Source organism: Pseudomonas sp. URMO17WK12:I9 (genome assembly GCF_900230165.1).
Classification (GTDB): Bacteria; Pseudomonadota; Gammaproteobacteria; order Pseudomonadales; family Pseudomonadaceae; genus Aquipseudomonas; species Aquipseudomonas fulva.
Window position 1 is genome coordinate 115,344 of record NZ_OCMQ01000002.1, and the last position, 57,423, is coordinate 172,766.

Here is a 57,423-nt window from a genome sequence, read left to right on the forward strand (position 1 = left end):
GGCGCAAACCTCGGGCACACTAGAAACCATTCGGGCTACATCGCGAGCAGGCCCGTCCCCACCAGGATCACGCAGGTCATGTGATCGGGAGCGGACTTGTCGGCGATGGCCCTGAAGCTATCCAACTGAATAGACACAGAGGAACGGCCATGGTCCTGCGTTCGGAAATACTGGTGAACAAAAACGTCATGCCCACTGCGGAGCAGGCCCTGCCTGGCCGCGAAACGCCGATGAGCCTGCCCGAGTTCCACTACGTGTTCGAGGAAACGCCGCTGCTCGGGCCATTCTTCGAAGATGTGGATTTCGCCATTTTCGGCCTGGGGTGTTTCTGGGGCGCAGAGCGTCGATTCTGGCAGCGTGAGGGTGTGGTCAGTACCGTCGTGGGTTATGCCGGCGGCTTTACCCCGAACCCTACCTACGAAGAGGTCTGCTCAGGCCTGACCGGGCACACCGAAGTTGTGCTGGTGGTCTTCGACAAGAGCAAAGTGAGCTACGGTGAACTGCTGGCCATGTTCTGGGAACTGCACAACCCGACCCAGGGCATGCGCCAGGGCAACGATGTCGGCACGCAGTACCGCTCGGCCATCTACTGCACGAGCCCAGAGCAGCTCGAGCAGGCCCAGGCCAGCCGCGAGGCCTTCCAGGCCGAGCTGGACAAGGCTGGCTTCGGTCAGATCACCACCGAAATCGACAAAGCACCCACTGTGTACTTCGCCGAGGCCTACCACCAGCAATACCTGGCCAAGAACCCGGACGGCTATTGCGGTATCGGCGGGACGGGCGTGTGCATGCCGGCCAGCTTGCAAGGGAATTGAGCATGAGCACCATGACCCTGTTCCACTCGCCCCTGTCGCCATTCGTGCGCAAGGTCATGGTGGTATTGCACGAAACCGGCCAATTGGACCGAGTGGCACTGCAGCCTGTGAACATCAGCCCAGTCAACGGTGACGAGCAGCTAAACGCCGGCAATCCCATCGGCAAGATTCCGGCGCTGCGCCTGGCCGACGGAACCGTGCTGCATGACAGCCGGGTGATCTGCGAGTACCTGGATCAGCAACATGTGGGGTTGCCACTGCTGCCCCGGGAAGGCTCGGCTCGCTGGCGGCGCATGACGCTGGCCTCCCAGGCGGATGCCATTCTGGATGCAGCCGTCTCGAGCCGCTACGAAACGTTCGTGCGACCCGTCGAGAAACGTTGGGATGGATGGTTGGAGGCGCAGGGGGACAAGATCCGCCGCAGCCTGGCCAACCTCGAACAGGCCCACCTGGCGGAGCTGATGTCGGGATTCGATTTGGCAGCGATCGGCGTGGCTTGCGCATTAGGGTACCTGGACTTGCGTCAGCCAGCGTTTGGCTGGCGTGAGCGCCAGCCTGGGCTGGCGGCCTGGTACGCCGAGGTGAGCACACGGCCGTCAATGGTCACCACCGCACCCGATGCCTGAACAGAAGGCTATTGCCGTCAAGCCGGCTCGTGTAGAAGCGATCCGGCGCCCCTGCAGGCGTGCGTCAGCGGCGATGCGCCCGTTCATGCAACGATAATCAGCAGTCAGGCTTGCCAGCGGTAAATCGTTTGGCAGGGTTCACCGCGCCTTTGAACTCGCGCAACGCCTTGGCACCCACCAACAGTGGGTAATTGAAGTTGCTGCGATCCACCAGGTTGACCTCCACGGTTCGCTTCACGTCTCCCAGGCACAGTTCCAGGTCCACCACTGGCCGCTTAGCGCTCTCGGGTGCATCGCCCTCATCCTCATCATCGGCACGGCCCTTGATCTTGCTGATGCGCGAGACCTGGTGCTCGTAAACCTTGTCGCCGGCATCCTTGGTTGCCAAACGGAAACGTACCCACTCCTGCCCATCGCGGGTGAACAGCTCGATGTCCTTGGCAGACAGTGACGCCGTATAGGCGCCAGTATCCATCTTGGCCTTGAGCGTCTGGCCAATCTCCGGCAGCGCGATATTCTCGTAACGCCCGTACAGCGTAGGCTCGGCGGCCATCACCGGTAGCGTCAACAGGGTCAGCACGGCAAACAGTGATTTCACAAGCAAGCTTCCTTGATCGATTTACGGGTTAGACCGCACAGGCAGCCCAGGTTCGCGGTCCAAAGCCTAACCAACATAATGTGAAACATTTGTCCGTGCCGCCGGGCATTGGAGGTTTGGCGTAGTTCGCAACCCTGCTTATCATTGCCGATCGTTATGGTTCTGACAGAAAGAGTCTCCTTATGCGTCGCGTGCTGACCGGCATACTTACAGCCACCTTGCTGCTGCTCAATACCTTGGTGTTGATCGGGCCCCTGCTGGTGTTCGCCTTGTTCAAACTGGTGCTACCTGGTCGTGGGCGAGACCATGCATCAGGGGCTGTAATGTGGGTGGCCGAAACCTGGTCGGAAATCGACAAAGCCATCTTTGCCTTGTGCACCCCCACACAATGGGACATTCGCGGCATCGAAAACCTGCGCCGTGACACCTCGTACCTTGCGATCAGCAATCATCAGAGCTGGGTGGACATTCCCGCCTTGATCGAGAGCCTCAACCGGCGCACACCCTTCTTCAAGTTCTTCCTGAAAAAGGAATTGATCTGGGTGCCGCTGCTGGGCCTGGCATGGTGGGGCCTGGACTATCCCTTCATGAAACGCTACAGCAAAGCCTTTCTGGAGAAGCACCCCGAGCTCAAGGGCAAGGATCTGGAAATCACCAAGGCTGCCTGCGAGCTGTTCAAGCGCCAACCGGTGACCGTGGTCAATTACCTGGAGGGCACCCGCTTCACCGAGGCCAAGCGCCAGGAGCAGCAATCACCCTACCGCCATCTGTTAAAGCCCAAGGCCGGAGGCGTGGCGTTCGTACTCGCAGCGCTGGGTGAGCAGCTCGATGCATTGCTGGACGTCACAATCGTCTACCCCGGCGACAAGGCGCCAGGTTTCTGGGACTTGCTCAATGGCAGTGTCAGCCGGGTAATTATCGACATTCAGGTGCGTGAGCTCGACCCAGCGTTGTGGGCCGGCGACTACGAGAGCGATCCTGTTTTCCGCCAGACAGTACAGGCGTGGGTAAACCAGCTGTGGCTGGAAAAGGATGAACGGATCGAGCAGTTGCGTTGGGAATGAGGGACGTTGTTGCCTGTAATGGCTATGGCGCCGGCAAGCTGGGTCCTGCGGGGTCATGACGGTGCGCGGGGCATCCAGGCGATAGGCGCATTGGACGCTTGGACACCCTGCCAATGAGAGTCCGGCGTCTATTCGGCCCCTGATACTTCTTGTCACACACCCCTTTTGTGGATAAAGATCGATCACAGCACAACTACAAAAATGTCTGGATCGACCGATGACCCACCCATCAAGCTCCGCCCCGCCCCAACTGCGTCGTGTTCTGGGCCTCCCTGCCCTGGTGTTCTTTGGCCTGGTGTACATGGTCCCACTGACCATTTTCACTACCTACGGCATCGTCACCGAGCTAACCGGTGGCCGTACGGCAACCGCCTATCTGATCACGCTGATGGCCATGCTGTTCACAGCCGCGTCCTACAGCTTTATGGTCAAACGCTTCCCGGTCGCGGGTTCGGCGTACTCCTACACCCACATGGCTTTTGGCCAGAACGTAGGCTTTCTGGCGGGCTGGTCGCTGCTGCTCGACTATCTGTTTCTGCCGATGATCAACTACCTGCTCATCGGCCTGTTCCTGAATATCGCCTTTCCAGCGGTGCCGGCCTGGGCTTTCGTACTCGCCTGCATCACCTTGGTGACCGTGCTCAACGTGGTTGGTATCAGCTCGGTGGCCAAGACCAGCAATCTGATCGTGGGCGCGCAGATCGTCTTCATTGGTGTGTTCATCGCGCTGTCCTGGCAGACCCTCAGCGACGGCCACCCCATCGACTGGCTGGCGCCGCTGCAAGGTGACGGTAGCGCACCCGGCTTTGGTCCGATGATGGCCGGCGCGGCAGTGCTGTGCCTGTCGTTCCTGGGGTTCGATGCCGTTTCCACCCTGGCAGAGGAAAGCCGCAATGCTCGGCGTGATGTGCCGCGGGCGATCATCCTCACCACGCTGTTCGCCGGCCTGCTGTTCACCGTGCTGGCCTACGTGAGCCAGTTGGTGCTGCCGGGCAGCACCTTCGCCAATGCCGATGCTGCTGCAAACGAGGTCATGCTCAAGGCGGGCGGCCAGTTCCTGGCCAACTTCTTCACGGCCGCTTATGTCGCCGGTAGCCTCGGCTCGGCCTTGGCCTCCCAGGCCGCAGTGTCGCGCATCCTCTACACCATGGGCCGGGACCGGGTGCTGCCCCCGCGCACCTTCGGCCACCTGTCGCCACGCCTCGGCACACCGGTATTCGCCATCGCGGTGGTATCGGCGTTCTCACTGCTGGCGCTGGTGATCGACTTGTCCACCCTCGCCTCGCTGATCAGCTTCGGCGCCTTGGTGGCGTTCTCGGCGGTGAACCTGGCGGTGGTGAAGACCCACCTGATGGACGATGCCAGCCAGCGCAATACCAAGGGGTTGCTGAGCTATGGCGTGGTGCCACTGGTGGGATTGGGGCTGACGCTGTGGCTGTGGACCAGCCTGTCGGCGCTGACGCTGGTGATCGGGCTGTGCTGGTTCGCGCTGGGCCTTGCCTACCTGGCCGTCCTGACCGCCGGCTTCCGCCGCCCGGTGCGGCTAGTGGATTTCAGCGAAGCGGCCTGATCCAATGATCTGGCGGCCTGCGCTGGCTGTTGTGGAGCGGACGCGTGTCGCGAAAGGGCCGCGCCAGCCTTCACCATCTACCTGGATTGTCCATACCGTGCCCTAGACCGAAGGCTGGTTCAAGGGCGCTGGTGCGGTCCACAAGCTACCCAGGTTCTGCAACAACGACCCTGCAATGCCCTGTTGGCCGAGGTATTGCAGAATCAACGGCGCAAACTGCCCGATCATCCCGGCATCCATCCCCAGCGCCTTGAATGCACTGTACAAGTCGCTGCGGTTTTCCACGTTGTTGCCCAGCGCGTTGCTCAATGCCGACTGGCTTTCGCTGTGCTTGCCCAGCAAATCCCCCAGCCCGCTCAACCCACCCAGCGCATTGGCCCCAGCCAACAGGTCCAGCCCAGGCACCGCTTTGGTCAACTGGCCATATTCCTCAGTGCTGAGGTTGTTACGTGCCATCCCTAGCATCGCCCCCGCCCCGCCCATGGCCTGTTCGGGGGTGATGTTCAATTGGCTGCCCAGGGTATTGAGCAGATTGGCCTGGGCCGCAGGAGCCTGCACCTGGCCTTGTTGCATCTGGTTCTGCATGGCAGAGACGGCGTTGGCCGCATCGCTGAGGTTGAAGGCGAACACCGGGCTTGCGGCCAGGGTCATCAGGGTCGCCAGGGTGAATGCTTTCATCGGGAGGGACCTCGTAGGCCGGGATGGCCCGGGAAACGAGGCGTTCGACTGGGGTTCGGGGGATTTGTTCCTATCCGACTGTCGACGCAGATGTTCACCCGTACCGTATCCATCACCTGTTACTTCTGCCAGTAGCGGCATACGGAGATCACCGGGATACTCAGAGCAGCCGCTTTAAAAGAGCGAGAGCTATGCGCATTCTGACAGGAGCACACCCGTATGAAAGACGTCGGACCGCACGTTTATTCTGCCTATGGCTTCTGCGCAACACTCCAGCCAGCAAAAATCTTACTTGGATTCAACGGCCAGGCCATAGAGCAGTTCACAAAGTATTATCAGCTGGGCGTCGGTTATCGTAGCTATGCACCGTCACTTCTACGTTTTCTAAGTCCTGACAGTCTGTCCCCCTTTGGCGAAGGCGGGATTAATGCATACAACTACTGCGCTGGTGACCCGGTTAATTTTCAGGATCCTACGGGACATATGCCGAGGCCGATTACTAAAGTCGGTCTACTCCCGAGATACAAGGGACTCGGGCCGACAGCCAAACTGGCGCTCGTCAAAAAATCGCTTAATACTTCTACACCCCGACCGGGTAAACAACCAACAATAAAGCCGGCAGGCACTGCTCCTCAGCCAAAGCACAAACCACCTCGAGCTTCAGAGGTCCCAACCCTGTCTATCAGTACAAATCCTGAGCAGCTCTCGAGCTTACCAGGGGTTAGCAGTTCACATGGTTCTTCCCGAGCGCGTAGCGTCCTTGATGACTACGTAAGTGATATTAACATCAACATCAAAAAAATTAAGGATGGTGCAGCGAAAGCGGGAAGAGCACTAATGCGCGACGAGCAAAATTCAATTGATCACTTCAGACGTGAAATTGAGTCCACGCGTCCAGCCTGGAGCTCTTCGAATGCCGACAGCGGTAGTCACCCACCAGAAGCGAACGCAAAGATCCGTGAAGACAGATTGTTATATTAGGTAATGCCCAACCGGACCAGCGGATCAGCGCGCCTAACGCCGCCAGTTTTCCGATTTTTCCGCTTACTTGTAGGACGTTTCAGAAATATGCTTCCAAGCCGTTTAAGCCGTTGCGGTGATCCGGGATGGGCTCTAGTCTCGGCCGGTCGTTGCAAAATCAGCGACCGGCTTTGACAGGCCGCCTTCGTCAAACACATGGCTTAACCTCTATGGCAGCTGTGCATGGGGCACTTCACGTGCGCCGGGTTTTGTTTGACCTACCGGTCTGTCAACCCATGTACAGCTGCCGCCTTCTTGTTTGACAGCAGGCTGGTTGTGGCCCCACTACAGGTCATTCCTCACGCTTAAAATCGTATATGCACGGGATTTGACCATTGACGGCCTGATGGACAACAAGCCGCAGTTGCTTTGGGCTTCGCATTATCTAAGCGCGCTGGCCAAGGCGCTGTTGGACGATGCGGAGTTGGGGATGATGCGCTGAGTGATGGCTAGGGCGGGCTGGCCTCTTCGCGGGCGGGCCCGCTCCTACAGGTTCCGTGTGAGCTTCCAAAACTGTCATTTCTGCCAGTACCTAAATCCCTGTGGCTGTTCAGAATGGGCTTAGAGCAACCTCCATTCACCCCGCACGGCAGGGAGTTGAACCATGAGCAAAGCACCGAACAGTTCGCTTTTATTCTACCAAGGCAACAAGCTGAGTACCGTCCGGGAGGACGCCGTCACTCGTACGATCCTGCGCGGCGCTGAAGCGCCTTTGGCAGAACAACTCACGGGGGCCACAACAACCGCCGGGCTGCTGACAACCGACGACAAGGGTTCTGTGCTCTCTGTGCTGAGCGACGATGAGGAGCCTCCCCACAGCTATTCAGCTTACGGACATGATCCCACCTTGCCTTCAACGCGAGTGGCGACAGGCTTTAATGGTGAGGCGTTGGAACCAACTGCCAGATGCTATCTACTGGGGCAAGGATACCGCGCTTACTCTCCTAGCCTTGGCAGATTTATCGCAGCAGACAGTCTCAGCCCCTTTGGCGAAGGCGGCCTGAATAGCTACGCCTACTGTACGAACGACCCGGTGAACGCGGTCGATCCCTCAGGCCATGCCACGCTCGTTATTGAAATTTTCAAACAAATCAAGCGACAGCCCACAACGACTGTAACCAGGTTTACAGCGGGTAGCAAAGTGCCGCCCTCGACGAAGATCGTGAAACAAGGGAACAGCAAGTATTACTCAAAAACCTGGCAGCCGGATACCCTCTACCGATATGAAACTCGAACGCTTAACCGCGTACCGGTAAACCAGGATCTGGGCGGTGGAAAAGGGGCCATATTGAAGGAAAATTTGGCCCGATATAAAGCCAATGAAAAAGATCTACGGACGTTGCAAACGTTACAAGATCTACTTCCGACGGAAGCGGGTGGACTGCACCTCAACACACTGGTGGAACGACAGCGCGGTATGTTGAACGAGGGTGGAAGACTGCTGAAGAGCGCATTGGATCCTCAGGACCTTACCACTCATATCCGTGGTAACCCCAGAACGACTCAGGGCGAATGATCCAGCCAAACGCAAAACGCCACGCACTCCCATGCGTGGCGCTTTCTTATACCGTTGCGAAGCCCGTCACGCCGCGCCCCACATCTTGTGCGGGTCGATCACGAATTTCTTCGGCACACCTGCATCGAACTCGCCATACCCTTCCGGCGCCTGATCCAGGTTGATCACCTGCACACCCACCACTTCGGCAATGTTGATGCGGTCCCACATGATCGCCTGCATCAGCTGGCGGTTGTACTTCATGGTTGGCGTCTGCCCGGTGTGGAAGCTGTGCGACTTGGCCCAGCCCAGTCCGAAACGGATGCTCAGTGCACCGATCTTGGCAGCCGCGTCTACAGCGCCCGGGTCTTCGGTCACGTACAGGCCAGGGATACCGATCTGGCCGGCAACTCGGGTCACCTGCATCAGCGAGTTAAGAACAGTGGCCGGCGCCTCGTGCTTGGCACCTTCATGGCCGTGGCCACGGGCTTCGAAGCCGACGGCATCGACGGCGCAATCCACTTCCGGCTCGCCAAGAATGTCCACGATCTGTTCGTGCAGCGGGGTGTCTTTGGACAGGTCGACCACTTCGAAGCCCTGGGACTTGGCGTGAGCCAGGCGAGCAGGGTTCAGGTCGCCCACGATCACACAGGCAGCGCCCAGCAGGCGAGCCGAAGCAGCGGCAGCCAGGCCCACAGGGCCGGCACCTGCAACATAGACGGTGCTGCCTGGGCCTACGCCTGCAGTCACGGCACCGTGGTAACCGGTTGGCAGAATGTCGGACAGGCAAGTCAGGTCACGGATCTTTTCCATGGCCTTGTCGCGCTCAGGGAGCTTCAGGAGGTTGAAGTCGGCGTATGGCACCAGTACATATTCGGCCTGACCACCGGTCCAGTCGCCCATGTCCACATAACCGTAGGCACCACCGGCGCGGGCCGGGTTTACGGTGAGGCAGACACCGGTGTGCATTTCCTTGCAGGAACGGCAACGGCCGCAGGCGACGTTGAATGGCACCGAGACCAGATCGCCGATCTGCATGCGCTCGACGTCACTGCCCTTCTCGACGATTTCACCAGTAATTTCGTGGCCCAGAACCAGGCCGACCTGGGCAGTGGTGCGGCCGCGGACCATGTGCTGGTCAGAGCCGCAGATGTTGGTGGAGACCACCTTCAGGATCACGCCGTGCTCGATCTTCTTGCCGCGCGGGTCCTGCATTTTCGGGTAGTCGATCTTCTGCACCTCGACCTTGCCGGCGCCGAGATATACCACTCCACGATTGCCAGACATGCTCTTACCTCGCTTGATTTGTATTTATGCAGCGGTGGTTGAACGCGCCGCCATCCATGGGCGGCATGTGTTTCTGGAATGGGGGAATTGTGGGCCGGATGGGGCCCGATGCACTGACTGGGAGCGACAGGGAGATGCCTTTTAGCGGCAGGTTTGTCGCGGGAAGATAAGGCGCACACACAGGGAGAGGCAGAGGCGAGCCTCGCCGCGACCCAAGCGGCGAGGAGGCCAGCAAAAACGCTAAAGAACGACCGTGCGGTTGGCGTTGAGGAACACCCGCTTCTCGATGTGGTATCCCACCGCCCGTGCCAGGGTCAGGCACTCGATGTCTCGCCCCTTGGCGATCAGGTCTTCGGGGTAATAGGTATGGTCCACCACTTCGACACCTTGGGCGATGATCGGCCCTTCGTCCAAGTCATTGTTGATGTAATGCGCCGTGGCCCCGACCATCTTCACACCCTTGTTGTACGCCTGGTGGTAAGGCTTGGCGCCCTTGAACCCCGGTAGCAGCGAGTGGTGGATGTTGATCGCGCGGCCATCGAGCTGGCGGCACAGCTCGGGCGAGAGCACCTGCATGTAGCGCGCGAGAATAACCAGCTCGGCGCCCGTCTGTTCGATCACCTGCAACACCTTGCGCTCTTGTGAAGGCTTGTCCTTCGGGTCGAGCGCGAAGTGGTAGTAGGGAATCTTGTGCCAGTGTGCCAACGGCTCGAGGTCGGGGTGGTTGGAAACCACCGCCACCACGTCCATGCCCAGTTGACCGATACGCTGGCGATACAGCAGGTCGTTCAGGCAATGGTCGGCCTTGGACACCATGATCACCACCTTGGGGCGATGGTTGGGAGCCGTCAGCTCGAACGCCATGCCAAACGCCTCGCTGCGCTCGGCAAGGCCTGCACGCAACCCGTCTTCGTCGAAGCCGTCAGGCACGCGAAACTCCACGCGAATGAAGAAGCGCCCGGACAGCCGATCATCGAAGGAATGGTGCTCCGTCACGTAGCAGCGTTGCTCGAAGAGGTAACGCGTCACCACGTCGACGGTACCGAGCATGCTCGGGCAGTCGGCGGTGAGAATCCAGGTATCCGGTGCCCGACTCATGGCAGTTCTCCTTAAGCTTCGATGGCCAGCCCGTACTCGGCCGATGCGTCCTGCAGCCACATCCACCAGTAATCGGAGAAGCTGCGGCGGATGACCAGCTCCCAGGTGTCTTCGGCAGTACGCCGAATCACCAGCTGCGACTTGGCGAACACCGTGCCGACAGCCTTGCCGACCGGGAAGTTGTTCGGATGCACGTCGTAGCTGGTGGACTTCATCAGCACGTCGCGCACGTTCGGGCCGCGCAGCTCCAGCAGGCTCTGCCCACCGCTGACATTGACCACCTGGATGTGTTGCCCTTCAAGGGCAGCACGCAGCTTTTGTTCAATCGCCACTTCCTGCCCACCCGGGACGATCAGCAGCCACTCATCAGGACCGACCCATTGCAGCGACAGATCGCCGTTGGCCACGACGGTCAATGCCACCGGCAACTCCAGGCCCAGGGCCTTGTGTACGCCACCGGCAAAGGCTGGATCATGACCGTTGCCACGCAGGGTCAGGTGGCCGAGAAACTTGCGCTCGCGCAGGGTCACGCCAGCGTTGTTGCGGCCCTTGCCCACCAGGCTTGCCAGGTCGGCGTGGTGCAATGGCGACTCGGCCTTGGCCGAGGCGCCGGGGTTTTGCTCGAAGACGTTGATAGCGCTCATTTCATACCTGCCTTGAATTCTTGTTCGTCGATGGGATGCAGACACCCTGTCCAGCAAGCTCTGCCAGCCTCATCGCCGGCGAGCCGGCGCTTACTGAGCGTGCATGAACCTCGGTGTCTGCACCGCGCCTGTAGGAGCCGGCCGGCCTGCGACCCGGCCTGGCCTGCTCCCCAGGGGCCCGGAGTCAAACGTTCTGCCGCTCACCCTTCGGATCGAAGAACACCGAAGACACGATTTCCGCCTCGATCACGCTGCCATCGGCCTGAGGCGAGTAGACACGCTCGCCCATGCGCTTGAGGCCGCCCTTGACCACACCCATGGCGAACGAATAGCCCAGGGAGTTGGCGGCGTAGCTGGAGGTGACGTGGCCAACCATGTCCATCGGGATGGGCTGCTTCGGATCGAACACCAGCTGAGCGCCTTCGGGCAGCCACTGGTTCGGGTCGATCGGTTTCAGGCCAACCAGCTGCTTGCGGTTTTCACGCACGCAGTCTTCACGGTTCATGCCGCGCAGGCCAATCCACGAATACGGCTTGTTGCGCCCCACGCACCAGCTCATGTTCAGGTCGTCCGGCGTCATCGAGCCGTCCGTGTCCTGGCCGACAATGATGAAGCCCTTCTCGGCACGCAGCACGTGCATGGTCTCGGTGCCGTACGGGGTCAGGTTGTACTTCTTGCCTGCCTCGACGATCTGCTCCAGCACGCCCATGGCGTAGTTGGCTTGCACGTTGATTTCATACGACAGCTCACCGGTGAACGAGATACGGAACACACGGGCTGGCACACCACCGACGTTGCCTTCCTTCCAGGTCATGAACGGGAAGGCTTCCTTGTCCATGTCGATGTCGGTCAGCTCGCTGAGCAGCTTGCGGCTGTTCGGCCCGGACAAGGTCATGGTCGCCCAGTGGTCGGTCACCGAGGTGAAATACACCTTCAGGTCTGGCCACTCGGTCTGGTGGTACAGCTCCAGCCACTGCAACACGCGCGCCGCGCCGCCAGTGGTGGTGGTCATGATGAAGTGGTTGTCGCCGACGCAGGCGGTTACGCCGTCGTCGAACACCATGCCGTCTTCCTTGCACATCAGACCATAGCGCGCCTTGCCCACATCGAGCTTGGTCCAGGCGTTGGTGTACACGCGGTTGAGGAACTCACGCGAATCCGGGCCCTGGATATCGATCTTGCCCAGGGTGGAGGCGTCCAGGAAGCCGACGCTGTCACGCACCGCCTTGCATTCGCGGGCAACGGCGGCGTGGATGTCTTCACCGCCTTTGGGGAAGTACCACGGGCGCTTCCACTGACCAACGTCTTCGAACTCGGCGCCATTCTTCACGTGCCAGGCATGCAGGGCCGTGAAGCGCACGGGCTCGAACAGGTGCCCACAGTGACGACCGGCCACCGCGCCGAATGTCACCGGCGTGTAGTTGGGGCGGAACATGGTGGTGCCCATTTCCGGAATGGTGATGCCCATCGAACGCGCCGCAATGGCCAGGCCGTTGATGTTGCCCAGTTTGCCCTGGTCGGTACCGAAGCCCAGCGCGGTGTAGCGTTTGACGTGCTCGACCGACTCGAAGCCTTCACGGGTAGCCAGCTCGATGGCAGCGGCCGTCACGTCGTTCTGCTGATCGACGAACTGTTTCGGCGCACGGGCGGTGCCCTTGTCGTGTGGCACCTGGAACAGCGCCAGGGTGGCGTCTTCCTTGCGCGAGACGGTTTTCGGCAAGGTGCCTACGGTCGCCTTGAAGCCGGCTTCGGTGGCTGCACGCACGCCGCCTTCGAAGCCGTCGGCAATGGCATCGCCCAACGGGTAGACACCGTTGATGCCGCCAACGCACTCACGCTTTTGCGGGGCATTGCCCGGCACGAAGCCCAGAATGTCTTCACGCCATACCGGACGGCCGCCCAGGTGCGAAGCCAGGTGAACCACAGGGCTATAGCCCCCGGAGGTGGCGATCAGGTCGCACTCGAGGGTTTCGCCAGGGCTGGTGACCTTGTGGGCCTGCACATCGATGGCGGCCACCCGAGCACCCGTGACGTGCTTGCTGCCCTTGGCTTCGATGACAGCACTGGAGGTGAGGATACGAATACCCTTGGCACGCGCTTCTTCGACCAGCGAGCCCCGTGGGTTGTGGCGGGCATCGGCGATGGCCACCACCTGCAAACCTGCATCGTGCCAATCCAGCGCGGTACGGTAGGCATGGTCGTTGTTGGTCGACAGCACCAGCTTGCGGCCAGGCGCTACGCCGTAGCGGCGAACATAGGTCGAAACGGCGCCGGCCAGCATGTTGCCTGGCACGTCGTTGTTGCCGTACACCAGCGGGCGCTCGTGGGCGCCGGTGGCCAGCACCACACGCTTGGCCCGTACACGGTGCACGCGGTGGCGCACCTGGCCGAGCGGAGCACGGTCGCCCAGGTGGTCGGTGAGGCGCTCATGGATGGTCAGGAAGTTATGGTCGTGGTAGCCGTTGACCGTGGCGCGTGGCAGCAAGGTCACTTCCGGCAGGCCTTCGAGCTCCTTGATGACGCCACTGACCCATTCAACGGCCGGCTTGCCGTCGAGGGTTTCACGGGTGTCCAGCAGGCTGCCACCGAATTCTTCCTGCTCGTCGGCCAGGATCACGCGAGCACCGCTGCGCGCAGCCGCGAGGGCTGCCGCCAGGCCAGCAGGCCCTGCACCGACGATCAGCACGTCGCAGTGCTGGTTCATGTAGTCGTAGCTGTCCGGATCATTCTGCAGCGGCGCGCGGCCAAGGCCGGCTGCCTTGCGGATGTACTTCTCGTACGTCATCCAGAACGACTTGGGGTACATGAAGGTTTTGTAGTAGAAGCCCGGCGGCATCATGCTGCCGCCTACCTTGCCCAGGATACCCATGACGTCATTGTTGACGTTCGGCCAGCCATTGGTGCTGGTGGCGACCAGGCCCGAATACAGGGCTTGCTGGGTAGCGCGCACGTTGGGGATCTGGGTGGCTTCGCTGGAGCCGATCTGCAAGATGGCGTTCGGCTCCTCGGTGCCTGCGGCGATGATGCCGCGCGGACGCGAGTACTTGAAGCTGCGGCCGACGATGTCGACGCCGTTGGCCAGCAAAGCCGCCGCCAGGCTGTCGCCGGCATAGCCCTGGTAAGTCTTGCCGTTGAAGGTGAAGTTCAACACCTTGCTGCGGTCGATACGGCCGCCGCTGGCGAGGCGATAGGTCTGGCTCATACGTTGACTCCCCGTTCGTTTACAGCAGCCGAGCGCGCCGGTGTGTGTTCACGGGCGCTGACTTGCGGCTTCTCGCCAATCTTGTAGGTTTCCAGGATCTCGTAGGTTTCGGTGTTACGGGTGACGTTGAAATACTGACGGCAGCCGGCAACGTGGTCCCACAGTTCGTGGTGAATACCGCGCGGGTTGTCACGGTAGAACATGTACGTGCCCCACTCCTGGTCGGAGCAGGCGTTGGGGTCCAGCGGACGGGCGATGTGTGCCTGGCCAGAGGCGTGGAACTCTTCTTCGGAGCGCAGCTCGCCGCAGTGGGGACAGAAAATATGCAACATGACGGTGTCTCCGGTTAGTGGGCGACGGCGGCAGCGCCGTGTTCGTCGATCAGGGCGCCGTTGTAGAAGCGGTCCATGGAGAACGGCGCGGCCAGGGGGTGCATCTCGCCCTTGGCCAGGCTCGCGGCGAAGACGTTGCCCGAACCTGGGGTCGCCTTGAAGCCGCCAGTACCCCAACCGCAGTTGAAGAACATGTTCTTGACCGGGGTCTTGGTGATGATCGGGCAGGCGTCCGGCGAGGTGTCGACGATGCCGCCCCATTGGCGGTTCATGCGCACACGCGAGAGGTTGGGGAACATCTCGACGATGGCCTGCAAGGTGTGCTCGATCACTGGGTACGAACCACGCTGGCCGTAGCCGATCCAGCTGTCGATACCCGCACCGATCACCAGGTCGCCCTTGTCCGACTGGCTGATGTAGCCGTGCACGGCGTTGGACATGATGACGCTGTCGATGATGGGCTTGATCGGTTCGGAAACCAGTGCCTGCAATGGGTGCGATTCGAGCGGCAGGCGGAAGCCGGCCAGCTTGGCCATATGACCGGAGTTACCTGCCGTGACCACGCCCACGCGCTTGGCGCCGATGAAGCCCTTGTTGGTTTCCACGCCGATGACCGCGCCGTTTTCCTTGCGGAAACCCGTCACTTCGGTCTGCTGGATCAAGTCCACGCCCAGGGCGTCGGCGGCACGGGCGTAGCCCCAGGCCACGGCGTCGTGGCGGGCGACGCCGCCACGGCGCTGCACGGTGGCCCCCAGGATCGGGTAACGGGTGTTCTTGGAGCAGTCCAGGTACGGAATCTCCGCCGCGACCTGGGCGGTATTGAGCAGTTCGCCATCGACCCCATTGAGGCGGTTGGCGCTGACCCGGCGTTCGGAGTCACGCATGTCCTGCAGGGTGTGGCACAGGTTGTACACGCCGCGCTGGGAGAACATGACGTTGTAGTTGAGGTCCTGGGACAGGCCCTCCCACAGCTTCATGGCGTGCTCATACAGGTGGGCCGACTCGTCCCACAGGTAGTTGGAGCGCACGATGGTGGTGTTACGGGCGGTGTTGCCGCCGCCCAGGTAACCTTTCTCGATCACCGCGACATTGGTGATGCCGTGTTCCTTGGCCAGGTAGTAGGCCGTGGCCAGGCCGTGGCCACCACCGCCGACGATGACCACGTCGTACACCTTCTTCGGTGTCGGCGTACGCCACATGCGCTGCCAGTTCTCGTGGTGGCTGAGGGAGTGCTTGAGAAGGCCGAAGCCCGAGTAACGTTGCATGGTGTGGGACTCCACTCAGCGGTAAACAGGGAAATCTGCGCACAGCGCCGCGACATTGCTGGCCACATCGGCTTCGACGTCAGCGTCACCGAGGTTGTCGAGTACGTCACAGATCCAGCCGGCCAGGGCCACGCATTGGGCGACCTTGAAGCCGCGGGTGGTCACCGCCGGGGTGCCGATGCGCAGGCCCGAGGTCACGAAGGGCGATTGCGGGTCGTTGGGGACGGCGTTCTTGTTGACGGTGATGTGCGCACGGCCCAGGGCAGCGTCGGCATCTTTGCCCGTCAGGCCCTGGCGAATCAGGCTGACCAGGAACAAGTGGTTGTCGGTGCCACCGGAGACCACGTCATAACCGCGATCGATGAACACCTGGGCCATGGCCTGGGCGTTTTCGATGACCTGCTTCTGGTAGCTCTTGAACTCAGGCTCAAGCGCTTCCTTGAAGCACACCGCCTTGCCGGCGATCACGTGCATCAGCGGGCCGCCTTGGGCGCCCGGGAAGACGGCAGCGTTGAGTTTCTTCTCGATCTCTTCGTTCGACTTGGCCAGGATCAGGCCGCCACGCGGGCCGCGCAGGGTCTTGTGGGTGGTGGTGGTCACCACGTCCGCGAACGGGATTGGGTTCGGGTAAAGGCCCGCAGCGACCAAGCCGGCCACGTGGGCCATGTCGACGAACAACAGCGCCCCGACCTTGTCGGCGATGGCGCGGAAACGCGGGAAGTCCAGGGTCTTGGAGTAGGCCGAGAAGCCCGCGACGATCATTCTAGGCTTGTGCTCGACCGCCAGTCGCTCGACTTCGTCGTAATCGATCAGGCCGGTATCGGTGTCGATGCCGTACTGCACGGCGTTGTACAGCTTGCCCGAGGACGACACCTTGGCGCCGTGGGTCAGGTGGCCGCCATGGGCCAGGCTCATGCCCAGGATGGTGTCGCCAGGCTGCAGCAGCGCCAGGTACACCGCGCTGTTGGCCGAGGAGCCGGAGTGCGGCTGAACGTTGGCATAGTCGGCACCGAACAGCTGCTTGGCGCGCTCGATGGCCAGCGCTTCGACCTTGTCGACGTGCTCGCAGCCACCGTAGTAGCGCTTGCCTGGGTAGCCTTCGGCGTATTTGTTGGTCAGGCCGCTGCCTTGGGCCTGCATCACGCGCTTGGACGTATAGTTCTCCGAGGCGATCAGCTCGATGTGGTCTTCCTGACGCTGCTCTTCGGCACTCATCGCCGCCAGCAGTGCATCGTCATAACCCTGGATCTGGTCTTGCTTGCTGAACATCTTGTATCTCCCGGCAGCGATCATTTTTTGTTCGGAGGGTTCACTCTGACCCTTTGTGGCGATGGTAGGGCTGGCCGGGGTGTGCCAGATGCCTGCGCACGCCTTGCAATGGCGCGTTTACGACATTGGTCAGCGTCCGGATCACACTGGCCACACGTACGGCGCCCGGTGGGAGGCACAGGCCTGAAAACCAGCCGAGCCAAGCCCCCGTCTGCTCAAAGGGCAACGCTCACCCGTGTGGCGCTTCGGCGAGGTTGGCCACATTCGAATGTCGAGGATTCCTTGAACACACGACCTGAAAACGCACGGGTATCCGGGTTGTATAGTCAACCGCTGAATCGATGGTTTAGAGTGCTGTTCTGCGTCGTTCACAGGACAGTGTCATGACAGATAAGAGCCAACAATTCGCCAGCGACAACTATTCCGGCATCTGCCCGGAGGCCTGGTCTGCGATGGAAAAAGCCAACCACGGCCACGACCGCGCCTACGGCGACGATCAATGGACTTCGCGCGCCTCGGAATACTTTCGGGCCTTGTTCGAAACCGACTGCGAAGTGTTCTTCGCCTTTAACGGCACCGCCGCCAACTCCCTGGCCCTGGCCTCGCTGTGCCAGAGTTACCACAGCGTGATCTGCTCCGAGACCGCGCATGTCGAAACCGACGAGTGCGGCGCGCCGGAGTTCTTTTCCAACGGGTCCAAGCTGCTGACGGCACGCAGCGTCGGCGGCAAGCTCACGCCCGACAGCATCCGTGAAGTGGCGCTCAAGCGGCTGGACATCCACTACCCGAAACCGCGGGTGGTCACGCTCACGCAGGCCACTGAAGTCGGCACTGTTTACCGTCCCGACGAACTCAAGGCGATCAGCGAGACCTGCCGGGAGCTGAACCTGCACCTGCACATGGATGGCGCACGCTTTTCCAATGCCTGTGCCTTCCTGGGCTGCTCGCCTGCCGAGCTGACCTGGAAAGCGGGAGTGGATGTGCTGTGTTTTGGCGGCACCAAGAACGGCATGGCCGTGGGCGAGGCGATTCTGTTCTTCAACCGCGAGCTGGCCGAAGACTTCGATTACCGCTGCAAGCAGGCTGGGCAATTGGCTTCGAAGATGCGCTTCCTGTCGGCACCTTGGGTCGGTTTGCTGGAAGACGGCGCGTGGTTGCGGCATGCGCAGCACGCCAACCATTGTGCGCAGCTGCTGGCCTCGCTGGTGCAGGATCTGCCTGGCGTCGAGGCGATGTTCCCAGTAGAGGCCAATGGCGTGTTTCTGCAACTTCCCGAGCCTGCACTGACTGCGTTGAGGGATGAAGGATGGCGCTTCTACACGTTCATCGGCAATGGCGGCGCTCGCTTCATGTGCTCCTGGGATACCGAAACGGCACGGGTCGAGGCCCTGGCATCGGCCATACGCCGAATCGTGGCAGCCTAAGATCGACTGCGACTAGCAGATTTGCCAGTTGGGCGTGGTGCACCGCCTGAGTACCTTGGGCCCTCTAGTCCTAAGAGTATCCGCCATGAAATCTCTGAACGCACCTGATCGCCCATACAGCTCTGTACCAGTGGATCCGGAAAAACTGTTGCAAGCTAGCTTCGGCAGCATTTTTCCGGAACCTGCCTTGAATCACCGCGTCTGGGTACGCTACATCGAGTTGGATGAAGCATCGGACACTGCGGTTCTTAGTGTGCAAGCGCAAAACGTCGACGATGGCTCGACCCATTTCTATACCGCGCAAGTTACCCGCCAGCAAGCCATAGACTGGAGCGGCCCACTCGATATAGTCATTGTCGATGGTAGTTACCACCATATCGAGCAAAAGCTCGTAACCAACAACCCTAAAGCCACTGCTCTTAAAACGTTGCCATGCCCCACGGATGCTCTCGTGCTCGGCGAGAAACACCAGGCGGCCCTGTACGCACCCAAAGGTACGGTGATCATGCTGCCAAGCACGTGGGAGACGGTTCATCACAGGACGCTGTATCACCTGGCAGACGGCACGCGTAAGTTCATCGTGAACCTTGGCGGTGACCGGCACCTGGAATACCCAGTCGATACCAGTGCTGGCCCGCTCGGTGTACCCGGCGATTTCATGGCGTTTGAGGGCAGTGGTTACGTGAGCCTGATCGTTGGTCGCTTATCGGAGAGGGAACTCATTAGAGACGACTCGAAACCGTTGATGCTCCTGGGCCTGGGCAAAGGGCAGTGGTTACGTGAGCCTGATCGTTGGTCGCTTATCGGAGGGGGAACTCATTAGAGACGACTCGAAACCGTTGATGCTCCTGGGCCCGGGCAAAGTGCAGGGCGTTGTAAACCCCGATTGAGCACGCGGCGCTAGGTGACTGCTGCACCTGCGGCCGTGGGCCGCTGGTGAAGTGAACGCGTCATCCGGCAAAGGCTGGCGCTTCTACACCTTCATCGGCAGCGGCGATGCGCGGCTCATGTGTTCCTGGGACACCGAGCAAGAACGTGTGCGTGAGCTGGCGGCAGACATCCAGGCCATCGCTGGCACCTGATACTTCTGCCAGTTTCTCTCTGCCGGACAGGACGATAGGCTGCTTACACCTGGCCGGGTAACCACTCTTGTGACATGGAGAAACGCGATGAACGAAAAAAATCAGGCAGTGCTCAGCGAAGCTGATGTTGCCAAGTGCATCAAGGTTGGCGACCGGATCAATGGCCAGGTCGTCACGGAGAAGGTGTGGACCCGCGACACCCCGGGGAACCTTACCGTTCACGTCATCTATAACAGTGACATCGCAGAGCGGGTGGAAGTACTCGATCCCGATATACTTTTCACCGTGCGTGAAGGCCTGGTGAGTTCAGGCGAGGTGTACGAAAAAAAACGTGTGGAAACACAGTACACCAAGTCTGATTCGGGTTGGACTGTCCAGGAAGTTCATTACGACCTGTTCGACGTGCTGAGTCTTAAGACTTGATAATCCAGATGCCGCCTCCTGCTCCGGACTGAGCGAAAGCAGGGCGCTTGGTGTGGTTGCCAGTGAAGCCATTGCTTTGCAAGCAGGACCACCTACACCTTCAGTCATTCAATGACTGGAGAAAACGTGAAGCGTGGGGGCGGGGTTAGCCGCTCCCACGTAGCTTGGCCAACGGCCTGTCACTGCTCGGCGATGGTCCGAACGATCGCATCCACCGTGGCGTCGATCTGTGCCTGGGTCCGGGCAAGGGTCCGCTGATGTTCCTTCTGCAGTTCGACCTGCTTTGAGCACAGGTTCAAGGCTGCCAGTACCAGCAGCTTGTCGCCGATCAGGGTCGGATACGAACGCTTGGTCTCGGCCAGGGCAGTGTTCAACATACGCACCGCGTGGGCCAAGGTCTCTTCCTGGCCTTCGGGCGCCTTGATCGAATAGTCGTTGCCCAGGATCGACACGACATTGACCGGCTGCGCTTGCAGGCTCATGCGTTGACGACACCCGCGCTGGCACGATCGACCAACGCCTGGATACGGGCGGCGGTGGCGCCGTTCTTTTCTTCCTGCTCCATCAACGACAGCTGCAGGGTTTCGTTCTCTTCGTTTGCCTGGGCCAGTTGCTGGCCGAGGACGTTGTTTTGCTCGGTGAGTTGAGCGTTCTTTTGCATCAGGTCGCTGACCAGTTGCTCGAGTTGATTCAGGGAAGCTTCAAGCATGGGTCTATCTCAGGTTGTTGCGAGGGGCGCACACGATAAAGAAAACCGTTGCCCATCGCCATTAAATATCGGATTCACAAGGGTTGTGCCCCGCACATTGACAGGGTAACCCCCCTCTTGTTCCGACCTGAGTCAACCATCGGTCAGTCAAAGACGTGGGGCTGCACCGCAGCCCCCGACAGATCCAAGCTGTGCCCTGGACTCAATAATCGATGCGCACATCCCCTTTCGGTACGCTGCAACATGACAGGATGTAGCCTTCGGCCTCGTCTTCCTCGGTGATGCCGCCGTTGTGTTCCATCTCCACTTCGCCGCCCAGCTTCAACACCTTGCAGGTACCGCAGATCCCCATGCCGCAGGCTTTGGGGATCATCAGCCCGACTTTCGCCGCCGCTGCGTGCACGGTTTCGCCCGGCGCGATGCGAATGCTTTTGTCGCTGCCGATGAACTCGACCAGGTTGAGGTCGGCTGCGTCCACTTCCGGCGCATCGGCGGCCGCTTCGGCATGTTCCACTGCATCGGCCTTGGCTTCGGCTGGCGTCGCCCCGAACGACTCCTCGTGGTAATTGTTCATGTCGAAGCCGACCGCTTCGAGCATGCGCTTGACCGCCGTCATATAGGGGGTCGGGCCGCAGCAGAACACCACGCGTTCCATGTAGTCCGGCGCAATCAGCTCCATCAGCCGCTGGTTCAGGTAGCCACGGTAGCCCGCCCAGGGTTCGCCCAGGCCATGCTTCTCGCAGATGATGTGCAGGCCGAAATTGGGCACGCGGGACGCCATCTGCTCCAGTTCGCGATGGTAGATGATGTCCTTGGGTGAACGGGCGCTGTGTACGAACACCATGTCGACATTGGCGTTGGTGTCATAGAACCAGCGGGCCATCGACATGACCGGTGTGATGCCCACGCCGCCAGACAGGTACAGCACCTTGGCGCCGGGGAAGTCGATGGCGTTGAACAGCCCCACAGGTCCGTGCACCGGCAGCTCGGCACCTTCGTGCATGGTGTCATGCAGGAAGTTGGACACCAGCCCGCCGGGTACGCGCTTGACTGTGATGGAGAAGCTGTAGGGCACCGAAGGCGAGCTGGATATGGTGTAGGAACGCATGACCGGCTTGCCTTCGATTTCCAGCTCCAGGGTCACGAATTGCCCAGGCTTGAAGAAGAACATGATCGGCTGGTCTGCCATGAAGCAGAAGGTGCGCACGTCCCAGGTCTCCTGGATGACCTTGACGCAGCGCACGATGTGGCGGCCGTTGGCCCAGGTCTGGGTAGTGACCGGATTGAGGTAGGTTTCGGACATGTTCATCTCCAGCAGCCGACAGTTGGCCTTTTTATGGCTCGGATGATGCTCAAGCTTGCGACCTTGAACATTCCTGCCAGCGACATCGGCGTACTTATCGCGACCAGCCCCGCACGACAAGGGTTGCGGCGTCGTAATTCAAATCGGCCATGTCGCCCATGGATACGGTTCACGCCGCCTTCGCACGCACACTCCACCGCAAAACAACACGCTGTTCATGGTTAACAGCCTTGCGGCACCACAACAACGATTAGCCACCTTTTGCCGGCCGCGCACGGCCCCGAGGAATACACGATGGACGTCACCGCAACCCTGAGCCTGGGCGATCCACTTGAACCTGCACGCAAGGCGACCGCCGAGATGCTGCAAAACCGCGAGCGCACCTACTCGCTGCCCCAGCCTTTCTACACCGACGAGCGTCTGTTCCAGATCGACATGCAGGAGATTTTCCACAAGGAGTGGCTGATCGCTGGCATGACCTGCGAGATCCCGGCGAAAGGCAATTACCTCACGCTGCAGATCGGCAAGAACCCGATCATTGTCGTGCGCGGCACCGAGGGCAAGGTGCATGCGTTTCACAACGTCTGCCGTCACCGCGGCTCGCGCCTGTGCGTCAGCGAAAAAGGCAAGGTGGCCAAGCTGGTGTGCCCTTACCACCAGTGGACCTACGAGCTGGACGGCCGCCTGCTGTTCGCCGGCACCGAGATGGGCGCTGACTTCGACATGAACCAGTACGGCCTGAAGCCTGTGAACGTGAAGGTCGGTGGCGGTTACATCTTCATCAGCCTGGCGGAAAACCCGCCAGCCATCGACGAGTTCCTGGCCACCCTGGACCACTACATGGAACCGTACGACATGGAAAACGCCAAGGTGGCGGTGCAGACCACCTTGATGGAAAAGGCCAACTGGAAGCTGGTGCTGGAGAACAACCGCGAGTGCTACCACTGCAATGGCTCGCACCCGGAACTGTTGCAGACCCTGCTGGAGTGGGACGACACCAACGACCCGCGCGCCAGCCAGGAATTCAAGGACCACGTGGCCGCCTCTGCTGCCGCCTGGGAGGCCGAGAAGATCCCGTACCTGCACAAGAGCCATGGCCTGCGTAACCGTATCGTACGCATGCCGCTGCTCAAGGGCACGGTTTCGATGACCATGGATGGCAAGCAGGCCTGCAAGAAGTTGATGGGCCGCATCAAGAACCCGGACCTGGGCTCGATGCGCATCCTGCACCTGCCGCACTCCTGGAACCACTGCATGGGCGATCACATGATCGTGTTCACCGTGTGGCCGATCAGTGCCCAGGAAACCATGGTCACCACCAAGTGGCTGGTGCACAAGGATGCCGTCGAAGGCGTGGACTACAACCCAGAAAACATGCGCAAGGTATGGGATGCCACCAACGACCAGGACCGCCGCCTGGCTGAAGAGAACCAACGTGGCATCAACTCCACGGCGTACCAGCCTGGTCCTTACTCCAAGACGTATGAGTTTGGGGTGGTGAACTTCATCGACTGGTACAGCGGGCGCTTGCTGAACAACCTGGGGGCGGAGCCTGCGCCGTATCTTAAGGAAGTGCAGGCACAGTAACTGGCTAGAACCCGGATAGCGACAGATGTCGCTATCCTTTCTTCAAGCCGTGGTTAGGTAGATCTTAGTCGGGCAGCATCATCCCCTATGCTCTTCGGAAAGCCCGGGTCTGCAGAGTGCCTGCGTTCCGTGCGAAGCCTGTTGACTACCGCCTTCGGTTCCTCTATCGACGGCACGTTAACGAGTGTGGGTTCATTCAATCGCCACGGTTTCGCTTGAGCCAGCTTCCATGCTTCATAGGTAGAGGTGCCCAGCGACACTATCGTCAGCGCTGCAAGCGCCCAGGTTTGCCATTTGCTGTCCGGGTCGACCGCTCTGGTCACCCCAATGGTCAACCCCGCCGTACCCGATAGGGCACTGATACTCGATAACACCCACTCAGCCCGCTTTGGCTTGGGTATCAGCGGTTGAAGAGCTTCCACGGCAGTTTGGGAAGCCGAATTGATCCGTTTATGGAAAGACCTGAAACGTAGGCCGCTGATAAAGACGCCCATGAGGTTGGTGAAGATGCTCAGGACTGGCAGCACATATTCCTCTGGCTTTTGCCCAGTAGGGTCGCTGTGGTTGACTGGATCACCCACGCAGTAGGCATAGGCATTCAAGCCGCCGTTACCGAATGGGCTCAATATGTCGGGTGAATGGAAGCGCATGAGCGATGGCTTGTAGTGCCGGTGTCCATTCCCCAGCGGGTAGCTGAACGTCAGCGGATCGCGCAACTCTCCACAAAAGGCAAGGCTTGGCTCCGAGAGCTCGTTCCCAGTGCCATAGGGCGAATAAGCCCGACGACCTTGGCGCCCGGTGTCTGATACGGGATGTCGTCGGTTGGCGCTGTAGAGAAAGGTCGGCATGATTCCCCGAACTCGCGTGGCATGCGTGCAGGATAGACGGGCATGCAGCGCTGGGGTACTGGCAAAAATGACAGGTCTTGCACGGCGCGCGTCACCCGCTGTGCTCGCCGGTGGAAGCGGGCTTGCCCGCGATCACCGGCACAGCCGATGCCAGCCGCTGCGCGGGATGCCTGGCGGGTTCAGTCGCCAGGCATGCCCATCAGCGCAGTACGCCTTCCTCGACCAATAGTTTCACAATGGCCTCGGCACCTTCCTGCGGCGTGACGTCCTTCAACACTTTGCCCCCGCCCCCGCTGGCCTTGGCCGTGGCGGCCTTCATGCGGTCGGCGCCGCTTTTGGCCTTGATAACTTTCAGCCGTTTGGGCCGTGGGCGGGCCGGTTGCAGGGCCTCTTCGCCCAGCAGTTCATCGTCCACCACCTGTACGTCCTGCGCCGCTAGCACACCACGGCGCGCTGGTCCGAAGGCACTTTGACGCGGCTTGGGCGCGGCGTTATCCACCGTCGCCACCATGGGCAGGCGTACCTTCAAACGCCGGCGCTGACCGCGCGGTAACGCCTGCAACACTTGGGCAGTACCGTTCTCGATGGATTCCACCTCGGCCAGCCCCACCACCAGCGGCCAGCCCAGTTTTTCAGCGAGCAGGAACGGCAGCATGCCCGACCCCTCCCCCGTCTCGGCCTGGCTGCCGGTAAGCACCAGTTGCGCACCGGCACCGCGCAGGTAATCGCCCAGCACCCCCAGCACATCGGCGCCGGCGGGTTGCTCGAGCACATCAAGGTGTTCCAGGCCCATGCCCAGGTAACCGCGCAAAGCCTCCTCACGGGGATCCCCTGCATGCACGACTTGCAGGTCTTCGCCGGCCAGTTGCAGACCCAACTCGACCGCCCGTGAGTCCTGCTCGGCGCGCCGCGCGCGACCGGAGCTTGGGTGCGCACCGATCGAAACCAGGCTGATGACTTTCGTACTCATGCTCGTGCCCTTATGCCGCGTCACGCTGGGCGCCGTTGCGGAACTGCTCCACAGCGTCGATCAGTGCCTGAAGAATCGCCGCGCTGTCGCCAATCACCGACAGGTCGGCGCGTTTGATCATGTCGCAACCGGGGTCCATGTTGATCGCCACCACCTTGTCGCAGGCACCGATGCCCTGCAGGTGCTGGATAGCGCCAGAGATACCTACCGCCATGTACACACGAGCCGTTACCCACGTCCCCGTAGCGCCGACTTGGCGATCACGCGGCATGTGGCCATCGTCCACCGCCACCCGCGATGCACCTTGGGTCGCGCCCAATGCGGTGGTCGCCTTGTGAAACAGGGCCCAGTCCTTGACACCGTTGCCACCGGATACAATGAACTCGGCTTCGGCCATGGCGATCTTGGCCGGGTCGACGGCCACAGAGCCCAGGTCCTCGATGCGCGAGATACTGCGCGCCACACTGCCGGACAGCTCGACCGGCAAGGCCTCGTGACGGGTTTCGCTCACAGGCTCTGCACATTCGGCCGCAGCCAGGATCAGGCGTGGCAGCACGCGTTGCATGTCTTGCTGCCCCGCACCGGCGCGGCCGATGCACTGGCCGTCCTTGACCTGCCAGACACGCGTTGCCGGGCGCTCGCCCAGCGCAGCACCGAGGCGTCGGCCGAGCTCGCCACCGCCGGAACGGCTGTCTGGCAGCAGCCAGTGACGCGGGGCGAACTGGTTATCGACAGCGCGCAAGCCCTGCACCAACTGCTCCGGTGCATACCCTTGGTACGCCTCGCCTTCGATGACCAGCAAGCGGTCCACGCCTGCGGCGGCAAAGTTGGTTTCCTTGTGCTCGCCGAACACGATGGCCAGTACCGCGCCGTCGCTGCCCGCCAACCCATGGGCCAGGCCCAGCAGGTCGCGGTCGTGGCTACCCAGGCGCCCGCCGATCATGTCCGGTACCACGGCAATGTAGAACGCAGGCTCTGCCACCTGGTGCAGCGGCAACTGCACTTCGGCCGCAGCGCTACGCCGTGCGCCACCGCTGGTGCCCTGCTGGGCCCCCGAGCGATCGATACGCTTGAGGCCGTTGGGGCCGATGAAGCCAGCCGCACTGGCGTGGGGGTTCTTGCGCATGAGGCCGTTGGGCCCCATCCAGCTGGTTTGTTGCGTCTGCATGGCCGCATGCAGCGGATGCAGACGGTTACGGGCGATCCACTCGGCGCGAGGGTCGCGGCGGATGATGTCGCTCATCAATGCACCTCCGCAGGTTCACGTTTGGATTTCGCAGGTTTGGCAGCCGCTGGCTGGGCCTCTTCCTCGATCAGCACATCGGCCACCAGTTCGGCCAAATCCTTGATCAGCGGCCGTGGCTCTACCACCCCTTCGAGCATGGCCGTGCACTGCGGGCAGCCCACGGCGACCACTTCGGCTTCGGTGGTGCGGATGTCGTCCATGCGCATGTCGGGAATACGCTGTTTGCCCGGGATGTCGGTGATCGGCGCACCGCCGCCACCGCCACAGCAGCGTGAGCGAAAGCCCGAGCGCTCCATTTCGCGAACTTCGATGCCCAGTGCGCGAAGCACCTCGCGAGGCGCCTCGTACTCGCCGTTGTAGCGGCCCAGGTAGCACGGGTCGTGGTAGGTGACGCTGCCGCCCTTGTGCTGCCCCAGGTTGAGCTTGTTGGCACCGATCAGCTCGGCAATGTAGGTGCTGTGGTGCTGCACCTGGTAGTTGCCACCCAGCGCACCGTATTCATTCTTGAGCACATGGAAGCTGTGCGGGTCGCAGGTAACGATGCGTTGGAACGTGTATTTGGCCAGGGTCTGAATGTTGCGCTTGGCCAATTGCTGGAACGTGGCTTCATCACCCAGACGGCGCGCCACGTCACCACTGTCGCGCTCCTCCAGGCCAAGCACGGCGAAATCGACGCCAGAGGCCTTGAGCACCTTGACGAACGCGCGCAGGGTGCGCTGGTTGCGCATGTCGAAGGCGCCATCACCCACCCAGAACAGCACGTCGGTACGTTTGACGTCCGCCAGCAGTTTGAGGTTGAGGTCAGCCGCCCAGTTCATGCGCCCGCCCGGGGCGAAACCGCCCGGGTTGTCGGTGGCGATCAGGTTGTCCAGCACCTCGGCGCCCTTGTTCGGGGTGGCGCCTTTTTCAAGCGTCAGGTGACGGCGCATGTCGACGATGGCATCGACATGCTCGATCATCATCGGGCACTCTTCCACACACGCGCGGCAGGTGGTGCAGGACCACAGTGTCTCGGCATCGACCAGCCCATTGACGATAGGCTGGTGGGGGTGGCCGCCGTGCTCACCCAACGGCTTGCCAGGATAGGGGCTGCCAGCGAACTTGGCATCGGTGCCGCCCGCCAGGCCGATGACCATGTCCTGAATGAGTTTTTTCGGGTTCAACGGCTGCCCGGCGGCAAAGGCCGGGCACATGGCCTCGCACTTGCCGCACTGCACGCAGGCGTCAAAGCCCAGCAGTTGGTTCCAGGTGAAGTCCACTGGCTTTTCAACGCCAAGAGGCGCACGGGGGTCTTCCAGGTCCAGCGGCTTGAGGCCAGTGGAGCGCCCGCCACCGAAACGCTCGGCGCGCCGGTGCCAGGCCAGGTGCAGGGCACCGGCGAAGGCGTGCTTCATGGGCCCGCCCCAGGTCATGCCGAAGAAAAGCTCCGACACGCCCCACAGCACGCCCAGGCCCAGAATCCCGACCATCACCCAGCCGCCCGTGTTGGCCGGCAGAATACCGGCCACGGGCAAGGTGGCGATGAAGAAGCTGGCAGCAAATACCAGCAGGCTCTTGGGCAGGCGCATCCAAGGGCCCTTGGACAGGCGCGAAGGCGGGTTCAGGCGGCGCTTGAAGACGAAGATGGCGCCGGTGAACATGATCACCGTGGCCAGCAGCAAGGCGTAGCCCAAGATCTTGCTCTGCAGGCCGAAACCATGCACCAGGATCGCCAGCAGCGCCGACAGCACGAAGCCGCCAGCGGTGGCCACGTGGGTATTGGACATGTACTTGTCGCGCTCGACCACGTGGTGCAGGTCCACCAGGTAGCGGCGCGGCATGGCCAGCAGACCGCCGATCAGGTCCACCTTGGAGGGTCGACCTCGGCGCCACATGTTCACACGGCGCAGCGCACCGAGCACGGCAAGCCCGAGCGCGGCGAACAGCAGGATGGGTAGAAGGGTGTTCAACATGGGAAGCTCCCACAACAGCTAGATTCTTGCGCCACCCCGAAGGCCAGCGCGGGCCCCTGCGGGAGCGGCCTGGTGCTGCGAAAGGGCTATGAAGCGGCCCCAGCATCCGTGGTACTGATCAAATGCTGGGGCCGCTTCGCGACCCTTTCGCGGCACAAGGCCGCTCCTACAGGGGGGCCAGTCCCGCTTTCAGAAAGGCGGTGCGATCAGAAGTCCTTGCACAGACGCAAGGCATCGTAGATCGCCGCATGCACGTTACGCTGGGCCACACAGTCGCCGATGCGGTACAGCAGGTAGCCTTCGCCTGGCTGGCTCAAGATCGGCTGTGGCTTGATGGCGAACAGCGCCTCCACGTCGATCTGGCCCTTGTTGCGCGAACCGTCCTTGAGGGCGTAGTACAGCTGCTCGTCCGGACGCACACCGTTCTCCACCACCACCTGATCGACCACCCGCTCTTCCTTGGCGCCGGTGTACTCGTTCTCCAACACAGCGACCAGCTTGTCGCCCTCGCGGTAGACTTTCTCCAGCATCATGTCCCCGGTCATGATCACTTCCTTGGGGTACATGCTGCGGTAGTAGGTCGGGAAGGTGGTGCCGCCCATGGCGACACCCGGCTTGATGTCGTCGGTGACGATTTCGACCTGGCTACCCTTGTCGGCGATGAAGTCGGCCACCGACATGCCGGTGAACTCGCAGATGGTGTCGTACACCAGCACGTTCTTGCCCGGCGCGACCTTGCCATCGAGCACGTCCCAGCTGCTGACCACCAGCCCTTCGGCCGCACCCCAGTGTTCGTTCTGCTCCAGGAACGAATGTCCGCCCACAGCCAGCACGATGATGTCCGGGCGCAGATCCTGAATGGTGTCTACATCGGCCGCGGTCCCCAGGCGCAGGTCCACCTTCAGGCGGGCCAACTCCAATTGGTACCAGCGGGTAATACCAGCAATCTGGTCACGTTGCGGCGCCTTGGCTGCGATGGTGATCTGACCGCCGATCTGGTCGCGTTTTTCGAACAGGGTCACATCGTGGCCACGCTCGGCGGCCACGCGCGCCGCCTCCATGCCTGCAGGGCCGGCACCGACGATGACGACCTTGCGCTTGGCGCCGGTGGTCTTCTCGATGATGTGCGGCACACCCATGTACTCACGCGAGGTCGCGGCGTTCTGGATGCACAGCACGTCCAGGCCTTGGTACTGGCGGTCGATGCAGTAGTTGGCGCCGACGCACTGCTTGATCTGGTCGATCTGGCCCATCTTGATCTTGGCGATCAGGTGGGGGTCGGCCATGTGTGCACGGGTCATGCCGACCATGTCCACATAACCACCTTCGAGAATCCGGGTGGCCTGGTTCGGGTCCTTGATGTTCTGCGCGTGCAGGACCGGGACCTTGACCACTTCCTTGATGCCCGCTGCCAGGTGCAGGAACGGCTCTGGCGGGTAGCTCATGTTCGGGATGACGTTGGCCAGGGTGTTGTGGGTATCGCAACCCGAGCCCACTACCCCGATGAAGTCGAGCATGCCGGTGCCATCGTAATAGGCAGCGATCTGCTTCATGTCTTCGTGGCTGAGGCCATCGGGGTGGAACTCGTCGCCGCAGATCCGCATGCCCACGCAGAAGTCGTCGCCCACTTCGGCACGCACGGCCTTGAGCACTTCCAGGCCGAACTTCATGCGGCCTTCGAAGCTGCCGCCCCACTCGTCGGTACGCTTGTTGACGCGCGGGCTCCAGAACTGGTCGATCATGTGCTGGTGCACCGCCGACAGCTCGACGCCATCGAGGCCACCTTCCTTGGCGCGGCGGGCTGCCTGCGCGTAGTTGCCGATCACACGCCAGATCTCTTCCACCTCGATGGTCTTGCAGGTGGCACGGTGCACCGGTTCGCGGATGCCCGAGGGCGACATCAGGGTCGGCCAGTTGAAACCATCCCAGCGCGAGCGACGCCCCATGTGGGTAATCTGAATCATGATCTTGGCGCCATGCTTGTGCATGGCGTCGGCCAGGTTCTGGAAGTGCGGAATGATACGGTCGGTGGACAGGTTGACCGACGACCACCATTCCTGCGGGCTGTCGATGGCCACCACGGACGAGCCGCCGCAGATGGCCAGGCCGATGCCGCCCTTGGCCTTTTCTTCGTAATACTTCACATAGCGGTCGGTCGTCATGCCGCCGTCAGTGGCGTAGACCTCGGCGTGCGCGGTGCTGAGCACGCGGTTGCGGACGGTCAGTTTGCCGATCTGGATCGGCTGGAACATTGCTTCGAATGCCATGACGCTATCTCCGGCTTACAACGGCTTCGTTACGAACAGGCCATCTTCGTGGCCTTCTTCCGACCCGCCGTACACCTGCTCGGCAACGGTGCGGATCGAGCTGCCGCGGGCAGCGAGAATCTGGTCCATGGCACCGGCGAACCAGCCAGTGAACATGTAGTCGACCTTGCGGCCGCACTTGCCATAGACGTAGACGAAGGCCGAGTGCTTGAGCTTGACGCTGCACGTGCCCTTGTCCAGGTCGATGTCCTGGATCTCGAACAGCCCCCAGCCACGCTGGCTCAGGCGCTTCATGTAGTGCTCGAAGACCGCGACCCCTTCCAGGCCATGGCACTCGGCTTCTTTCTCGCACCAGTGCCACGCCGACTTGTAGCCCGCCTTGTAGAGAATGTCGGCGTACTTGTCGGCGCCCAGGACTTCTTCGATGCCCATGTGGTTGTTGACGAAGAAATGGCGTGGCACGTACAGCATCGGCAAGGCGTCGCTGGTCCAGACACCGGTCTCGCTGTCGACTTCGATTGGCAATTGCGGGGCGATCTTGGCCATGGAAACTCAACTCCAGAAAAAATTTTTATTGGGTAGCCCCGGCGTTGCTGGCAGGGGCTGGAAGCTTGAGAGCGGCTTATTCGCCCCAGACGTCTTTCAATACGTTGACCCAGTTCTCGCCCATGATCTTGCGAACCACGCGCTCGGAGTGGCCACGCTTGAGCAAGGTTTCGGTGAGGTTGGGGAACTCGCCCACGGTGCGAATGCCCAGCGGGTTGATGATCTTGCCGAAGTTGGTCAGGCGACGGGCGTAGCCCTTGTCGTGGGTGAGGTATTCGAAGAATTCCTTGCCGTGACCCTGGGTGAAGTCGGTGCCGATGCCGATGGCATCTTCACCTACGATGTTCATGGTGTACTCGATGGCCTCGGCATAGTCGTCGATGGTCGAGTCGATACCCTTGGCCAGGAACGGTGCAAACATGGTCACGCCAACGAAACCACCGTGGTCGGCGATGAACTTCAGTTCTTCATCGGACTTGTTGCGCGGGTGCTCTTTAAGGCCCGATGGCAGGCAGTGGGAGTAGCACACCGGCTTTTTCGATTCGAGGATGACTTCCTCGGAGGTTTTGGAGCCGACGTGGGACAAGTCGCACATGATGCCGACGCGATTCATTTCGGCAACGATTTCGCGACCAAAGCCCGACAGGCCGCCGTCACGCTCGTAGCAGCCAGTGCCTACCAGGTTCTGGGTGTTGTAACACATCTGCACGATGCCCACGCCCAGCTGCTTGAACACCTCCACATAACCGATCTGGTCTTCGAAGGCATGGGCGTTCTGGAAGCCGAAGAGGATACCGGTCTTGCCCAGTTCCTTGGCCTTGCGAATGTCGGCCGTGGTGCGCACGGGCATCACCAGGTCGCTGTTCTCGCGGATCAGTTTCTGGCTTGCAGCGATCTGGTCGACGGTTGCCTTGAAACCTTCCCAAACCGACACGGTGCAGTTGGCGGCGGTAAGGCCTCCTTTGCGCATATCTTCGAACAGCTCGCGGTTCCACTTGGCGATGATCAGGCCATCGATGACGATGCTGTCGGCGTGTAATTCGGCTGGGCTCATCAGGCGTCCCCTTTTATTGAATGGGCTGGCGCCAAACCTTGTGCCGGCGCTTTGGGGCCAGCATATGCCTGTGCCCCGAGGCGCCCCGATGCAAAAACGACAGGGGGTTTGCCGAAAGCGTCAATGCGCGACAAGCCGGCCTCTGGCGCGGCCTGCGGCGATGAGACACAGTCTCGATAACGACCATCGAGGGCCCTTTGATGAACAATCTGCCTAGGTGATACCGTACGCGCCGAGAGTGCGCGAGAATCGTCAGGATTCGTCAGCCGGTGGAGGAAACAACGAATGAAAGCGATGGCAGGGATGGTACTGCTGGCCGTGGTGGCCGCAGCCCAGGCCGGTGAGGAAGAAAATACCCCGTGCGACAACGTCGAGACCGAGGCGCAAGCCCACGCCTGCGCAGCGTTTAACAAGCAAGCCTCCGAACGGGAGCTGAAATCGGCCTATGACGAACTTCTCCAGCGCGTTCATGACGCGTTCGACGACAAAGGCAGCGTTGCAGCAACAATGATCGAGCGCTTGAAGCAGGCTCAGGGGCTGTGGACGCAGCTTCGCGATGCCGATTGCAAGGTGGAAACCCTCACCCTGCCAACCAACGGCAAAGCTTACCAGGCCGCCTGGGACACCTGCGTGGCGCAACGCACCGATGACCGGTCCGAGTACCTGCAATCGATTCTGCAACAGTAGCGCGAGACTGCCTGGTCAGGAAAAGTTTGCGGCTTATTCATCGCACCAACCTCAAGCTCCAACGTGTGGGCAACGACATTTTGCAGGGCTAATTCGGCGGTGACGGCTTCACGACCCTTCGCTCCTCGCGCGGGCAGCGCCCGAAGCGGCGCTTGTAACGTCGGGTGAAGTACGACGGCAGTTCAAAACCGCATGCCACGCTGACCTGGGTGATCGTCATCTGGGTTTGGCGCAACAACTGGCAAGCCTTGTCCAGGCGCAGGCCGAGGTAAAAGCCGCTGGGGGTGTCGTTGAGGTGCAACCTGAACAGGCGCTCCATCTGGCGACGGGTGATCATCGCGCGCGCGGCCAGTTCCGTTGTGCCAAGGGGGTGTTCGGTGTGCTTTTCCATCTCACCGATCACCTGCACCAGCTTGCGGTTGCTGATGCCATAGCGTGCAGCGATCTGCATGCGTTGATGATCTTGGCGCGGTCGAATACGGCTCAACACGAACTGCTCGGAAACCTGCACGGCGAGCTCGGCGCCATGGGCCTGGGCAATCAGATCGAGCATCAAGTCGATTGAAGCGGTGCCGCCCGCACAGGTAATGCGTTGCCGGTCAATTTCGAACAGCTCCTGGGTGGCCTGCAGGCTGGGGTAGTTTTCCCTGAACGCATCCAGCGCCTCCCAGTGTACGGTCGCACGATGGCCATCGAGCAAGCCTGCCTCGGCCAGCACCACAGCACCAGTATCGATCCCGCCTAGCATGCCACCCTCGTGAGCCAGGCGTCGCAGGCTTTGCTGGAGCTTGGGGGCGTAGCAGCGCAGGGGTTCGAAGCCTGCCACGATCAGCAACGTACCGCAGGGCGTTTGCGCACCCAGCGCTGCGTCGGCATTGACCGACATGCCATTGCTGGCGTTCACGGCGCTCCCATCCAGGCTCAACACCTGCCAGTGGTACGCCTGGGCTTTGAACCTATTGGCCACGCGCAGGGGCTCCAGGGCACTGATGAACCCCATGGCCGAGAAACCGGGCAATAACAGGAAGTGGATGATCTGCGCCATGGCGTGCTCCAGAGAACAGGTCGCCTGCGTGCAAATGTTGGTCGCCGGCGTGCGATTTTCAATAGTGCCACCAGCGTAGCGTGTTCACACGGTCCGCAGAGACCGCCACCATAACAATCTGTACTGCCGATGGAGAGCCACCATGCACAGCTTGATCCGCCGCAGCCTGTTGACCTTGGCCCTGACCAGCCTTGTTACCCCCTCGCTTTACGCAGCCGATGCCGCTGCCTGCAAGAATGTCCGTCTGGGCGTGGTCAACTGGACCGATGTGATCGCGACAAGCGCCATCGCTCAGGCATTGTTCGATGGCCTGGGTTACACCACCAAGCAAACCAGCGCGTCGCAGCAGATCATCTTCGCTGGCATTCGCGACAAACGCCTGGACATGTTCCTGGGGTACTGGAACCCGATTATGACCCAGACCATCACTCCCTTCATCGAGGCCGGGCAGGTCAAAGTCATGGACAAAGCCAGCCTCGAAGACGCCAGGGCCACGTTGGCAGTGCCCAGGTACCTGGCGGACAAGGGGCTGCGCACCTTCGCCGACATACACAAATTCGAGAAGGAACTGGGCGGCAAGCTCTATGGCATCGAGCCGGGTTCCGGTGCCAACACCCAAATAAAGGCCATGATCGCCAAGAACCAGTTCGGCCTGGGCAAGTTCCAGCTGGTCGAGTCCAGCGAAGCGGGCATGCTGGCCGCCGTGGACCGCGCAGTACGGCGCAAGGAAGCCGTGGTGTTCTTCGGCTGGACCCCACACCCCATGAACGTGAACATCGACATGGTTTACCTCGGCGATAGCCAGGATGCGCTCGGCCCTGACGAAGGTCGCGCGACGGTGTGGACCGTAACCGCGCCCGATTACGCAGCGCGCTGCCCCAATGCCAACCGCCTGCTGGCCAATCTGAGCTTCAGTGCCGAAGACGAGAGCCGCATGATGCAGCCACTGCTCGACCACAAGGACGCGCTGGAATCGGCGCGCCAATGGCTCAAGGATCACCCCGAGGACAAGGCCCGCTGGCTTGAGGGGGTGACCACCTTCGATGGCAAGCCGGCCGCCGACAACCTCAAGGTTACCGCCAACTGATACCGCCCCATCACCAACAAGCCGGCCCCTACAGCTCCCTGCACACCGAGGTTCGTCCAGGACCTTGCAGGGGCCGGCTTGCCGGCGAAAAGCCCACAACAGATCGCACAGGATCCCTTATGAACCACGACGTCATCATCACGTGCGCCCTGACCGGCGCCGGCGACACCGCCTCGAAAAGCCATCTGGTCCCAGTCACACCCAAGCAGATCGCCGCAGCGGCCGTGGAAGCCGCCAAGGCCGGCGCCACCGTGGTGCACTGCCATGTACGCGACCCGCAGACAGGGCGCTTCAGCCGTGATGTGGACCTGTACCGCGAAGTCATGGAGCGTATTCGCGAAGCCGACGTGGACATCATCGTAAACCTCACCGCCGGCATGGGCGGCGACCTGGAAATCGGGCCCGATGAAAACCCCATGGCATTCGGGCAGGGCACTGACCTGATCGGCCCGCTCGAACGCCTGGCCCACGTCGAGGCGTTGTTACCGGAAATCTGCACCCTGGACTGCGGCACTCTCAACTTCGGTGACGGCAATTCCATCTACGTTTCCACGCCCGCGCAACTACGCGCCGGTGCCCGGCGCATCACGGAACTGGGGGTCAAGGCAGAGCTGGAAATCTTCGATACCGGCCACCTGTGGTTCGCCAAGCAAATGATCAAAGAGGGCCTGCTCGACAACCCCTTGTTCCAGCTGTGCCTGGGAATCCCGTGGGGCGCACCCGCTGATACCACCACCATGAAAGCCATGGTCGACAACCTGCCCGCCAATGCGACCTGGGCCGGGTTTGGCATCGGCCGCATGCAGATGCCCATGGCCGCACAGGCCGTGTTGCTCGGCGGCAACGTGCGGGTCGGCCTGGAAGACAACCTGTACCTGGACCGTGGCGTACTGGCCAGCAACGGCCAGTTGGTCGAGCGCGCGGTAGAGATCATTTCACGCCTGGGCGCCCGTGTGCTGAGCCCCGCCGAAGGCCGGGCAAAGATGAACCTGAACCGTCGCTGATCGCTTCTGGAGACCCGCATGAACTTCATCACTGACATCAAGACATTCGCGGCATTAGGCAGCGGCGTGATCGGCAGCGGCTGGGTTGCACGCGCCCTTGCCCACGGGCTGGACGTGATCGCCTGGGACCCGGCGCCAGGCGCCGAACAGGCCCTGCGCAAACGTATCGCCAACGCTTGGCCTGCCTTGGAGAAACAGGGCCTTGCGCCGGGCGCGTCACAAGCCCGACTGGCCTTTGTCGACACCGTTGAAGCGTGCGTGCGCGACGCCGATTTCATCCAGGAAAGCGCGCCTGAGCGGTTGGACCTGAAACTCGACCTGCATGCACGGATCAGCGCCGCAGCCAAACCCGATGCGATCATTGCCAGCAGCACGTCGGGCTTGTTGCCCAGCGAGTTCTACGCCTCGGCCTTCCACCCTGAGCGCTGTGTGGTGGGGCATCCTTTCAACCCGGTGTACCTGCTGCCGTTGGTCGAGATCGTCGGCGGCATGCGGACCGCGCCGCAGGCCGTCGAGGCGGCCAGCACCGTCTATACCGCCCTTGGCATGCGCCCGCTGCACGTACGCAAGGAAGTCCCCGGTTTCATCGCCGACCGTTTGCTCGAAGCGCTGTGGCGCGAGGCGCTGCACCTGGTCAACGACGGAGTCGCCACCACCGGTGAAATCGACGACGCCATCCGCTTTGGCGCGGGCCTGCGCTGGTCGTTCATGGGCACCTTCCTGACCTATACCCTGGCGGGGGGCGATGCCGGCATGCGCCACTTCATGTCGCAATTCGGGCCGGCATTGAAGCTGCCGTGGACCTACCTTCCGGCGCCTGAGCTGACCGACAAGCTGATCGACGATGTGGTGGAAGGTACGTCGCAGCAATTGGGTGATCGCAGCATCGCCGCGCTGGAACGCTACCGGGATGACTCACTGCTGGCGGTGCTGGAAGCGGTAAAGATCAGCAAAGCCAGACACGGCATGCCGTTCAGCGAATGAGGAGAGCACGATGCCTGCACTGATCACCTATCGCACCCCAGTCAAAGCAGACTGGGTCGACTACAACGGGCATCTGCGCGATGCCTTCTATCTGTTGATCTTCAGCTATGCCACCGATGCGCTGATGGAGCAGATCGGGCTGGATGCCGACAGCCGTGGACGGAACGGTCATTCGCTGTTTACCCTGGAGGCGCACATTAACTACCTGCAGGAGGTAAAACTCGATACTGAGGTATGGGTGCAGACCCAAATCATCGGCTTTGATCAAAAACGTCTGCATGTTTATCACAGTCTGCATCGGCACGGTCTTGAAGAAATCTTGGCTGCGAGCGAACAACTGTTACTGCACGTGGACATAGCAGGTCCGAGGTCGACACCTTTTAGTTCACGAACACTGCAAGGCCTGGAGCGGGTGACCGCACAGCAACGAGACGTACACAAGCCTGAGCACGTGGGCAAAACCATCCAGTTACCAAATGGCAACAATGCCCAATGACGCATGAAGGGCTGGCATAGGCCATGCCGCGGCGAGGCGGCAGGCCGTGCCAGAAACGGGCTTTTCCTGCTACAGCGCGTAAACCTGAGTATCCATCAAGCCTTTGCCTGCTAAACGCACACAACCCTAACGGTTGGGCATTAATGCAGCGTTACGCAGGGTGCCATTGAATGGTCATTTGGGTACGATGCTCTTCTGAAACCGGTGGACATTTCCATTCATATAACTACCAGATTGAGTTCTTTTAAGAGTGGGTGGAATACCCCGCGTAGAGTCGAAATTGGCGATATCAAATCTTCCTCTTACCTCTCCTTCGAAGCACAACGTACGGGTGCGGTCTTGGTTAAAAAAACACCATTTATAATTGGTGGTGATCACGTCTTGACTAAAGACCCGTGCAGATCGCGCCAAGCCTCCGCCCTTTACACAACCTGGCAGATCAGCAATGAGATGATTGGCCAAATACGTGCTGAACCCACAAATCGGTTTTTTGAAGTCAGCTGCTGCGAACAGGAGCACCCCGTGACTCCCGTACAGCGCATCAACAACTTGGCCTGCCAGCGCTCCCCCCTTGAATGTACGGACAAATCCTTGAGGCACATTGGTACTATCTATATCGACCACAACGAACTCTCGGGGAGATGACGCCCCTCCGCGATAACAGACATGCCGATCACCGGGTCCATTGTAGAAACATAATTTCTCTCCCCCCTCATACCCCCGTACCTTGAAAGAGCGTACCGCCTGGCCTGAACATTGGCTCGCAACGTTGACTGGGCTAGTGAGTCGAATACTCACTGGGCACGAACTGCCCTGGAGATTGGTTCCACTGTAGAGGGTGAGCTCGACACCCCGGAAGGGATCATAGGTATTCTCAACACGCTCTCGGTTTTCATTAATTGTGCGTGCCACATCGTGGTGTGCCATCGTTCCTATAGGCACGCCCTGATAAGAAAGCCTAGGGTTAGAAAAATAAGGTATGGACCCCCATGTGGTTACCATACGTGTGTGGAATGTCGGATTGTCACGTTTATAACCGTGATGGTAACCCCCCGATGACCCGTTCCACCCGTGGCCAGCTCCCAGCACGTGCCCCATCTCGTGAGCGAAGGCGTCAACTGCACCGACGATGAGATACCCGCCGGTAGCGGCTTCACCACCTGTACCCGGATAGGAGGTGTAAAGGGTGACCACATCGGCAGAGAAATAGTCGCGCCAGCGGCTCACCTGATTATTCAGGTCACGCCCCGGTGTTCTGAAATCTTTGAATTGCTCAACCCCGGTCTTGTCGCCCTCTGCGTAGTCTAGCTCTATGAACCCCGCGATGCTGACGGTGACCGGGACCTGTGAGTTAATCATCACCTGGTTGGCATCCTGGACTACCCTGGCTATGGTCGCGCGATAACTCGGATTCTTGGCACGTTGTTCATTGGTTGCGAAAAACAGCACGCGGATCGTGCTGGAGGCAGCGCGCGGAGCCTCGCCAGCGACAGCATATTGCTGGGGGTGCTCCAGATCAGTTGCCTGTTCAAAAGGCCGCTTGGCTTCGTCGACTTTGACCACTACATGCTGCCCGGCTCCAACATAGTGCAAATCATAAGACACGCCCTCAATGTGAATAGCGCCCGCCAGCTGCTCGCCGTCTCGCACTATCGAGATCCAGGTCAATGGGTTGAAATCAATGTCCGTGTCCGCGTTCTTCTCTAACTCAGCCACTGAGTCCCCCACCCAACCCACCATGCCCGGGGCGGGCGGATCGCTGCGCCGCAACCGAAATGTAATGGCCTTCCCTTGCGCCAACCGTACACTTAACGTTTTGGTGGCTTCGTTGATCAATGAAGCATCCACATCCACCCACTGCACCTCCTCTGTGGCGGGATCTTTCAGCACGTCATTCAATAAGCGATACGTCCGCTTGCTCTGTTTGAGGGCCTGCATGTTTTTTGGCTTAGCCATGTCAAAAAGCGGCTGAGCGGAAGAGGCGTCCACCTGTCGATCTGGTGCAGGCAGTCCTGAACACGCCGTTAAAAACAACACCATCGAAATAAACCAGGCTCTGCATTTCATCGCTCACGCTCCAAAGGCACTTGAAGCCTAATTACTGCCTGGTTTCTAGTCTCGGTAAACTGGCAAATTTATCAGGCCTGAAGATACGCCTGAACGAACGTCTAGGCCTAGGGCGCGGTTAGTTTTGTATCAGCACGCCTGCGCTGTGCGAGGCAAGAAACAAAAAAACCCCGGAAAGCCGTGAGCGTCCGGGGCCAAGAGCGAGCAACATCCACTGTGCACGAGTGAGGGTGACCAAACCCTCCGCTTCGGTAGATGACTAGAGTGTGCGCAGTTCCTGGGCAGCGGATTTAGCCGGAAACGACCTGTTCATAGCCAAAGCAGCCACCCCGCCCTTTCGAGGTTGCGAGCATGACGGCGGCGTCACAGAATCGGTCGTGATCACTGCAGCACTCTCTATGCGATAAAAGGGACAACAGCCATGATGCATGCCGATTTGATTGATCAAGACGACCTGGCGGGCCACCTGCGAGCACGCGGGTTCGAGATTCCGGCCGGTGCCAGTGCCGAGCAGGCATGTGAGGCCGTGGTACGCGGGCTCACCGAACCAAACGCGCGGGCGCTCAAGGGGATGGTCGAGCAGATGTACGCGGGCAGCGCCACCTTGTTACCGGCCGTGCGGCAGGCGATTGATAAACAGCTGCTGCCAGCCTTGGCGCAATTCAATAACCGCACCTGAGCAAACGCTGCGATGCAGGCGTGATCGTCGGCAAGCCGGCCCCTACAGGGGCCGCGCCATGCCGGCGAGTGGGTTGAGACGCCGCCCCGGACCCTTAGAGCCTCACACTGGCAAACGTCGACTCATTACGCGCCTGACTCAATGCCGCCATGGGACCGCTGTGGGGCGACAGGGTGATGGCTTGTGGAATCGGCATCATCGCCACCTGCTGGGTCGTATTGGAGCCAACACGCTCGTCGCGCGGTGGAATGCCGAAGTACTCGCGGTAACACTTGGAGAAGTGTGGCGTGGACACGAAGCCGCAGACCGACGCCACCTCGATGATCGACATCGGCGTCTGCTTGAGCAGCTGACGTGCGCGTATCAGACGCAGCTTGAGGTAGTAGCGCGAAGGCGAACAGTGCAGGTACTTCTGGAAAAGACGCTCAAGCTGCCGACGCGACACCGATACGTAGACGGCGAGCTCGTCCAGGTCGATCGGCTCCTCGAGGTTGGCTTCCATCAGCGCGACGATTTCCTGCAGTTTCGGCTGGTTGGTGCCCAGCATGTGCTTGAGCGGTACGCGCTGGTGATCCTGCTCGTTACGGATGCGCTCGTAGACGAACATCTCGGAAATGGCCGCCGACAATTCCCGACCATGATCGCGGCTGATCAAGTGCAACATCATGTCCAACGGCGCAGTGCCGCCAGAGCTGGTGAAGCGGTTGCGGTCGAGGGTAAACAGGCGGGTGCTCATGTTGACCCGTGGGTAGGCCTCCTGCATGGCCGCCAGGCACTCCCAGTGCACGCTGCAATCGAAGCCGTCGAGCAGGCCGGCACAGGCCAGTGCCCAGCTGCCGGTGCACACCGCTCCAAGGCGGCGCGATTGGCGAGCCTGGGCTTGCAGCCAGGTCACGTGCTCACGTGTCACGGTACGCTGGATACCCACACCGCCACAGACGATGACCGTGTCCATGGGGGGTGCGCTGTGCATGGCGGCATCGGGGGTGATCTGCAGGCCGTCACTGGCCCAGACCTGGCCGCCATCGACGGTCAGGGTATGCCAGCGGTACAGCTCACGGCCGGACAGCTGGTTGGCCATGCGCAGGGGCTCGACCGCCGACGCCAGGGAAATGAGCGTGAAATTGTCCAGGAGAAGAAACCCGATGGACTGGGGGGTTGTGCGGTTCTGGGTTGGATTCCCGGAGGTGTACGACGTCATCGCGATTTCTCCTCACACAAATGCAGGGTGTGCCTCAGGCGGGCACTGATTTCTTGTTATTGCCCCAGGGTCGTCCACGGGGCTTGGTTGTCTATCACTACGCAAACGCCGTGCCTGAAATTGAACAGCTATCCGAAAAAACCTGAAAACGACCTACTCAGTGATCAAAATCAGGACTTTCCTACAAGTCTGTTACAGCGCTCAAACAGGCGTTCTAGGCGGTATGCGTGTAACCCCTGAGCACTTTGGTGACATACAGTCCCCAAGTTGCCCAGAAACGACACTCTTGAGTGTCACCGACAATGCCTGCACCGATCACGACATCCGACTGACGGTAGGCATCGTCTTGCACGTTTTAAGGTCACGAGGTGGTGCTTTGCACCGTTATGATGAGCGCAGTGCCAACGCCGATCGCTCGACGATGACACTGCAGATCGAAGAAGTGCCTCAGCACTCGATGGCGCTGACGGCAAGGCCGCCGCGCGAGGTTTCCTTGTACTTGTCGTGCATGTCGGCACCTGTATCACGCATGGTGCGGATCACCTGGTCGAGGGAGATGAAATGCTCGCCATCACCGCGCAACGCCATCTGCACGGCGTTGATGGCCTTCACCGCAGCAATCGCATTGCGCTCGATGCAGGGCACCTGCACCAAACCACCTACCGGGTCGCAGGTCAGGCCCAAATTGTGTTCCAAGGCAATTTCGGCTGCGTTTTCAACCTGGGGCGGGGTAGCACCCAGTACTTGGGCAAGCCCTGCCGCGGCCATGGCACATGCCGAGCCTACCTCACCCTGACAGCCCACTTCGGCACCTGAGATCGAGGCGTTCTTCTTGCACAGGATGCCCACGGCGGCGGCTGCGAGGAAGAAATCGACCACGCTGGACTCGTCCACCTCGTCGCTGAACCGCATGTAGTAGTGCAGCACCGCCGGAATGATGCCGGCCGCGCCGTTGGTAGGCGCGGTGACCATGCGCCCGCCTGCGGCGTTCTCTTCGTTCACGGCCAAGGCGAACAAGTTGACCCACTCCATGGCGCTCATGGTCGAGCCGATCACGTTGGGCTTGCCGATCTCCTGCAGGCTGCGGTGCAGCTTGGCAGCACGGCGGCGCACGTTCAGCCCGCCCGGAAGCGTGCCTTCGTACTTGAGCCCATTGTTGACGCACTCCTGCATGGCATCCCAAAGCGTGTGCAGGCCGGCGCGAATCTCCGCCTCGCTGCGCCAGACCCGTTCATTGGCCATCATCAATTGCGACACGCTCAGGTCGTTTTGCTTGCACAGGCGCAACAGTTCAGCCGCGCTGTTGAAATCGTAAGGCAGCACGGTCTGGTCGGCGTCCAGCACGCCACTGGCGGCCTGGGCGGCATCGACCACGAAGCCACCGCCGACCGAGTAGTAGGTATCGCGGTGAATTTCGCCATGCTCGCCTTCTGCCACAAGGGTCATGGCGTTCGGGTGGTAAGGCAGGTTCTCCTCGAGCAGCAGCATGTCACGGGCCCAGATGAAGTCGATGGGCAGGCGGTTATCGAGCTTGAGCACCTGGGTTTCACGCAGGTCGGCAATACGCGGGACGATCTGGGTGGGGTCGATGGCGTCTGGCCATTCGCCCATCAGCCCCATGATGGTGGCGTTGTCGGTCCCATGGCCGATACCGGTAGCCGACAGCGAACCATACAGGCGCACCTCGATCCGCTTTACCTGTTCCAGCTCGCCGCGCTCACGCAGCCCTTGGACGAACAGGGCACCGGCACGCATGGGGCCGACGGTGTGCGAGCTGGAAGGCCCGACACCGATCTTGAACAGGTCGAACACGCTGATGGCCATTGTCGAATCACCTCTTGCTGGGCTTGTCTGTGCGCGCAATGCGCAGGGCGGGGCAGCTGCTAGGCTGAACTGCAGGCCGCCTTCAATGCACGCATCATCGGGCTTTTGCCACCCTGCTCGCCGTCTGCAACCGACGTAGTCTTGTCCAGCCGCGCCGCCTGTTTTGCAGGCCCAGCGCGCCGCTTTCCGGCGCCTTGGTGACGCAAAAAAGCGGCAGGATGGGCAGAAGAATCCATAAGCGACATTGCCCATACTGGATGCGACCCGTTGCGTACTGGATACGACTCCACCAGTAGGCGATTGCTCGGCGCTGGAGGATTATCGAAAGCGACTCGTAAAGCACGGCCACGCAACCTGCCCTCTGCAGGCCTGATCGATCGGACCCTCAGAACGTCCGACGAACCACGCGAACCCGAAGACAAAATCACAGGAGTCCACCCATGAAAGGTTCACCCTCGTTATTGCTGGTCGCGTTGCTGTCCGCATCGGTACTGGCCCAGGCTGCAGAACCCGAGCAGTGCCAGACGGTGCGGTTTTCGGATGTCGGCTGGACCGACATCACGGTAACCACGGCCACCACCAGCGCTGTGCTCGACGCCTTGGGCTACAAGACGCACACCACCATGATCTCGGTGCCGGTGACCTACAAGTCGCTGGCGGCCGGCAAGGACCTGGACGTGTTTCTCGGCAACTGGATGCCGACCATGGAGAACGATATCAAGCAGTACCGCGACGCCGGTACGGTCGAAACCCTGCGCGCCAACCTGGAAAACGCCAAATACACGCTGGCAGTACCGCAAGCCCTGTACGACAAGGGCTTGAAGGATTTCAGCGACATTCCCAAGTTCAAGGATGAGCTAGGCGGCAAGATCTACGGGATCGAGCCGGGCAATGATGGCAACCGCACCATCCAGAGCATGATCGACAAGAACGCCTTCGGCCTGAAGGACGCCGGCTTCAAGATCGTCCAGTCCAGCGAGGCCGGCATGCTGTCCCAGGTGGATCGCTCGCAGAAACGTGGCGAAGCCATCGTGTTCCTGGGGTGGGAGCCGCACCCGATGAACACTCGGTTCAAGATGCAGTACCTGACCGGTGGGGACGAGTTCTTCGGCCCCGATTTCGGCAAGGCGACGGTGTACACCAATACCCGCAAGGGGTATGCGCAGGAATGCAGCAACGTCGGCCAACTGTTGAAGAACCTGTCGTTCGAGCTCAAGGACGAAAGCACCATGATGGGCTATGTCCTGGACGACAAGATGAAACCTGACGCCGCCGCGCGCAAATGGCTCAAGGACAATCCTGGCAAGCTGGACACCTGGCTGGCAGGCGTGACCACCGTGGATGGCAAACCTGGTCTCGAGGCGGCCAAGGCCAAGCTGACGCAATAACCGAACTACGCAGTAGCGCTACCTCGGGGCAGGACCGTGCCCGCCCCGGGTTGATTTCAATCTACGCAGGTGGAAGCTCGCTATCATGCTTATCGATCAGAAAATACCCCTGGGCCAGTACATGTCCTCGTTCGTCGAGTGGCTGACCCAGCACGGCGCGAATTATTTCGACGCCATCGCCCAAGGCCTGGAGTTCATGATCCATGGGGTCACCAGTACCCTGACCTGGTTCAACCCGCTCGTGCTCATCGCGCTATTCGCTGCCCTGGCGCACCTGATCCAGCGCAAGTGGGCATTGACCGCCTTCGTCGCAGTGTCCTTTCTGCTGATCCTCAACCTGGGCTACTGGCAGGAAACCATGGAAACCCTGGCCCAGGTCAGTTTCGCCACCGTGGTCTGCGTGGCCATCGGCGTGCCGCTGGGTATCGTCGCCGCACACAAGCCGATGTTCTACACCGCCATGCGGCCGGTGCTCGACCTGATGCAGACGGTCCCCACCTTCGTCTACCTGATCCCTACCCTTACCCTGTTCGGCCTGGGCGTGGTGCCTGGGTTGATCTCGACGGTGGTATTCGCCATCGCCGCCCCCATCCGCCTGACCTACCTGGGTATCTGCGATGTGCCCCAGGAACTGATGGACGCCGGCAAGGCTTTTGGCTGCTCGCGCCGTCAACTGCTCACCCGTATCGAACTGCCCCATGCGATGCCGAGCATCGCCGCAGGCGTCACCCAATGCATCATGCTGTCGCTGTCGATGGTGGTGATCGCCGCCCTGGTGGGCGCCGACGGCCTGGGCAAACCCGTGGTCAACGCACTGAACACCGCCGATATTTCCTTGGGCTTCGAAGCGGGCCTGGCAATCGTGCTGCTGGCGATCATGCTCGACCGTATCTGCAAGCAACCGGAGCTGCCGGCCAGGAGTGAAGCATGAGTATCATTCGATTCGAAGACGTCGACGTCATCTTCTCCAACAAGCCACGCGAAGCGCTGTCGCTGCTGGACCAGGGCAAGACCCGCGAAGAGATTCTCAAGCAGACCGGGCTTGTGGTCGGCGTCGAGAAAGCCAACCTGGACATCCAGAAAGGCGAGATCTGCGTGCTCATGGGCCTTTCCGGTTCGGGCAAGTCCAGCCTGCTGCGCTGTATCAACGGGCTGAACACCGTGAGCCGCGGCAAGCTGTTCGTGGAGCACGAAGGCAAGCACATCGATATCGCCCACTGCACCCCGGCTGAACTGAAGATGATGCGCACCAAGCGTATCGCCATGGTGTTCCAGAAGTTCGCCCTGATGCCTTGGCTCACGGTGCGCGAGAACATCAGCTTCGGCCTCGAAATGCAGGGCCGCCCCGAGAAGGAGCGTCGCAAGCTGGTCGACGAAAAGCTCGAACTGGTAGGCCTGGCACAGTGGCGCAACAAGAAGCCCGATGAATTGTCCGGCGGCATGCAACAGCGCGTCGGCCTGGCACGCGCGCTGGCCATGGATGCCGACATCCTGCTGATGGACGAACCGTTCTCGGCCCTGGACCCCTTGATTCGCCAAGGCCTTCAGGACGAATTGCTGACCCTGCAGAGCCAGCTGAACAAGACCATCGTCTTCGTCAGCCACGACCTGGACGAGGCGCTCAAGCTGGGCAGCCGGATCGCGATCATGAAGGACGGCCGGATCATCCAGTACAGCAAGCCCGAGGAAATCGTGCTCAACCCGGCCGATGAATACGTGCGCACCTTCGTGGCCCATACCAATCCGCTGAACGTACTGTGCGGACGCAGCCTGATGCGCTCGCTCGACAACTGCAAGCGCGTCAACGGCTCGGTCTGCCTGGACCCCGGTGGCGATTCGTGGCTGGACTTGGGTGAAGGCAATTCGATCAAGCGTGCACGGCAAGGCCAGAACGGGCTGGAGATGCAGAACTGGGCGCCAGGGCAGTCAGTGGAAGGCCTGAGCCGCAGGCCAACCCTGGTGCATGCCGATATCGGCATGCGTGAGGCCCTGCAGATTCGCTACCAGACCGGCAACAAGCTGGTGCTGCAGGAAAACGACAAAGTCGTGGGGATTCTGGGAGACACCGAGCTTTATCACGCCTTGCTGGGCAAGAACCACGGTTGATAGCACGAGGGCCGCATTCGCGGCCCTCTTCTTTGAAGGCGGCGCGCGCTGCGGGCTGGCTTGCCTACATCTTCAGAAACGCTTTACAGGCTGCCAATTCATCAGGTTAGAATCGGTTGGCACGCGACCTGCTAGCAAACACCGAATCCGCGCTATCACGTCTTCCCTCCTCGTTGTCCCGGAGTACCTGCCTTTGGATGCCAGTACCATCAATAGCCTGTTCCTGATCGGCGCATTGCTGGTGGGGGCAAGCATCCTGGTCAGTTCGCTGTCGTCGCGGCTTGGCATCCCGATTCTGGTCATCATCCTGGCCGTCGGCATGATCGCTGGCGTGGACGGGGGTGGCATCATTTTCAACAACTACCCAACCGCCTACCTGGTGGGCAACCTCGCGCTTGCCGTGATCCTGCTCGACGGTGGTTTGCGCACGCGGGTGGCAAGCTTCCGGGTCGCCTTGTGGCCGGCGCTTTCGCTGGCAACGGTCGGGGTCATGATCACCACGGCGCTGACCGGCATGGTGGCGGCCTGGTTGTTCGACCTGAGCCTGATCCAGGGCCTGCTGATTGGCGCCATCGTGGGCTCCACCGATGCCGCAGCGGTCTTCTCACTGCTGGGCGGTAAAGGCCTGAACGAACGGGTCACCGCCACACTGGAAATCGAATCGGGTAGCAACGACCCGATGGCGGTGTTCCTCACCGTGACCCTCATCGACATGATCGCCAGTGGCCAGACCGGGCTGCACTGGAGCCTGCTGGGCCACCTGTTGCGCGAGTTCGGCATCGGCGGGTTGCTGGGGCTGGGCGGCGGCTGGGTGATGCTGCAGTTGGTCAACCGCATCAACTTGGCAGGCGGCCTTTACCCGATTCTGGTCGTGGCCGGTGGGCTGGTGGTCTTCTCGCTGACCAACGCTTTGCACGGCAGTGGTTTCCTTGCGGTCTACCTGTGCGGGCTGGTGCTGGGCAACAAGCCGATCCGCAGCCGGCACGGCATTTTGCACATGCTCGACGGCATGGCATGGCTGGCCCAGATCGGGATGTTCCTGGTGCTGGGCCTGTTGGTGACGCCTCACGACCTGCTGCCTATCGCCCTGCCAGCACTGGGCCTTGCCCTGTGGATGATTCTGATCGCACGCCCGTTGTCGGTCGTTGCCGCACTGCTCCCCTTCAAGGCGTTCCACGACCGCGAGAAAGCCTTCATTTCCTGGGTAGGCCTGCGCGGCGCCGTGCCCATCATCCTGGCGGTATTCCCGCTGATGGCAGGCCTGCCGGACGCCCAGCTGTTCTTCAACCTGGCGTTCTTCATCGTCCTGGTTTCGCTGCTGGTGCAGGGCACCAGCCTGCCCTGGATGGCCAAACTGCTCAAGGTGACGGTGCCGCCAGACCCGGCGCCCATCTCTCGCTCGGCACTGGAAGTGCACATCACCAGCGAATGGGAGATGTTCGTCTACCGCCTGGGCGCCGAAAAGTGGTGCATTGGAGCGGCGCTCAGGGAGCTGAAGATGCCAGAGGGCACGCGCATCGCCGCGCTGTTCCGTGGCGAACAGCTGCTGCACCCTTCGGGCAGTACCGTGCTGGAAGTGGACGACATGCTGTGCGTGATCGGCCATGAGCACAACCTGCCTGCACTTGGCAAACTCTTCAGCCAGGCGCCCCAACGCGGCCTGGACCTGCGCTTCTTCGGCGACTTCGTGCTCGAAGGCGATGCCGAGCTCGGCGCCGTGGCGTCGCTCTACGGCCTCAACGTCGACAGCCAGGATGCCCACATGCCGCTGGCGCAGTTCATCCGACAGAAGGTCGGAGGCGCGCCAGTGGTAGGCGACCAGGTCGAATGGCATGGCACGATCTGGACCGTGGCGACCATGGACGGGAACAAGATTCAGAAAGTGGGCGTCAGATTCCCCGAAGGATCGCGACCAGGACCAGGATTGTTCCTCTAAACTTCGTTTCTGCCTGATCCACAAGTAGTCTGCCTATGTCCTTTCGCCTGCACCTTCGCACAGCCCTGCTCGGGCTGTGCCTTTGCCTTCCCCTGGCGGTCGCCGCCGCTGAAGCCCCCACCACCGCCAGCGTCCAGGAAAGCCTGGACAAGATCGCCGAGCGCAAGCTGCCCGAAGCCGATCAGAAGGCCCTGCAGCAAGTGCTCGAGCAAACCCTCAGCCTGCTGGCCAGCAAGGAAGACAACGAACGCAAGCTGACCGCCCTCAAGCAGCAGCTGGCCAGCGCGCCAAAGGAAACCAGCGACAGCCAGAAAGAGCTGGCAAGGCTCAAGCAGAGCTCGGTGCAGTCGGTGGCCCAGCGCTACGCCAGCCTTGGCGTGCCGCAGCTCGAGCAGATGCTCAGTGAACGCACCACCCAGCAAGGCGAGCTGCAAAAGGCGCTGTCCGAAGCCAACAGCCTGATCATCAATTCGCAGACCCGTCCCGAACGGGCTCAGTCCGAGATCAGCAGCAGCCAGGCGCGGGCCCAGCAGATCAACAGCATCCTCAAAAGCGGCAAGGATGCGGGCAAGCCTATCAGTGCCGACCTGCGCAACCAGCTCAACGCCGAACTGGCCTCGCTCAACGCCCTCACCCAATTACGCCGCCAGGAGCTGGCCGGCAACAGCGTGCTGCAAGACCTGGGCAATGCCCGCCATGACCTGCTGATCGAGCGCACGGCACGCCTGGAGCAGGAAATCCAGGACCTGCAGACCCTGATCAACGATAAACGCCTGGCCCAGTCCCAGGAAACCGTCACGCAGCAGTCGATCGAAGCCCAGAAAGCCGGCGGCAGCAGCCTGCTGGCCACCGAAAGCGCGGCCAACCTCAAGCTGTCCGACTACCTGCTCAGAAGCACCGACCGGCTCAACGAACTGACCCAGCAGAACCTGCGGACCAAGCAGCAGCTCGACACCCTGACCCAGGCCGATCAGGCGCTGGACGAGCAGATCAGCGTACTCAAGGGCAGCCTGCTGCTGTCCAAGATCCTGTACAAACAGAAACAGACTCTGCCGCACCTCAAGCTCGACCGTGACCTGGCTGACCAGATCGCCGACACGCGCCTGTACCAGTTCGAAGTCAATCAGCAGCGCGAGCAGATGAGCAGCCCGGTCAGCTACGTGGACAAACTGCTGGCTGCACAACCCCCCGAAACCGTCACCCCCCAATTGCGCAAGGCATTGCTGGAAGTGGCCATCACCCGCAGCGACTTGCTCGAACGCCTGAACCGAGAGCTGTCGGCGCTGCTCAACGAATCCATTACCCTGCAACTGAACCAGAAGCAGCTACTGGGCACTGCCCAAAGCCTGCGCACCACGCTGGACGAGCAGATGTTCTGGATACCCAGCAACAAGCCGTTGGACTGGGACTGGCTGGCCTATGTGCCGCAACGCCTGGCCGACCAGGTGGCGGACCTGCCGTGGAGCTCGGGCCTCAAGGAGCTGGCTGACGGGTTGAGCCAGCGCCCATTGCTGTTCCTGCCGCTGTTGCTGGTGATCGGCGCGTTGCTGTGGCGACGCAAGTACCTGTACCAGCGCCTGGGCAAGGTGCACCAGGACATCGGCCATTTCCGTCGCGACAGCCAGTGGCACACCCCGCAGGCGATCCTGATCAACATCCTGCTGGCGATGCCGGTGAGCCTGGGCCTGGCGCTGTGCAGCTACGCCCTGCAGATCGACGCCCGCGGGCAGAACGCCAACCTTGGCGCGGCGCTGTGGCAACTGGCCCAGGCCTGGCTGGTGTTCTATACGGCCTACCGTATCCTCTCGCCTGGCGGGGTGGCCGAGATTCACTTCCGCTGGTACAAGCCCCAAGTGGAGTTCTTGCGCGGCTGGGTTCGGCGACTGGGCACTGTGGTGCTGGCACTGGTGGGGGTGGTGGCGGTGGCCGAGCACCAGCCCTCGGCGCTGGCCGACGACGTGCTGGGGATTGGCGTGGTGCTGACCTGCTACGCACTGATGGCCTGGTTGCTCAGCCGCCTGTTGCTGAGCAGCCCTGCCCACCGCGACACCTCGCTGTTTCGCAAAGCAGTGGGCGTGGCCTTCACGGCCTTGCCCATCGCCCTGTTCATCGCCGTGTGCTTCGGCTACTACTACACGGCGCTGAAACTCACCGACCGCCTGATCTACACCCTCTACCTGCTGCTGTTCTGGCTGGTGATCGAGGCGGCATTCGTACGCGGGCTTTCCGTGGCCGCCCGACGCCTGGCCTACCAGCGCGCGCTCAGCAAGCGGGCTGCAGCCAAGGAAGGGCTCGATGGCGAAGTCGTCGTCGAAGAACCGACGCTGGACATCGAACAGGTCAATCAGCAGTCCCTGCGCCTTATCCGCCTGGCCTTGCTCGGTGGCTTCATCGCCGGCCTGTACTGGGTATGGTCGGACCTGCTCTCGGTATTCGCCTACCTCAACAACTTCGTGTTGTACGAATACACCAGCGGTACGGGCGCTGCGGCGAGCATGGTCCCCATCAGCCTCGGTGACCTGCTCGGCGCACTGGTGATCGTGGGCATTACCTTCGCCCTGGCCGGCAACTTGCCCGGCCTGCTGGAGGTGCTGGTACTGTCGCGGCTTAATCTGGCCCAAGGCAGTGCTTACGCCACCACCACGCTGCTGTCCTACACCATCGTCGGCGTCGGCATCGTCAGTACCCTCTCCACCCTGGGGGTCAGCTGGGACAAGCTGCAGTGGCTGGTCGCCGCGCTGTCGGTAGGCCTGGGTTTCGGCATGCAGGAAATCTTCGCCAACTTCATTTCGGGCATCATGATCCTGTTCGAACGCCCGGTGCGTATCGGCGACACCATCACCATCGGCAACTTGTCGGGCACGGTGAGCAAGATCCGCATCCGCGCCACCACCATCACCGACTTCGACCGCAAGGACATCATCGTCCCCAACAAGACGTTCATCACCGGGCAACTGATCAACTGGTCGCTCACCGATACCGTTACCCGCGTGACCCTGAAACTGGGCATCGACTACGGCTCGGACCTGGACCTGGTACGCGACCTGCTGCTCAAGGGTGCGCATGAGAACCCGCGGGTGCTCAAGGACCCGGAACCTCTGGTGTACTTCCTGCAATTCGGCGAAAGCTCACTGGACCACGAACTGCGCATGCACGTCCGTGACCTGGGTGATCGCAACCCGACGCTGGACGAGATCAATCGCTACATCAACCGGGAGTTCAAGGCGCACGACATCAAGATCTCCGTACGCCAGGTCGAGGTGTTCCTGATGGACCCCAAAGCCGGCAAACAACAGTTGATACCGATGGACTCGCCCAACTCCGATGGCACTCAACCGGTGTGATTGGACTCCATAGGGCAGAGACGCCCGTTCAACCCGCGAGGGCCTGGCCCTCGCTCACGGCCGGTCCGCCCGCACAGGGCCACGCAGCGGCCGCTTGCCACCTCGACTCAGGAGCAGCCCCGTGAAAGCCCTCGACCAGCTCATCTTCGACAACCGCTTCGCCCGCCTGGGGGACGCATTCTCTACCCAGGTACTGCCCGAGCCGATCGCAGACCCTCGCCTGGTGGTCGCCAGTGCATCGGCCATGGCGCTGCTCGACCTCGACCCGGCCCAGGCCGAGCTGCCGTTGTTCGCCGAACTGTTCAGTGGCCACAAGCTCTGGGAAGGCGCCGATCCACGAGCGATGGTGTATTCCGGCCATCAGTTCGGCGGCTACAACCCACGCCTGGGTGACGGCCGCGGCCTGTTACTGACCGAGGTGGTCAACGATGCCGGTGAACATTGGGACCTGCACCTCAAGGGCGCCGGCCAGACCCCCTACTCGCGCATGGGCGATGGCCGTGCCGTGCTGCGCTCCTCGATTCGTGAGTTTCTGGCGAGCGAAGCCTTGCATGCCCTCGGTATCCCAAGCAGCCGAGCCTTGTGCGTGATCGGCTCCAGCACCCCGGTGTGGCGGGAAACCCAGGAAAGCGCCGCCATGCTCACCCGCCTTGCCCAGAGCCATATCCGCTTTGGCCATTTCGAATACTTCTACTACACCCAGCAGCCCGAGCAGCAGCGCGTGCTGATCGACCATGTACTCGAGGAGCACTACCCGCAGTGCAAAGACGCCGAGCAGCCTTACCTGGCCATGTTCCAGACCATCGTCGAGCGCAATGCCGAGCTGATCGCACGCTGGCAAGCGTACGGTTTCTGTCACGGCGTGATGAACACCGACAACATGTCGATTCTGGGGATCACCTTCGACTTCGGCCCGTTCGCTTTCCTTGACGACTTCGATGCCAACTTCATCTGCAACCACTCCGACGACCGCGGCCGCTACAGCTATGCCAACCAGGTACCGATCGCCCATTGGAACCTCAGCGCGCTGGCCCAGGCCTTGACCACGGTGGTCGAGGTCGAAGCGCTCAAGCAGGCACTGGCGCTGTTCCTGCCCCTCTACCAGGCCCATTACCTGGACCTGATGCGTCGCCGGCTCGGCCTGACTACCGCCGAGGATGAAGACATGGCCTTGGTCGAGCGTCTGCTGCAACGCATGCAGAGCGGTGGTGTGGACTACAACCTGTTCTTCCGCCGCCTGGGCGATCAACCGCTGGCCGACGCGCTGCAATCGGTACGTGACGCCTTCATCGACCTGGCGGGTTTCGATGCCTGGGCTGTCGACTATCAAGCGCGCTGCGAACGTGAACCGAACCATGCTGCCGGGCGGCGTGAGCGCATGCACGCCGTGAACCCGCTGTATGTGCTGCGTAACTATCTGGCGCAGAACGCCATCGAAGCGGCCGAGGCAGGCGACTACACTGAGGTCAGGCGTTTGCATGAGGTGCTGAGCCGCCCGTTCGAGGAACAGGCCGGAATGCAGGCCTATGCAGCGCCGCCACCTGCCTGGGGCAAGCACTTGGAAATCAGTTGCTCGTCCTGAAGCCCACAGACGCCAACGGAGATGCAATGACCGATCCGCTAATTGTCCCTTGCCCTCACTGCAACGGCCTGAACCGCTTGCCCGCCGACCGCCTGGGCGATGCGCCCAAGTGTGGCCGCTGCAAGCAGCAAGTGGTGCTCCAGGCGCCGTTCGTGCTGACCGAGAGCAGCTATGCAAGCCAGGTCAAAGGCGACCTGCCCTTGCTGATCGACGTCTGGGCCGATTGGTGTGGCCCCTGCAAGGCCTTCGCGCCAGTCTTCGAACAAGCGGCCCGCCAACTGACTGGCCGCTGCCGCCTGGCCAAGCTCGACAGCGAAGCCAACCGCTCCCTGGCCGGGCAACTGGGCATTCGCTCGATCCCGAGCCTCATACTGATGCGCAACGGCCGCGAGATCGCGCGCCAGGCAGGGGCACTTCCCCTTCAGCCACTGCTGGAGTGGCTGCGCAGCCAGGGAGTTTGACCTCAGGTACCTGCAAGCAGCGACTCATAGGGGATACGTAGCCCCTCGTGCAGACGTCTGATCAAGCTGCACCTACTCATCCCCACCCAGCAAATCATGCAGCGCCACGAATTGCTGGGTCAGTTTGTGACGGGGGTCGAGGTGGATCAGGGGCAGGCTGGCGTGATGCGACTCCCGCATCTTCACTGAACTGCCCAGGTACACCGGCAGCACCGGCAAGCCTTCGGCCAGTAGCGCGTCCAGCATCTGCTGCGGCAGGCTGGCACGGGGCTGGAACTGGTTCACCACGATGCCCTCGACGACCAGGTGTTCGTTGTGGTCTTCCTTGATGTCCTCGATCTCGGCCAGCAACCCGTACAGGGCCTGACGCGAGAAGCTGTCGCAGTCGAACGGGATCAGCACTCGGTCCGCTGCGATGAGCGCCGAGACGGCATAGAAGTTGAGGGCCGGCGGGGTGTCGATGTAAATCCGCTCGTAATCTTCACTCAAGACGTCGAGCAATTTACGCAGCTTGTTGATCTTGTGCTTGGCTTCGAGCTTGGGTTGCAGGTCGGCCAACTCCGAGGTGGCGGTGACCACATGCAGGTTTTCGAACGGTGTCTGGTGGATATCGACCTTATTCTTCTTCACCCCGGGCCCACTGGACAGGCTCTGCTTGAAGAAATCGGCGATGCCCATGGGAATGTCTTCGCCCACCAGCCCGGTGAGGTACTGGGTCGAGTTGGCCTGTGCATCCAGGTCGATCAGCAAGGTTCGGTAGCCTTCATGGGCGCTTACCGCTGCCAGGTTGCAGGCGATGCTGGATTTGCCCACCCCGCCTTTCTGATTGAACACCACGCGTCGCATGACTGACCTCCGGATAGGGACGAGTTGCCGAGTATGTGGCGACGCCGTGCCCATGGCCAGCGCTGCTACAGCGGCTGCGCACCAGACATGGCGCTGTGCCGACTGTCGGAAAAAGGAAACTATTCAATCGGACCACGCCACATCCGCTTGAAGGCGTTGTCTCTTTGGATCCGAATCCATTGCTACATCACCGCCGCACCGGGATAATGCGCGCCACTCGATGAACGCACCACCCCTGACAGGCAGGCGCCGACACGTTCGCTCGGCATGGAAGCCCCTCAGGGCGGGAAGAAAACCACCGTGATCACCTTCAACATCACCCAATGGCGTGCATGGGCTCCGGGCCTTTCGGCGCCTGCCGACTGGCACGCCTGGGCCAGTGGCAATTCGCCATCGGGTGCTGACGCCTGCGCGCCTGACGTGGCCTTTCTGCCGGCCATGCAACGCCGTCGGCTGAGCCACATGGCGCGCATGGCGTTCGCGGTGGCCTGGCCATTGGCAGAGGGCCAGCCGCCGCTGCCGCTGGTCTTCGTGTCACGCCACGGTGAAACACCCCGTACGTTTTCGATTCTGGGCGAACTGGCTGCGGGGCAGCCGCTATCACCTACCCAGTTCAGCCTCTCGGTGCACAACGCGGTCATCGGCCTGTGGTCGATCCTGCGCGGTTCCACCTGCGAGATGACGGCACTGGCCGCCGCGGGGGATGGTTTCGAGCAGGGCGTGGTGGAAGCCGCAGCGCTCATGGCTGATGGTGCCCCAGCCGTGCTGTTGATCGTTACCGAAGAACAGCCGCCGCCGGCCTATGGCCCCTGGATAGACGACGTCCCATTCGCCTATGCGCTCGGCCTGTTGCTGACCCCAGGCCAGCAATGGCAGCTGGCGCCCGGCCAGGTCGCCGCATCACCGGCAGTGCCTGGGCTGCCTCACGGCTTGGCCTGGCTCAAGGCCATGCTCAACGGCCGCACCGATTTCACTCACACAGGGAAGCGTCGTACATGGAACTGGCACCGACAGCCGTGAGCAGGTCAGGCGATGCCTTCATCTGGCGCCTGTTGGCCACCGCGACGAGCTTTATACTGTTTGGCATGGGCTGCCTGACCCTGCGGCTGTTCGTGTTTCCGCTGCTGGCCTGCCTGCCCGGTGGCCGGGTGCGCCACCGCGAGCGGGCCCGGCGCACCATCAGCTGGTTGTTCTGGCGCTTCGTGCAGTTCATGCGCGCCATGGGCGTGCTGACGTACGAAATCGAAGGGGCCGAGCGCCTGGGCCGGCCGGGTCAGATGATCATTGCCAATCACCCCTCCCTGATCGACGTGGTGTTCCTGATCGGCCTGGTACGCCAGGCCAACTGCGTCGTGAAGCAGAGCCTGTTCGACAACCCGTTCACACGCGGGCCGGTCAGTGAGGCGCAATACATCGGCAACGATGGCAGCATGGACATGCTCGACGCCGCCGTCGCCTCGCTGCAGCAGGGCCAGACCTTGGTGATTTTCCCGGAAGGCACGCGCACCTCGCCCGGCCAGCCGCCGGCCTTTCACCGCGGCGCGGCTGCGATTGCCCTGCGCGGTGCAAGCGTCATCACCCCAGTCACCATCAAGGTCAGCCCAACCACGCTGACCAAGAACGAACCCTGGTACCGCATCCCTGGCAGGCGTGTGCACTTCACCCTTTCGGTGGGCCCGGACGTGCATCCCGACGCCTACGCAGCGCTGGGCCCTGCACCCAAAGCTTCCCGCCTGCTCAACGACTACCTGCACAACTACTACATCAAGGAGCTCGCCGCCGATGAGCGCGCCACAGCAAGACCTCAACCGTGATCTCAAGCAACTGATCATCGACGCCCTGGGCCTGGAGGACATCAGCATCCAGGACATCGACGACGAACAGACCCTGTTCGGCGAAGGCCTGGGCCTGGATTCGGTTGATGCGCTCGAGCTCGGCCTGGCCATCCAGAAGCGTTATGGCATCAAGATCGACGCCGATGCCAAGGACACCCGCAACCATTTCAGCAGTGTCGCCGCCCTGGCGGCGTTCGTCACTGCCCGTCAGGCCGCCTGAGATCGCATCATGCAAACCCGTGAAGACATCTTCAACATCCTGCGCGACGCCTTGGTCGAATTGTTCGAGCTCGAGCCTGAGCGTATCAGCCTGGACGCCAACCTTTACCAGGATCTGGAAATCGACAGCATCGACGCCGTCGACCTGATCGATCACATCAAGCGCCAGACAGGCAAGAAGATAGCCGCTGACGAGTTCAAGTCGGTGCGTACCGTCAACGACGTGGTCGAGGCCGTGTTCCGCCTGGTGAACCCGGA

51 protein-coding genes and 2 pseudogenes (1 of these 53 cut by a window edge) are annotated in these 57,423 nt (G+C 61.3%); 29 read left to right on the forward strand and 24 right to left on the reverse strand.

From position 1 onward, the window contains the following. The first annotated feature begins 149 nt into the window (after positions 1-149). Together msrA and CRP40_RS05150 are read left to right on the forward strand one after the other, a co-directional pair. Positions 150-815 (forward strand): peptide-methionine (S)-S-oxide reductase MsrA, encoded by a 666-nt coding sequence (gene msrA / locus CRP40_RS05145; protein ID WP_027913576.1) that lies wholly within the window; start codon positions 150-152, stop codon positions 813-815. A 2-nt stretch (positions 816-817) separates the two neighbouring features. After that, positions 818-1,441 (forward strand): glutathione S-transferase, encoded by a 624-nt coding sequence (locus CRP40_RS05150; protein WP_027913575.1) that lies wholly within the window; start codon positions 818-820, stop codon positions 1,439-1,441. A gap of 97 nt (positions 1,442-1,538) precedes the next feature. Here CRP40_RS05150 and CRP40_RS05155 read toward each other — a convergent pair whose 3' ends face one another. Continuing rightward, the gene (locus CRP40_RS05155; protein ID WP_027913574.1) at positions 1,539-2,039 is read right to left on the reverse strand and encodes an ATP-dependent zinc protease; all 501 of its coding nucleotides are present in this window, start codon (positions 2,037-2,039) and stop codon (positions 1,539-1,541) included. 182 nt (positions 2,040-2,221) lie between these two features. Here CRP40_RS05155 and CRP40_RS05160 point away from each other — a divergent pair, with 182 nt between their 5' ends. Next, on the forward strand, positions 2,222-3,103 hold the full coding sequence (locus CRP40_RS05160; protein ID WP_027913573.1) for an acyltransferase: 882 nt from the start codon (positions 2,222-2,224) through the stop codon (positions 3,101-3,103). Between the two features lie 217 nt (positions 3,104-3,320). Continuing rightward, a complete protein-coding gene (locus CRP40_RS05165; protein ID WP_027913572.1) occupies positions 3,321-4,673 on the forward strand; it encodes an APC family permease in 1,353 nt (450 codons plus the stop codon). Positions 4,674-4,775: 102 nt separating this feature from the next. Here the strand turns inward: CRP40_RS05165 and CRP40_RS05170 are convergent, their stop codons facing one another. Continuing rightward, on the reverse strand, positions 4,776-5,351 hold the full coding sequence (locus tag CRP40_RS05170; RefSeq protein WP_027913571.1) for a DUF2780 domain-containing protein: 576 nt from the start codon (positions 5,349-5,351) through the stop codon (positions 4,776-4,778). A 219-nt stretch (positions 5,352-5,570) separates the two neighbouring features. Here CRP40_RS05170 and CRP40_RS22325 point away from each other — a divergent pair, with 219 nt between their 5' ends. The 3 genes and pseudogenes from CRP40_RS22325 (at position 5,571) to CRP40_RS05180 (ending at position 7,887) form a co-directional block, all read left to right on the forward strand. After that, complete coding sequence (locus CRP40_RS22325) at positions 5,571-6,332, forward strand: RHS repeat-associated core domain-containing protein (RefSeq protein WP_080992806.1); 762 nt, start codon at positions 5,571-5,573, stop codon at positions 6,330-6,332. 349 nt (positions 6,333-6,681) lie between these two features. Continuing rightward, positions 6,682-6,813 (forward strand): annotated as a pseudogene (locus CRP40_RS21790) (DUF3077 domain-containing protein); the annotation flags it as partial. Between the two features lie 162 nt (positions 6,814-6,975). Next, on the forward strand, positions 6,976-7,887 hold the full coding sequence (locus CRP40_RS05180) for an RHS repeat-associated core domain-containing protein (RefSeq protein ID WP_050587292.1): 912 nt from the start codon (positions 6,976-6,978) through the stop codon (positions 7,885-7,887). Positions 7,888-7,953: 66 nt separating this feature from the next. Here CRP40_RS05180 and fdhA read toward each other — a convergent pair whose 3' ends face one another. The 7 genes from fdhA to CRP40_RS05215 form a co-directional block, all read right to left on the reverse strand. Further along, positions 7,954-9,153: a formaldehyde dehydrogenase, glutathione-independent gene (fdhA, locus tag CRP40_RS05185; RefSeq protein ID WP_023532721.1), complete on the reverse strand. Its 1,200-nt coding sequence runs from the start codon at positions 9,151-9,153 to the stop codon at positions 7,954-7,956. 240 nt (positions 9,154-9,393) lie between these two features. Continuing rightward, positions 9,394-10,251, reverse strand: a complete 858-nt coding sequence (gene purU, locus CRP40_RS05190; protein ID WP_027913570.1) for a formyltetrahydrofolate deformylase — start codon at positions 10,249-10,251, stop codon at positions 9,394-9,396. 11 nt (positions 10,252-10,262) lie between these two features. Beyond that, complete coding sequence (gene soxG, locus CRP40_RS05195; protein WP_027913569.1) at positions 10,263-10,895, reverse strand: sarcosine oxidase subunit gamma family protein; 633 nt, start codon at positions 10,893-10,895, stop codon at positions 10,263-10,265. Between the two features lie 184 nt (positions 10,896-11,079). Further along, on the reverse strand, positions 11,080-14,097 hold the full coding sequence (locus CRP40_RS05200; protein WP_027913568.1) for a sarcosine oxidase subunit alpha: 3,018 nt from the start codon (positions 14,095-14,097) through the stop codon (positions 11,080-11,082). Beyond that, on the reverse strand, positions 14,094-14,429 hold the full coding sequence (locus tag CRP40_RS05205) for a sarcosine oxidase subunit delta (protein ID WP_027913567.1): 336 nt from the start codon (positions 14,427-14,429) through the stop codon (positions 14,094-14,096). Before CRP40_RS05205 ends, CRP40_RS05200 begins: the two co-directional genes overlap by 4 nt. Positions 14,430-14,443: 14 nt before the next feature. Continuing rightward, on the reverse strand, positions 14,444-15,694 hold the full coding sequence (locus CRP40_RS05210) for a sarcosine oxidase subunit beta family protein (protein ID WP_027913566.1): 1,251 nt from the start codon (positions 15,692-15,694) through the stop codon (positions 14,444-14,446). A gap of 15 nt (positions 15,695-15,709) precedes the next feature. Then, positions 15,710-16,963 (reverse strand): serine hydroxymethyltransferase, encoded by a 1,254-nt coding sequence (locus CRP40_RS05215; RefSeq protein ID WP_023532571.1) that lies wholly within the window; start codon positions 16,961-16,963, stop codon positions 15,710-15,712. Between the two features lie 383 nt (positions 16,964-17,346). Between CRP40_RS05215 and CRP40_RS05220 the strand changes: the two genes are divergently transcribed. From CRP40_RS05220 to CRP40_RS05235, 4 genes and pseudogenes are all read left to right on the forward strand, one after another. Then, entirely contained in the window at positions 17,347-18,387 is a 1,041-nt protein-coding gene (locus tag CRP40_RS05220; protein ID WP_027913565.1) for a low specificity L-threonine aldolase, read from the forward strand. Between the two features lie 85 nt (positions 18,388-18,472). Further along, complete coding sequence (locus CRP40_RS05225; RefSeq protein WP_141400901.1) at positions 18,473-19,210, forward strand: hypothetical protein; 738 nt, start codon at positions 18,473-18,475, stop codon at positions 19,208-19,210. A gap of 133 nt (positions 19,211-19,343) precedes the next feature. Next, a pseudogene (locus CRP40_RS05230) lies at positions 19,344-19,469 on the forward strand (threonine aldolase); the annotation flags it as partial. An 87-nt stretch (positions 19,470-19,556) separates the two neighbouring features. Continuing rightward, entirely contained in the window at positions 19,557-19,892 is a 336-nt protein-coding gene (locus CRP40_RS05235) for a hypothetical protein (protein ID WP_027913563.1), read from the forward strand. A gap of 179 nt (positions 19,893-20,071) precedes the next feature. On the opposite strand, the gene CRP40_RS05240 is transcribed toward CRP40_RS05235, so the two are convergent. From CRP40_RS05240 to gbcB, 3 genes are all read right to left on the reverse strand, one after another. Beyond that, positions 20,072-20,374, reverse strand: a complete 303-nt coding sequence (locus tag CRP40_RS05240; protein WP_027913562.1) for a cell division protein ZapA — start codon at positions 20,372-20,374, stop codon at positions 20,072-20,074. Then, positions 20,371-20,601 (reverse strand): hypothetical protein, encoded by a 231-nt coding sequence (locus tag CRP40_RS05245; protein ID WP_027913561.1) that lies wholly within the window; start codon positions 20,599-20,601, stop codon positions 20,371-20,373. The genes CRP40_RS05240 and CRP40_RS05245 overlap by 4 nt, the downstream gene beginning before the upstream one ends. Before the next feature lie 202 nt (positions 20,602-20,803). After that, positions 20,804-21,904: a glycine-betaine demethylase subunit GbcB gene (gbcB, locus tag CRP40_RS05250; protein ID WP_027913560.1), complete on the reverse strand. Its 1,101-nt coding sequence runs from the start codon at positions 21,902-21,904 to the stop codon at positions 20,804-20,806. Positions 21,905-22,198: 294 nt separating this feature from the next. Between gbcB and gbcA the strand changes: the two genes are divergently transcribed. Continuing rightward, positions 22,199-23,491: a glycine-betaine demethylase subunit GbcA gene (gbcA, locus tag CRP40_RS05260; RefSeq protein WP_027913559.1), complete on the forward strand. Its 1,293-nt coding sequence runs from the start codon at positions 22,199-22,201 to the stop codon at positions 23,489-23,491. Between the two features lie 53 nt (positions 23,492-23,544). On the opposite strand, the gene CRP40_RS05265 is transcribed toward gbcA, so the two are convergent. From CRP40_RS05265 to CRP40_RS05295, 7 genes are all read right to left on the reverse strand, one after another. Next, positions 23,545-24,339 (reverse strand): RHS repeat-associated core domain-containing protein, encoded by a 795-nt coding sequence (locus tag CRP40_RS05265; RefSeq protein ID WP_081728177.1) that lies wholly within the window; start codon positions 24,337-24,339, stop codon positions 23,545-23,547. A gap of 199 nt (positions 24,340-24,538) precedes the next feature. After that, complete coding sequence (locus CRP40_RS05270; protein ID WP_027913558.1) at positions 24,539-25,309, reverse strand: electron transfer flavoprotein subunit beta; 771 nt, start codon at positions 25,307-25,309, stop codon at positions 24,539-24,541. A gap of 10 nt (positions 25,310-25,319) precedes the next feature. Further along, positions 25,320-26,552: an electron transfer flavoprotein subunit alpha/FixB family protein gene (locus CRP40_RS05275; RefSeq protein WP_027913557.1), complete on the reverse strand. Its 1,233-nt coding sequence runs from the start codon at positions 26,550-26,552 to the stop codon at positions 25,320-25,322. Beyond that, on the reverse strand, positions 26,552-28,507 hold the full coding sequence (gene dgcB / locus CRP40_RS05280; protein WP_027913556.1) for a dimethylglycine demethylation protein DgcB: 1,956 nt from the start codon (positions 28,505-28,507) through the stop codon (positions 26,552-26,554). Before dgcB ends, CRP40_RS05275 begins: the two co-directional genes overlap by 1 nt. A gap of 206 nt (positions 28,508-28,713) precedes the next feature. Next, positions 28,714-30,774 carry a dimethylglycine demethylation protein DgcA gene (dgcA, locus tag CRP40_RS05285; RefSeq protein ID WP_027913555.1) on the reverse strand — a complete coding sequence of 687 codons (2,061 nt, stop codon included), beginning with the start codon at positions 30,772-30,774 and terminating at the stop codon, positions 28,714-28,716. A gap of 15 nt (positions 30,775-30,789) precedes the next feature. Further along, entirely contained in the window at positions 30,790-31,320 is a 531-nt protein-coding gene (locus tag CRP40_RS05290; RefSeq protein WP_023532428.1) for a DUF5943 domain-containing protein, read from the reverse strand. 76 nt (positions 31,321-31,396) lie between these two features. Beyond that, positions 31,397-32,374 carry a dipeptidase gene (locus CRP40_RS05295; RefSeq protein ID WP_023532386.1) on the reverse strand — a complete coding sequence of 326 codons (978 nt, stop codon included), beginning with the start codon at positions 32,372-32,374 and terminating at the stop codon, positions 31,397-31,399. Between the two features lie 285 nt (positions 32,375-32,659). On the opposite strand from CRP40_RS05295, the gene CRP40_RS05300 reads away from it, so the two are divergent. Next, positions 32,660-33,061, forward strand: a complete 402-nt coding sequence (locus tag CRP40_RS05300; protein WP_027913554.1) for a lysozyme inhibitor LprI family protein — start codon at positions 32,660-32,662, stop codon at positions 33,059-33,061. Positions 33,062-33,149: 88 nt separating this feature from the next. Here CRP40_RS05300 and CRP40_RS05305 read toward each other — a convergent pair whose 3' ends face one another. Then, positions 33,150-34,106, reverse strand: coding sequence for a GlxA family transcriptional regulator (locus CRP40_RS05305; RefSeq protein WP_027913553.1), 957 nt, complete (start codon positions 34,104-34,106; stop codon positions 33,150-33,152). A gap of 142 nt (positions 34,107-34,248) precedes the next feature. Here CRP40_RS05305 and choX point away from each other — a divergent pair, with 142 nt between their 5' ends. From choX to CRP40_RS05325, 4 genes are all read left to right on the forward strand, one after another. Further along, on the forward strand, positions 34,249-35,193 hold the full coding sequence (gene choX, locus CRP40_RS05310) for a choline ABC transporter substrate-binding protein (RefSeq protein WP_027913552.1): 945 nt from the start codon (positions 34,249-34,251) through the stop codon (positions 35,191-35,193). 119 nt (positions 35,194-35,312) lie between these two features. Beyond that, positions 35,313-36,197, forward strand: a complete 885-nt coding sequence (locus CRP40_RS05315) for a 3-keto-5-aminohexanoate cleavage protein (protein ID WP_027913551.1) — start codon at positions 35,313-35,315, stop codon at positions 36,195-36,197. Positions 36,198-36,215: 18 nt separating this feature from the next. Next, a complete protein-coding gene (locus CRP40_RS05320; protein ID WP_027913550.1) occupies positions 36,216-37,181 on the forward strand; it encodes an L-carnitine dehydrogenase in 966 nt (321 codons plus the stop codon). A gap of 10 nt (positions 37,182-37,191) precedes the next feature. Further along, complete coding sequence (locus CRP40_RS05325; protein WP_027913549.1) at positions 37,192-37,677, forward strand: thioesterase family protein; 486 nt, start codon at positions 37,192-37,194, stop codon at positions 37,675-37,677. Between the two features lie 174 nt (positions 37,678-37,851). Here the strand turns inward: CRP40_RS05325 and CRP40_RS05330 are convergent, their stop codons facing one another. Continuing rightward, the gene (locus tag CRP40_RS05330; RefSeq protein WP_027913548.1) at positions 37,852-39,744 is read right to left on the reverse strand and encodes a reprolysin-like metallopeptidase; all 1,893 of its coding nucleotides are present in this window, start codon (positions 39,742-39,744) and stop codon (positions 37,852-37,854) included. A gap of 421 nt (positions 39,745-40,165) precedes the next feature. On the opposite strand from CRP40_RS05330, the gene CRP40_RS05335 reads away from it, so the two are divergent. After that, positions 40,166-40,423 carry a hypothetical protein gene (locus CRP40_RS05335; RefSeq protein WP_027913547.1) on the forward strand — a complete coding sequence of 86 codons (258 nt, stop codon included), beginning with the start codon at positions 40,166-40,168 and terminating at the stop codon, positions 40,421-40,423. A 94-nt stretch (positions 40,424-40,517) separates the two neighbouring features. Here CRP40_RS05335 and CRP40_RS05340 read toward each other — a convergent pair whose 3' ends face one another. Both CRP40_RS05340 and CRP40_RS05345 read right to left on the reverse strand, forming a co-directional pair. Further along, the gene (locus tag CRP40_RS05340; RefSeq protein ID WP_023532694.1) at positions 40,518-41,624 is read right to left on the reverse strand and encodes a GlxA family transcriptional regulator; all 1,107 of its coding nucleotides are present in this window, start codon (positions 41,622-41,624) and stop codon (positions 40,518-40,520) included. Between the two features lie 447 nt (positions 41,625-42,071). Then, positions 42,072-43,448 carry an L-serine ammonia-lyase gene (locus tag CRP40_RS05345; protein ID WP_027913546.1) on the reverse strand — a complete coding sequence of 459 codons (1,377 nt, stop codon included), beginning with the start codon at positions 43,446-43,448 and terminating at the stop codon, positions 42,072-42,074. Positions 43,449-43,888: 440 nt separating this feature from the next. On the opposite strand from CRP40_RS05345, the gene CRP40_RS05350 reads away from it, so the two are divergent. From CRP40_RS05350 to trxC, 7 genes are all read left to right on the forward strand, one after another. Further along, entirely contained in the window at positions 43,889-44,836 is a 948-nt protein-coding gene (locus tag CRP40_RS05350) for a choline ABC transporter substrate-binding protein (RefSeq protein ID WP_027913545.1), read from the forward strand. A gap of 82 nt (positions 44,837-44,918) precedes the next feature. Beyond that, positions 44,919-45,767, forward strand: coding sequence for a choline ABC transporter permease subunit (gene choW / locus CRP40_RS05355; protein ID WP_173645905.1), 849 nt, complete (start codon positions 44,919-44,921; stop codon positions 45,765-45,767). Further along, complete coding sequence (choV, locus tag CRP40_RS05360; RefSeq protein ID WP_027913544.1) at positions 45,764-46,942, forward strand: choline ABC transporter ATP-binding protein; 1,179 nt, start codon at positions 45,764-45,766, stop codon at positions 46,940-46,942. The genes choW and choV overlap by 4 nt, the downstream gene beginning before the upstream one ends. A 193-nt stretch (positions 46,943-47,135) precedes the next feature. Beyond that, a complete protein-coding gene (locus CRP40_RS05365; RefSeq protein ID WP_023532459.1) occupies positions 47,136-48,878 on the forward strand; it encodes a potassium/proton antiporter in 1,743 nt (580 codons plus the stop codon). A 35-nt stretch (positions 48,879-48,913) separates the two neighbouring features. Next, the gene (gene mscK / locus CRP40_RS05370; protein ID WP_027913543.1) at positions 48,914-52,222 is read left to right on the forward strand and encodes a mechanosensitive channel MscK; all 3,309 of its coding nucleotides are present in this window, start codon (positions 48,914-48,916) and stop codon (positions 52,220-52,222) included. A 121-nt stretch (positions 52,223-52,343) separates the two neighbouring features. Next, positions 52,344-53,804, forward strand: a complete 1,461-nt coding sequence (locus CRP40_RS05375; RefSeq protein ID WP_027913542.1) for a YdiU family protein — start codon at positions 52,344-52,346, stop codon at positions 53,802-53,804. A 26-nt stretch (positions 53,805-53,830) separates the two neighbouring features. Beyond that, positions 53,831-54,265: a thioredoxin TrxC gene (gene trxC, locus CRP40_RS05380; protein WP_027913541.1), complete on the forward strand. Its 435-nt coding sequence runs from the start codon at positions 53,831-53,833 to the stop codon at positions 54,263-54,265. Between the two features lie 72 nt (positions 54,266-54,337). On the opposite strand, the gene CRP40_RS05385 is transcribed toward trxC, so the two are convergent. Further along, the gene (locus tag CRP40_RS05385; RefSeq protein WP_027913540.1) at positions 54,338-55,111 is read right to left on the reverse strand and encodes a ParA family protein; all 774 of its coding nucleotides are present in this window, start codon (positions 55,109-55,111) and stop codon (positions 54,338-54,340) included. Between the two features lie 267 nt (positions 55,112-55,378). On the opposite strand from CRP40_RS05385, the gene CRP40_RS05390 reads away from it, so the two are divergent. The 4 genes in view from CRP40_RS05390 to CRP40_RS05405 are tightly spaced (at most 9 nt apart) and all read left to right on the forward strand, a layout consistent with a single transcriptional unit that may run on beyond the window. After that, entirely contained in the window at positions 55,379-56,131 is a 753-nt protein-coding gene (locus CRP40_RS05390; protein WP_173645885.1) for a beta-ketoacyl synthase chain length factor, read from the forward strand. Continuing rightward, on the forward strand, positions 56,107-56,925 hold the full coding sequence (locus CRP40_RS05395; protein ID WP_027913538.1) for a lysophospholipid acyltransferase family protein: 819 nt from the start codon (positions 56,107-56,109) through the stop codon (positions 56,923-56,925). Before CRP40_RS05390 ends, CRP40_RS05395 begins: the two co-directional genes overlap by 25 nt. Continuing rightward, positions 56,894-57,166 carry a phosphopantetheine-binding protein gene (locus CRP40_RS05400; RefSeq protein ID WP_027913537.1) on the forward strand — a complete coding sequence of 91 codons (273 nt, stop codon included), beginning with the start codon at positions 56,894-56,896 and terminating at the stop codon, positions 57,164-57,166. Before CRP40_RS05395 ends, CRP40_RS05400 begins: the two co-directional genes overlap by 32 nt. 9 nt (positions 57,167-57,175) lie before the next feature. Next, positions 57,176-57,423: the 5' portion of an acyl carrier protein gene (locus CRP40_RS05405; protein WP_027913536.1), read on the forward strand. It continues 7 nt past the right edge of the window; 248 of the gene's 255 nt are visible here — the first part of the coding sequence; its start codon is at positions 57,176-57,178; its stop codon lies beyond the right edge, outside the window.

Excerpts from the sequence above, each read along its gene's own strand:
- CRP40_RS05400 (WP_027913537.1), top strand. The coding sequence starts at position 56,894 with ATGAGCGCGCCACAGCAAGACCTCAACCGTGATCTCAAGCAACTGATC.
- CRP40_RS05315 (WP_027913551.1), top strand. The coding sequence starts at position 35,313 with ATGAACCACGACGTCATCATCACGTGCGCCCTGACCGGCGCCGGCGAC.
- CRP40_RS05270 (WP_027913558.1), bottom strand. The coding sequence starts at position 25,309 with ATGAGTACGAAAGTCATCAGCCTGGTTTCGATCGGTGCGCACCCAAGC.
- CRP40_RS05330 (WP_027913548.1), bottom strand. The coding sequence starts at position 39,744 with ATGAAATGCAGAGCCTGGTTTATTTCGATGGTGTTGTTTTTAACGGCG.
- CRP40_RS05320 (WP_027913550.1), top strand. The coding sequence starts at position 36,216 with ATGAACTTCATCACTGACATCAAGACATTCGCGGCATTAGGCAGCGGC.
- CRP40_RS05210 (WP_027913566.1), bottom strand. The coding sequence starts at position 15,694 with ATGCAACGTTACTCGGGCTTCGGCCTTCTCAAGCACTCCCTCAGCCAC.
- CRP40_RS05205 (WP_027913567.1), bottom strand. The coding sequence starts at position 14,429 with ATGTTGCATATTTTCTGTCCCCACTGCGGCGAGCTGCGCTCCGAAGAA.
- fdhA (WP_023532721.1), bottom strand. The coding sequence starts at position 9,153 with ATGTCTGGCAATCGTGGAGTGGTATATCTCGGCGCCGGCAAGGTCGAG.
- CRP40_RS05240 (WP_027913562.1), bottom strand. The coding sequence starts at position 20,374 with ATGAGCCTGCAAGCGCAGCCGGTCAATGTCGTGTCGATCCTGGGCAAC.
- CRP40_RS05390 (WP_173645885.1), top strand. The coding sequence starts at position 55,379 with ATGGAAGCCCCTCAGGGCGGGAAGAAAACCACCGTGATCACCTTCAAC.
- dgcA (WP_027913555.1), bottom strand. The coding sequence starts at position 30,774 with ATGGCATTCGAAGCAATGTTCCAGCCGATCCAGATCGGCAAACTGACC.
- CRP40_RS05150 (WP_027913575.1), top strand. The coding sequence starts at position 818 with ATGAGCACCATGACCCTGTTCCACTCGCCCCTGTCGCCATTCGTGCGC.
- msrA (WP_027913576.1), top strand. The coding sequence starts at position 150 with ATGGTCCTGCGTTCGGAAATACTGGTGAACAAAAACGTCATGCCCACT.
- CRP40_RS05225 (WP_141400901.1), top strand. The coding sequence starts at position 18,473 with ATGAAATCTCTGAACGCACCTGATCGCCCATACAGCTCTGTACCAGTG.
- CRP40_RS05165 (WP_027913572.1), top strand. The coding sequence starts at position 3,321 with ATGACCCACCCATCAAGCTCCGCCCCGCCCCAACTGCGTCGTGTTCTG.
- soxG (WP_027913569.1), bottom strand. The coding sequence starts at position 10,895 with ATGAGCGCTATCAACGTCTTCGAGCAAAACCCCGGCGCCTCGGCCAAG.
- CRP40_RS22325 (WP_080992806.1), top strand. The coding sequence starts at position 5,571 with ATGAAAGACGTCGGACCGCACGTTTATTCTGCCTATGGCTTCTGCGCA.
- CRP40_RS05245 (WP_027913561.1), bottom strand. The coding sequence starts at position 20,601 with ATGCTTGAAGCTTCCCTGAATCAACTCGAGCAACTGGTCAGCGACCTG.
- CRP40_RS05325 (WP_027913549.1), top strand. The coding sequence starts at position 37,192 with ATGCCTGCACTGATCACCTATCGCACCCCAGTCAAAGCAGACTGGGTC.
- trxC (WP_027913541.1), top strand. The coding sequence starts at position 53,831 with ATGACCGATCCGCTAATTGTCCCTTGCCCTCACTGCAACGGCCTGAAC.
- gbcA (WP_027913559.1), top strand. The coding sequence starts at position 22,199 with ATGGACGTCACCGCAACCCTGAGCCTGGGCGATCCACTTGAACCTGCA.
- choV (WP_027913544.1), top strand. The coding sequence starts at position 45,764 with ATGAGTATCATTCGATTCGAAGACGTCGACGTCATCTTCTCCAACAAG.
- CRP40_RS05350 (WP_027913545.1), top strand. The coding sequence starts at position 43,889 with ATGAAAGGTTCACCCTCGTTATTGCTGGTCGCGTTGCTGTCCGCATCG.
- mscK (WP_027913543.1), top strand. The coding sequence starts at position 48,914 with ATGTCCTTTCGCCTGCACCTTCGCACAGCCCTGCTCGGGCTGTGCCTT.
- CRP40_RS05305 (WP_027913553.1), bottom strand. The coding sequence starts at position 34,106 with ATGGCGCAGATCATCCACTTCCTGTTATTGCCCGGTTTCTCGGCCATG.
- CRP40_RS05395 (WP_027913538.1), top strand. The coding sequence starts at position 56,107 with ATGGAACTGGCACCGACAGCCGTGAGCAGGTCAGGCGATGCCTTCATC.
- CRP40_RS05295 (WP_023532386.1), bottom strand. The coding sequence starts at position 32,374 with ATGAGCCCAGCCGAATTACACGCCGACAGCATCGTCATCGATGGCCTG.
- purU (WP_027913570.1), bottom strand. The coding sequence starts at position 10,251 with ATGAGTCGGGCACCGGATACCTGGATTCTCACCGCCGACTGCCCGAGC.
- CRP40_RS05345 (WP_027913546.1), bottom strand. The coding sequence starts at position 43,448 with ATGGCCATCAGCGTGTTCGACCTGTTCAAGATCGGTGTCGGGCCTTCC.
- CRP40_RS05180 (WP_050587292.1), top strand. The coding sequence starts at position 6,976 with ATGAGCAAAGCACCGAACAGTTCGCTTTTATTCTACCAAGGCAACAAG.
- dgcB (WP_027913556.1), bottom strand. The coding sequence starts at position 28,507 with ATGTTGAACACCCTTCTACCCATCCTGCTGTTCGCCGCGCTCGGGCTT.
- CRP40_RS05170 (WP_027913571.1), bottom strand. The coding sequence starts at position 5,351 with ATGAAAGCATTCACCCTGGCGACCCTGATGACCCTGGCCGCAAGCCCG.
- CRP40_RS05335 (WP_027913547.1), top strand. The coding sequence starts at position 40,166 with ATGATGCATGCCGATTTGATTGATCAAGACGACCTGGCGGGCCACCTG.
- CRP40_RS05215 (WP_023532571.1), bottom strand. The coding sequence starts at position 16,963 with ATGTTCAGCAAGCAAGACCAGATCCAGGGTTATGACGATGCACTGCTG.
- CRP40_RS05300 (WP_027913554.1), top strand. The coding sequence starts at position 32,660 with ATGAAAGCGATGGCAGGGATGGTACTGCTGGCCGTGGTGGCCGCAGCC.
- CRP40_RS05340 (WP_023532694.1), bottom strand. The coding sequence starts at position 41,624 with ATGACGTCGTACACCTCCGGGAATCCAACCCAGAACCGCACAACCCCC.
- CRP40_RS05200 (WP_027913568.1), bottom strand. The coding sequence starts at position 14,097 with ATGAGCCAGACCTATCGCCTCGCCAGCGGCGGCCGTATCGACCGCAGC.
- choX (WP_027913552.1), top strand. The coding sequence starts at position 34,249 with ATGCACAGCTTGATCCGCCGCAGCCTGTTGACCTTGGCCCTGACCAGC.
- gbcB (WP_027913560.1), bottom strand. The coding sequence starts at position 21,904 with ATGTCCGAAACCTACCTCAATCCGGTCACTACCCAGACCTGGGCCAAC.
- CRP40_RS05275 (WP_027913557.1), bottom strand. The coding sequence starts at position 26,552 with ATGAGCGACATCATCCGCCGCGACCCTCGCGCCGAGTGGATCGCCCGT.
- CRP40_RS05160 (WP_027913573.1), top strand. The coding sequence starts at position 2,222 with ATGCGTCGCGTGCTGACCGGCATACTTACAGCCACCTTGCTGCTGCTC.
- CRP40_RS05265 (WP_081728177.1), bottom strand. The coding sequence starts at position 24,339 with ATGCCGACCTTTCTCTACAGCGCCAACCGACGACATCCCGTATCAGAC.
- CRP40_RS05290 (WP_023532428.1), bottom strand. The coding sequence starts at position 31,320 with ATGGCCAAGATCGCCCCGCAATTGCCAATCGAAGTCGACAGCGAGACC.
- CRP40_RS05235 (WP_027913563.1), top strand. The coding sequence starts at position 19,557 with ATGAACGAAAAAAATCAGGCAGTGCTCAGCGAAGCTGATGTTGCCAAG.
- CRP40_RS05220 (WP_027913565.1), top strand. The coding sequence starts at position 17,347 with ATGACAGATAAGAGCCAACAATTCGCCAGCGACAACTATTCCGGCATC.
- CRP40_RS05385 (WP_027913540.1), bottom strand. The coding sequence starts at position 55,111 with ATGCGACGCGTGGTGTTCAATCAGAAAGGCGGGGTGGGCAAATCCAGC.